General features: G+C 59.5%; 60 protein-coding genes (1 of these 60 running past the window's edge). 31 read left to right on the top strand and 29 right to left on the bottom strand.

Features of this window, described 5'->3' with window-relative positions:
* Positions 1-106: 106 nt before the first annotated feature.
* Entirely contained in the window at positions 107-391 is a 285-nt protein-coding gene (locus ACSQ9D_RS27265; protein WP_436284944.1) for an acylphosphatase, read from the bottom strand.
* 576 nt (positions 392-967) lie between these two features.
* Between ACSQ9D_RS27265 and ACSQ9D_RS27260 the strand changes: the two genes are divergently transcribed.
* Positions 968-1639, top strand: coding sequence for a spermidine synthase (locus ACSQ9D_RS27260; RefSeq protein ID WP_436284943.1), 672 nt, complete (start codon positions 968-970; stop codon positions 1637-1639).
* 1 nt (position 1640) lies between these two features.
* On the opposite strand, the gene ACSQ9D_RS27255 is transcribed toward ACSQ9D_RS27260, so the two are convergent.
* From ACSQ9D_RS27255 to ACSQ9D_RS27245, 3 genes are read right to left on the bottom strand one after another with little or no spacing between them, the layout of a single operon-like run.
* Positions 1641-2435 (bottom strand): HpcH/HpaI aldolase family protein, encoded by a 795-nt coding sequence (locus tag ACSQ9D_RS27255; protein ID WP_436284942.1) that lies wholly within the window; start codon positions 2433-2435, stop codon positions 1641-1643.
* A gap of 19 nt (positions 2436-2454) precedes the next feature.
* On the bottom strand, positions 2455-3318 hold the full coding sequence (locus ACSQ9D_RS27250; RefSeq protein WP_436284941.1) for a sugar phosphate isomerase/epimerase family protein: 864 nt from the start codon (positions 3316-3318) through the stop codon (positions 2455-2457).
* 31 nt (positions 3319-3349) lie between these two features.
* Positions 3350-4720, bottom strand: coding sequence for an amidase (locus ACSQ9D_RS27245; RefSeq protein WP_436284940.1), 1371 nt, complete (start codon positions 4718-4720; stop codon positions 3350-3352).
* Positions 4721-4946: 226 nt separating this feature from the next.
* On the opposite strand from ACSQ9D_RS27245, the gene ACSQ9D_RS27240 reads away from it, so the two are divergent.
* Together ACSQ9D_RS27240 and ACSQ9D_RS27235 are read left to right on the top strand one after the other, a co-directional pair.
* Positions 4947-5255 (top strand): hypothetical protein, encoded by a 309-nt coding sequence (locus ACSQ9D_RS27240; RefSeq protein WP_436284939.1) that lies wholly within the window; start codon positions 4947-4949, stop codon positions 5253-5255.
* Between the two features lie 70 nt (positions 5256-5325).
* Positions 5326-5763, top strand: a complete 438-nt coding sequence (locus ACSQ9D_RS27235; RefSeq protein ID WP_436284938.1) for a DUF1810 domain-containing protein — start codon at positions 5326-5328, stop codon at positions 5761-5763.
* Here ACSQ9D_RS27235 and ACSQ9D_RS27230 read toward each other — a convergent pair.
* Positions 5760-5948 carry a hypothetical protein gene (locus ACSQ9D_RS27230; RefSeq protein ID WP_436284937.1) on the bottom strand — a complete coding sequence of 63 codons (189 nt, stop codon included), beginning with the start codon at positions 5946-5948 and terminating at the stop codon, positions 5760-5762. The genes ACSQ9D_RS27235 and ACSQ9D_RS27230 overlap by 4 nt on opposite strands.
* Before the next feature lie 68 nt (positions 5949-6016).
* A complete protein-coding gene (locus ACSQ9D_RS27225; RefSeq protein WP_436284936.1) occupies positions 6017-6640 on the bottom strand; it encodes a TetR/AcrR family transcriptional regulator in 624 nt (207 codons plus the stop codon).
* A gap of 127 nt (positions 6641-6767) precedes the next feature.
* Between ACSQ9D_RS27225 and ACSQ9D_RS27220 the strand changes: the two genes are divergently transcribed.
* On the top strand, positions 6768-6977 hold the full coding sequence (locus ACSQ9D_RS27220; protein ID WP_436284935.1) for a hypothetical protein: 210 nt from the start codon (positions 6768-6770) through the stop codon (positions 6975-6977).
* 80 nt (positions 6978-7057) lie between these two features.
* Here the strand turns inward: ACSQ9D_RS27220 and ACSQ9D_RS27215 are convergent, their stop codons facing one another.
* Entirely contained in the window at positions 7058-7936 is an 879-nt protein-coding gene (locus tag ACSQ9D_RS27215; protein WP_436284934.1) for a sigma-70 family RNA polymerase sigma factor, read from the bottom strand.
* A gap of 110 nt (positions 7937-8046) precedes the next feature.
* On the opposite strand from ACSQ9D_RS27215, the gene ACSQ9D_RS27210 reads away from it, so the two are divergent.
* Positions 8047-8505: a carboxymuconolactone decarboxylase family protein gene (locus tag ACSQ9D_RS27210; RefSeq protein ID WP_436284933.1), complete on the top strand. Its 459-nt coding sequence runs from the start codon at positions 8047-8049 to the stop codon at positions 8503-8505.
* A gap of 63 nt (positions 8506-8568) precedes the next feature.
* On the opposite strand, the gene rhaI is transcribed toward ACSQ9D_RS27210, so the two are convergent.
* Positions 8569-9861, bottom strand: a complete 1293-nt coding sequence (gene rhaI, locus ACSQ9D_RS27205; RefSeq protein ID WP_436284932.1) for an L-rhamnose catabolism isomerase — start codon at positions 9859-9861, stop codon at positions 8569-8571.
* Positions 9862-9923: 62 nt separating this feature from the next.
* Positions 9924-12020 carry a bifunctional rhamnulose-1-phosphate aldolase/short-chain dehydrogenase gene (locus ACSQ9D_RS27200; RefSeq protein ID WP_436284931.1) on the bottom strand — a complete coding sequence of 699 codons (2097 nt, stop codon included), beginning with the start codon at positions 12018-12020 and terminating at the stop codon, positions 9924-9926.
* 202 nt (positions 12021-12222) lie between these two features.
* Between ACSQ9D_RS27200 and ACSQ9D_RS27195 the strand changes: the two genes are divergently transcribed.
* The 8 genes from ACSQ9D_RS27195 (at position 12223) to ACSQ9D_RS27160 (ending at position 20269) form a co-directional block, all read left to right on the top strand.
* Positions 12223-13035 (top strand): DeoR/GlpR family DNA-binding transcription regulator, encoded by an 813-nt coding sequence (locus tag ACSQ9D_RS27195; RefSeq protein WP_037123224.1) that lies wholly within the window; start codon positions 12223-12225, stop codon positions 13033-13035.
* 51 nt (positions 13036-13086) lie between these two features.
* Complete coding sequence (gene rhaS / locus ACSQ9D_RS27190) at positions 13087-14082, top strand: rhamnose ABC transporter substrate-binding protein (RefSeq protein ID WP_024317579.1); 996 nt, start codon at positions 13087-13089, stop codon at positions 14080-14082.
* Positions 14083-14158: 76 nt separating this feature from the next.
* Entirely contained in the window at positions 14159-15694 is a 1536-nt protein-coding gene (locus tag ACSQ9D_RS27185; protein ID WP_436284930.1) for a sugar ABC transporter ATP-binding protein, read from the top strand.
* Positions 15695-15704: 10 nt separating this feature from the next.
* The gene (locus ACSQ9D_RS27180) at positions 15705-16706 is read left to right on the top strand and encodes an ABC transporter permease (protein ID WP_436284929.1); all 1002 of its coding nucleotides are present in this window, start codon (positions 15705-15707) and stop codon (positions 16704-16706) included.
* The gene (locus ACSQ9D_RS27175; RefSeq protein ID WP_436284928.1) at positions 16703-17716 is read left to right on the top strand and encodes an ABC transporter permease; all 1014 of its coding nucleotides are present in this window, start codon (positions 16703-16705) and stop codon (positions 17714-17716) included. Before ACSQ9D_RS27180 ends, ACSQ9D_RS27175 begins: the two co-directional genes overlap by 4 nt.
* An 11-nt stretch (positions 17717-17727) precedes the next feature.
* On the top strand, positions 17728-18048 hold the full coding sequence (gene rhaM / locus ACSQ9D_RS27170; protein ID WP_436284927.1) for an L-rhamnose mutarotase: 321 nt from the start codon (positions 17728-17730) through the stop codon (positions 18046-18048).
* Positions 18045-19421 carry an FGGY-family carbohydrate kinase gene (locus ACSQ9D_RS27165; RefSeq protein WP_436284926.1) on the top strand — a complete coding sequence of 459 codons (1377 nt, stop codon included), beginning with the start codon at positions 18045-18047 and terminating at the stop codon, positions 19419-19421. Before rhaM ends, ACSQ9D_RS27165 begins: the two co-directional genes overlap by 4 nt.
* An 80-nt stretch (positions 19422-19501) precedes the next feature.
* Complete coding sequence (locus tag ACSQ9D_RS27160; RefSeq protein WP_436284925.1) at positions 19502-20269, top strand: fumarylacetoacetate hydrolase family protein; 768 nt, start codon at positions 19502-19504, stop codon at positions 20267-20269.
* A gap of 163 nt (positions 20270-20432) precedes the next feature.
* Here the strand turns inward: ACSQ9D_RS27160 and ACSQ9D_RS27155 are convergent, their stop codons facing one another.
* From ACSQ9D_RS27155 to ACSQ9D_RS27100, 12 genes are all read right to left on the bottom strand, one after another.
* Positions 20433-20744 carry a HigA family addiction module antitoxin gene (locus tag ACSQ9D_RS27155; protein WP_037123235.1) on the bottom strand — a complete coding sequence of 104 codons (312 nt, stop codon included), beginning with the start codon at positions 20742-20744 and terminating at the stop codon, positions 20433-20435.
* 9 nt (positions 20745-20753) lie between these two features.
* The gene (locus tag ACSQ9D_RS27150; RefSeq protein WP_436284924.1) at positions 20754-21029 is read right to left on the bottom strand and encodes a type II toxin-antitoxin system RelE/ParE family toxin; all 276 of its coding nucleotides are present in this window, start codon (positions 21027-21029) and stop codon (positions 20754-20756) included.
* A 449-nt stretch (positions 21030-21478) separates the two neighbouring features.
* Positions 21479-22510 (bottom strand): L-idonate 5-dehydrogenase, encoded by a 1032-nt coding sequence (locus tag ACSQ9D_RS27145; protein WP_436284923.1) that lies wholly within the window; start codon positions 22508-22510, stop codon positions 21479-21481.
* Positions 22511-22519: 9 nt separating this feature from the next.
* The gene (locus tag ACSQ9D_RS27140; RefSeq protein WP_436285186.1) at positions 22520-23467 is read right to left on the bottom strand and encodes a 2-hydroxyacid dehydrogenase; all 948 of its coding nucleotides are present in this window, start codon (positions 23465-23467) and stop codon (positions 22520-22522) included.
* A gap of 11 nt (positions 23468-23478) precedes the next feature.
* Positions 23479-24042, bottom strand: a complete 564-nt coding sequence (locus tag ACSQ9D_RS27135) for a gluconokinase (protein WP_436284922.1) — start codon at positions 24040-24042, stop codon at positions 23479-23481.
* Positions 24011-24778, bottom strand: coding sequence for an SDR family oxidoreductase (locus ACSQ9D_RS27130; RefSeq protein WP_436284921.1), 768 nt, complete (start codon positions 24776-24778; stop codon positions 24011-24013). The genes ACSQ9D_RS27135 and ACSQ9D_RS27130 overlap by 32 nt, the downstream gene beginning before the upstream one ends.
* Before the next feature lie 61 nt (positions 24779-24839).
* Entirely contained in the window at positions 24840-25514 is a 675-nt protein-coding gene (locus ACSQ9D_RS27125; RefSeq protein WP_436284920.1) for a 4-carboxy-4-hydroxy-2-oxoadipate aldolase/oxaloacetate decarboxylase, read from the bottom strand.
* A 139-nt stretch (positions 25515-25653) separates the two neighbouring features.
* Positions 25654-26490, bottom strand: coding sequence for an ABC transporter substrate-binding protein (locus ACSQ9D_RS27120; protein WP_436284919.1), 837 nt, complete (start codon positions 26488-26490; stop codon positions 25654-25656).
* A gap of 32 nt (positions 26491-26522) precedes the next feature.
* Positions 26523-27287, bottom strand: coding sequence for an amino acid ABC transporter ATP-binding protein (locus ACSQ9D_RS27115; protein WP_436284918.1), 765 nt, complete (start codon positions 27285-27287; stop codon positions 26523-26525).
* The gene (locus ACSQ9D_RS27110) at positions 27284-28042 is read right to left on the bottom strand and encodes an amino acid ABC transporter permease (RefSeq protein ID WP_436284917.1); all 759 of its coding nucleotides are present in this window, start codon (positions 28040-28042) and stop codon (positions 27284-27286) included. Before ACSQ9D_RS27110 ends, ACSQ9D_RS27115 begins: the two co-directional genes overlap by 4 nt.
* Complete coding sequence (locus ACSQ9D_RS27105; protein ID WP_436284916.1) at positions 28039-28746, bottom strand: amino acid ABC transporter permease; 708 nt, start codon at positions 28744-28746, stop codon at positions 28039-28041. The genes ACSQ9D_RS27110 and ACSQ9D_RS27105 overlap by 4 nt, the downstream gene beginning before the upstream one ends.
* Positions 28739-29509, bottom strand: a complete 771-nt coding sequence (locus ACSQ9D_RS27100) for an SDR family oxidoreductase (RefSeq protein ID WP_436284915.1) — start codon at positions 29507-29509, stop codon at positions 28739-28741. The genes ACSQ9D_RS27105 and ACSQ9D_RS27100 overlap by 8 nt, the downstream gene beginning before the upstream one ends.
* Before the next feature lie 315 nt (positions 29510-29824).
* On the opposite strand from ACSQ9D_RS27100, the gene ACSQ9D_RS27095 reads away from it, so the two are divergent.
* Positions 29825-30748: a LysR substrate-binding domain-containing protein gene (locus tag ACSQ9D_RS27095; protein ID WP_436284914.1), complete on the top strand. Its 924-nt coding sequence runs from the start codon at positions 29825-29827 to the stop codon at positions 30746-30748.
* A 58-nt stretch (positions 30749-30806) separates the two neighbouring features.
* Here the strand turns inward: ACSQ9D_RS27095 and ACSQ9D_RS27090 are convergent, their stop codons facing one another.
* From ACSQ9D_RS27090 to pxpB, 4 genes are all read right to left on the bottom strand, one after another.
* On the bottom strand, positions 30807-32009 hold the full coding sequence (locus tag ACSQ9D_RS27090; RefSeq protein ID WP_436284913.1) for a pyridoxal phosphate-dependent aminotransferase: 1203 nt from the start codon (positions 32007-32009) through the stop codon (positions 30807-30809).
* A 285-nt stretch (positions 32010-32294) separates the two neighbouring features.
* The gene (locus ACSQ9D_RS27085) at positions 32295-33062 is read right to left on the bottom strand and encodes a LamB/YcsF family protein (protein WP_037121194.1); all 768 of its coding nucleotides are present in this window, start codon (positions 33060-33062) and stop codon (positions 32295-32297) included.
* Positions 33063-33088: 26 nt separating this feature from the next.
* Positions 33089-34087, bottom strand: coding sequence for a biotin-dependent carboxyltransferase family protein (locus tag ACSQ9D_RS27080; RefSeq protein WP_436284912.1), 999 nt, complete (start codon positions 34085-34087; stop codon positions 33089-33091).
* Complete coding sequence (gene pxpB, locus ACSQ9D_RS27075; RefSeq protein WP_436284911.1) at positions 34084-34788, bottom strand: 5-oxoprolinase subunit PxpB; 705 nt, start codon at positions 34786-34788, stop codon at positions 34084-34086. The genes ACSQ9D_RS27080 and pxpB overlap by 4 nt, the downstream gene beginning before the upstream one ends.
* 14 nt (positions 34789-34802) lie before the next feature.
* Between pxpB and ACSQ9D_RS27070 the strand changes: the two genes are divergently transcribed.
* The gene (locus ACSQ9D_RS27070) at positions 34803-35096 is read left to right on the top strand and encodes a hypothetical protein (RefSeq protein WP_436284910.1); all 294 of its coding nucleotides are present in this window, start codon (positions 34803-34805) and stop codon (positions 35094-35096) included.
* A gap of 137 nt (positions 35097-35233) precedes the next feature.
* On the opposite strand, the gene accC is transcribed toward ACSQ9D_RS27070, so the two are convergent.
* Both accC and accB read right to left on the bottom strand, forming a co-directional pair.
* Positions 35234-36619: an acetyl-CoA carboxylase biotin carboxylase subunit gene (gene accC, locus ACSQ9D_RS27065; protein WP_436284909.1), complete on the bottom strand. Its 1386-nt coding sequence runs from the start codon at positions 36617-36619 to the stop codon at positions 35234-35236.
* Between the two features lies 1 nt (position 36620).
* Positions 36621-37058: an acetyl-CoA carboxylase biotin carboxyl carrier protein gene (gene accB / locus ACSQ9D_RS27060; RefSeq protein WP_436284908.1), complete on the bottom strand. Its 438-nt coding sequence runs from the start codon at positions 37056-37058 to the stop codon at positions 36621-36623.
* A gap of 325 nt (positions 37059-37383) precedes the next feature.
* Between accB and ACSQ9D_RS27055 the strand changes: the two genes are divergently transcribed.
* The 5 genes from ACSQ9D_RS27055 to ACSQ9D_RS27035 all read left to right on the top strand — a co-directional run bounded on the left by ACSQ9D_RS27055 (position 37384) and on the right by ACSQ9D_RS27035 (position 42551).
* Positions 37384-38910: an ABC transporter substrate-binding protein gene (locus ACSQ9D_RS27055; protein WP_436284907.1), complete on the top strand. Its 1527-nt coding sequence runs from the start codon at positions 37384-37386 to the stop codon at positions 38908-38910.
* A 79-nt stretch (positions 38911-38989) separates the two neighbouring features.
* Positions 38990-39931 (top strand): ABC transporter permease, encoded by a 942-nt coding sequence (locus tag ACSQ9D_RS27050; RefSeq protein WP_436284906.1) that lies wholly within the window; start codon positions 38990-38992, stop codon positions 39929-39931.
* Positions 39931-40809 (top strand): ABC transporter permease, encoded by an 879-nt coding sequence (locus ACSQ9D_RS27045; RefSeq protein WP_436284905.1) that lies wholly within the window; start codon positions 39931-39933, stop codon positions 40807-40809. Before ACSQ9D_RS27050 ends, ACSQ9D_RS27045 begins: the two co-directional genes overlap by 1 nt.
* Position 40810: 1 nt before the next feature.
* A complete protein-coding gene (locus ACSQ9D_RS27040) occupies positions 40811-42019 on the top strand; it encodes an amidohydrolase/deacetylase family metallohydrolase (protein WP_436284904.1) in 1209 nt (402 codons plus the stop codon).
* Between the two features lie 19 nt (positions 42020-42038).
* On the top strand, positions 42039-42551 hold the full coding sequence (locus ACSQ9D_RS27035) for a RidA family protein (RefSeq protein ID WP_436284903.1): 513 nt from the start codon (positions 42039-42041) through the stop codon (positions 42549-42551).
* A gap of 11 nt (positions 42552-42562) precedes the next feature.
* Here ACSQ9D_RS27035 and ACSQ9D_RS27030 read toward each other — a convergent pair whose 3' ends face one another.
* Entirely contained in the window at positions 42563-43396 is an 834-nt protein-coding gene (locus ACSQ9D_RS27030) for an IclR family transcriptional regulator (protein ID WP_436284902.1), read from the bottom strand.
* Between the two features lie 96 nt (positions 43397-43492).
* Between ACSQ9D_RS27030 and ACSQ9D_RS27025 the strand changes: the two genes are divergently transcribed.
* The 6 genes from ACSQ9D_RS27025 to ACSQ9D_RS27000 all read left to right on the top strand — a co-directional run bounded on the left by ACSQ9D_RS27025 (position 43493) and on the right by ACSQ9D_RS27000 (position 49232).
* Positions 43493-44689 carry an aminotransferase class V-fold PLP-dependent enzyme gene (locus tag ACSQ9D_RS27025; protein WP_436284901.1) on the top strand — a complete coding sequence of 399 codons (1197 nt, stop codon included), beginning with the start codon at positions 43493-43495 and terminating at the stop codon, positions 44687-44689.
* A 40-nt stretch (positions 44690-44729) separates the two neighbouring features.
* Positions 44730-46562, top strand: a complete 1833-nt coding sequence (locus ACSQ9D_RS27020) for an ABC transporter ATP-binding protein (RefSeq protein WP_436284900.1) — start codon at positions 44730-44732, stop codon at positions 46560-46562.
* Between the two features lie 264 nt (positions 46563-46826).
* On the top strand, positions 46827-47333 hold the full coding sequence (locus tag ACSQ9D_RS27015; RefSeq protein WP_436284899.1) for a hypothetical protein: 507 nt from the start codon (positions 46827-46829) through the stop codon (positions 47331-47333).
* A gap of 98 nt (positions 47334-47431) precedes the next feature.
* The gene (locus ACSQ9D_RS27010) at positions 47432-48346 is read left to right on the top strand and encodes a DnaJ C-terminal domain-containing protein (RefSeq protein ID WP_436284898.1); all 915 of its coding nucleotides are present in this window, start codon (positions 47432-47434) and stop codon (positions 48344-48346) included.
* 2 nt (positions 48347-48348) lie between these two features.
* Positions 48349-48681 (top strand): chaperone modulator CbpM, encoded by a 333-nt coding sequence (locus ACSQ9D_RS27005; protein WP_436284897.1) that lies wholly within the window; start codon positions 48349-48351, stop codon positions 48679-48681.
* Positions 48682-48758: 77 nt separating this feature from the next.
* Complete coding sequence (locus ACSQ9D_RS27000) at positions 48759-49232, top strand: cupin domain-containing protein (RefSeq protein ID WP_037121162.1); 474 nt, start codon at positions 48759-48761, stop codon at positions 49230-49232.
* A 9-nt stretch (positions 49233-49241) separates the two neighbouring features.
* Here ACSQ9D_RS27000 and ACSQ9D_RS26995 read toward each other — a convergent pair whose 3' ends face one another.
* Positions 49242-50447 (bottom strand): ROK family transcriptional regulator, encoded by a 1206-nt coding sequence (locus tag ACSQ9D_RS26995; RefSeq protein WP_436284896.1) that lies wholly within the window; start codon positions 50445-50447, stop codon positions 49242-49244.
* 223 nt (positions 50448-50670) lie between these two features.
* Here ACSQ9D_RS26995 and ACSQ9D_RS26990 point away from each other — a divergent pair, with 223 nt between their 5' ends.
* The 5 genes from ACSQ9D_RS26990 to ACSQ9D_RS26970 form a co-directional block, all read left to right on the top strand.
* Positions 50671-51909 (top strand): extracellular solute-binding protein, encoded by a 1239-nt coding sequence (locus tag ACSQ9D_RS26990; protein WP_436284895.1) that lies wholly within the window; start codon positions 50671-50673, stop codon positions 51907-51909.
* A gap of 73 nt (positions 51910-51982) precedes the next feature.
* The gene (locus tag ACSQ9D_RS26985; RefSeq protein WP_436284894.1) at positions 51983-52867 is read left to right on the top strand and encodes a carbohydrate ABC transporter permease; all 885 of its coding nucleotides are present in this window, start codon (positions 51983-51985) and stop codon (positions 52865-52867) included.
* On the top strand, positions 52867-53712 hold the full coding sequence (locus ACSQ9D_RS26980; protein ID WP_436284893.1) for a carbohydrate ABC transporter permease: 846 nt from the start codon (positions 52867-52869) through the stop codon (positions 53710-53712). The genes ACSQ9D_RS26985 and ACSQ9D_RS26980 overlap by 1 nt, the downstream gene beginning before the upstream one ends.
* The gene (locus ACSQ9D_RS26975) at positions 53709-54731 is read left to right on the top strand and encodes an SIS domain-containing protein (protein WP_436284892.1); all 1023 of its coding nucleotides are present in this window, start codon (positions 53709-53711) and stop codon (positions 54729-54731) included. The genes ACSQ9D_RS26980 and ACSQ9D_RS26975 overlap by 4 nt, the downstream gene beginning before the upstream one ends.
* Positions 54731-54790 carry the 5' portion of a PfkB family carbohydrate kinase gene (locus ACSQ9D_RS26970; RefSeq protein ID WP_436284891.1) on the top strand. 870 nt of this gene lie beyond the right edge of the window, so the window shows 60 of its 930 coding nt (coding positions 1-60); its start codon is at positions 54731-54733; the stop codon falls past the right edge of the window. The genes ACSQ9D_RS26975 and ACSQ9D_RS26970 overlap by 1 nt, the downstream gene beginning before the upstream one ends.

Below are 54790 nucleotides of genomic sequence, written 5' to 3'. Positions count from 1 at the left end.
TGGAAGAGTGCAACAATGCCTCTGGCGCGCTGACGGCTTTCCTCGTTCATCACAGGCCACCTGGCCCCATTCGCAGGCACAACCTCGTCTCCTTCAGGCGGCGTCGCTACGCTGTGATCTGGAACCCGGAGGGCATGGCCTCAGGAGATGCCACTTCCACTTCGACAGCAACGACCGACGCGCCTGGCGGCCCTTTCCAGAATTCCTTCAACATCGCCGAGACGGCCGTCTCCGGGCCGGCGATGAGCGCTTTCACAGATCCATCATCTTCGTTGCGGACCCAGCCCACCAGACCGAGCTGTTCAGCCCGGGCGCGTGTCCAGACGCGAAAACTGACGCCCTGGACCCCACCGGATATTCGCACCAACGCTGCCGTCCGATCCTTCCCCATGCTCGCCTCCATTCGCGTGCCTTGTTGGCAATCTGGAACACTGGGAGAGAATTCAAGCACGGTCTGTCCCGCGGCATGCGGCAATCGTTCCGCGTCACCCCGATATCGCGCGATTTCAACGCCATATCCCCTCGGGCTGCTGGCGCAAATCAAACGGCGCGCTATACTCACAATTGCATCAACGTGAAGGGATCTCGATCATGCGCAGGCTTATCGCAGTGACTTCAGTCCTCGTTCTCAGTTTCGCCGGTTCGGCCTTTGCGCAAGCGAATATGGGCATGGACAGCAGCGGCCGCTTCGACGGTTCGCCGCCGCTCGGGACTTCCCGCGAAGACGAGGCACCGAGCGGTGGATTCGCGATACCGTTCGACACGTTCCAGACCGGCAGTACGACGGGGTCCGGCGATATACAATGGACGCGATGCCCGCCACAGCGCCGTGGGGTCCAAGGCAACAGCCAAGCTTGCCTTGAAAGGAACTGAAAGCAAACCTTGCAGCCACCGCGAGCCTGCTTCCAGGTTCGCGGGTCTGCCATTTCTGTGCTAGGGGAACCGCGCAACGCGAGGCCCGACAGACATGCTCCCCTGGATTCAACTTGATTCCGCCCCCATTCCCGGAGAAAGCGGCGAATTGCGCCTCAAGCAGCGGGGCAGCGAATTCTCGATCATGCTGGGCTCGAACGAGCTTATGAACAGCCGCCTGAGCGGCTCTGAGGAGGCGCTCGCGACACTGTCTCGTGAAAAGATCAAGGGGCGTGCGCGTCCGAATGTGCTGATCGGTGGTCTCGGAATGGGTTTCACTTTGCGTGCTGCCCTTTCCGTTTTGCCACAAGAAGCATCGATCATCGTTGCCGAACTCGTACCGGCGGTGGTGCAATGGGCACGCGGCCCAATGTCAGAGGTATTTCAGGGTTGCCTCGACGATCCACGCGTCGCCATTCACCAGGGCGACGTTGGCGAACTGGTACGGCGAAGCAAGGCGCAATTCGACGCCATCCTGCTTGACGTCGACAATGGGCCTGATGGCCTGACGCGCCGCTCCAACGATGGCCTCTACGATTTTGCGGGTCTTCGGGCTGCACGCGATGCCCTGCGACCCGGCGGCGTTCTCGCCGTCTGGTCATCAGGGCCGGACGCCGGTTTCACCCGGCGGCTTGGCGACTGCGGCTTTGCCGTCGAGGCGGTCAACACGCGCGCCAACGGCAAGCGCGGTGGCGCGCGTCACGTCATATGGCTCGCCGTCAAATAGATCAGCCTGCCTGAACTCGACGCGCGGCTGCAATCGCGCTTGCGGCTCCAGAACGCAGCTGCTGCGTGTCGGCTCCGGCGATGACGAAATCGAAGCCCATTTTCAACAATTCGCCGGCCCGCTCGCCATTGCTGCCGAAGACGCAGGCGAATTTGCCGTGAGCCCGGCACCGGGCGATCAGATGCTTGAGAACGCCGTCGACCTGCGCCGTATCGGGTGCCAGCTTCACTCCATCTGACAGTGCGATCGACAAGTCGGACGGGCCGACGAAAATGCCGTCGATGCCGTCTACACGCATGATTTCATCTGCGGCATCAAGGGCCGCGCGCGTCTCGATCATAGCAATCGCCACGGTCTGCTCGTTCGCGGTCGCGAGATATTCCGTTGCCGAAAGCCCCGTGTGGTTCATTGCCAGTGTCGGCCCCCAGCTACGCTCGCCGAGCGGCAGATACTTGGTGGCCTTCGCGAAGGCCTTCGCGTCCGACACCGAGTTGATCATCGGGGCAATGATGCCCGAGGCGCCCGCATCGAGAAGGCGCGAGGCGGATGAAAAATCGCCGACCGGAATGCGGGCAAGCACTGGCTTGCCGGCAAGCCTCCCCTGGCCAATGCCAACGGCAGCCGATCCGATATCCCAAACGCCATGCTGCATATCCAACACAACGGCATCAAATGCCTCCTGCGCCAGATGATTGACGAAGAGCGGATCGGGAATGCCGATCCAGGCAGATATCAATCCGCCTTCACCGCTTCTGATCCGCTTTGCAAAGCCGTCGATCGTCGTTGCGCCAGTCATGCCATGCTCCTTTCGCGGTTCAGCCAACCGCGCGCTGCTTTTGCTGATGAAATTCCTCGACGAAAGCCTTTTGAAGCAGGATGCCATCCCACTCATCGGCAAAAAATGGTGAATCGTAAATCAGCGTATAGGGTCCGCAGTAACCTGCCGCCCAACACGCTTCCAGAGATTTGCCATAATCAGCCCTGTCGAGCCCTGATCCATTGAAGTCAGCCTTGGCGTGGCAAAGTTCCGCGCGTCGCATGATATCGCAAAGCCCGGCATATTTTTCCGGCACAGCCCAGTTGCCAAGATCGCCATTCAGACCGACGCTTCCCTGCAACGTATCGAGAAGCCAGTTCGTCTCCTTTGGAGAAGGCAGAAGAGCAAACCAGTTTTCGGTGACGATGCGAATGCCGCTGTCTTCAACCTGCTTTGCAAGCCAGCCCAGGTGCTGTGCCGCACGTTGAAGGTTTTCTGCCGTCGGCGCCTGCTTGCCTGCGATCACCCGCATGTGCTTGGCGCCAAGCGCCGCCGCAACCTCGATCCAGCCGGCGATCCATTGAATATCGCGCCCAGCCGTTTCTGGATGGCTTGGATCACCATCTTCGACGAGCAGCGTCTGGAGCAAGATACCGGCGTCCTCAAGCGCGGCGCGCATTTCTGCCAGATGGGTGCGCTCCAGGCTTGAGAGGTGGAACGAGCATATTTCGAGCCGCCCAATGTCATGCTCGGCGAGCTGCCCCGGGATGTCGAGGAGCGAGCAGCGCCCCGGTCCATAAGGTTCCTTACGCGCTGCACTTTTCTCCGGATCGGGGCTATAGGGGTAAACGGCCCCGAGCAGCCGGTGCAGCGACCATGTCGAAACTGCAAATCGTCCGTTCTCCAAATTGCCTTCGCTCATGTTCTCCTCCCGGGGAGCAATGCCCATTGTCTCAAATGAATTCGCCGCGGATAATCTCCTCTGCCGACAGCGCCGCGCTGAGGAGTGCTTCATCGCGCTTGCCCACCGCAGAGAGCAGGAAGCCGACCGGCATATCGGCATCTCCCGTCCCACACGGGATCGATACGCCGCACCAATCGAGGAAATTGCCGAGCATCGTATTGCGCAGCGTCATGCTGTTGGTTGAAAAAAACAAATCGTCGTCAGCTTCCAGCGGCGCGATGGCCGGCGCCACGTGAGCAACTGTCGGAAAGGCAACGAAGCTCGCGCCCACGAGCCGCTCGACATCTGCTATCAACCCTTCTCGCGCGTCGAGAAGCGCAAGATAGTTCGCCAGCGTCGTCTTCTCACCAAGCCTTACGCGCATGGCGACGCGATGATCCATTTCGGCGGCTTGCGGCCCAGCCAACCGTTCGCGGTGAAGCGCGAATGCCTCTGCAGTCACCAGGGCACCATATTTTGCCATCAACCCCAGGATTTCATCGAACGCAGGAATCTCGACCCGGCTGATCGATGCACCCTCTGCCGCAAGCCAATCGATGGCCGTCTCGAAGGCTGCAACAACACCGGCTTCCGCGCCATCGAACACCACGTTGTCGGGGATCACGATATCCAGCCCTTTGACAGGGCGGCTCACAATTGATGGAGAGGCCGCGCCGCGCATTCCCGCGTCAATCCAGACGGCATCCTGGAGGGTCCTGCACAGCGGTCCGAGCGAATCCAGACTTTTTGCCAGTGGGAAAACGCCCGCCATCGGGTAGCGGCCGCGTGTCGCCTTGTATCCGACGATGCCGTTGAAGGCAGCGGGGATGCGCACTGATCCCCCTGTGTCTGTTCCCATCGCCACCGGCACCAGGCCGGCTGCCACTGCAACGCCGGCCCCAGATGACGAACCGCCAGGGACGCGCGCAAGATCGCCACTGCGGGGATTTTGCGGCGTGCCGTAATGCGGGTTGATACCAAGCCCGGAGAAGGCGAACTCGCTCATATTGGTGCAGCCGATCGAGACCATGCCGCTCTGCTGCAGCGATGCCACGATCGGAGCGTCTGCCTGCGCGGCTGGACCGGTTGCGAGAACCGTCGATCCGGCCGTCGTTGTCCGACCCTTGAGGTCAAAGAGGTCCTTCCAGGCGATCGGTATGCCATCCAGCATTCCACGCGAGCGCCCCTCCTTCAGTCGTATCGATGAGGCCCTTGCCTCTTCGAGTGCCCGATCCTTCAGGATTGCCGTGAAAACGGCGCGATCCGGATATGCGTCGATGCCATCGATCACGGCTTCCGTCACTTCGATCGGATCAACAGCTGCCGTTTGAATGAGCCCGGAAAGCTGCGCGACGGACATCGCGCCAAATGATTTCGTCATGGGGGTATCCGCAATCTGACTGACTGACCGAACTAAGCCGAATTTCGTCGACGAGCCAAGTCCTTAAAGTCAAATCAAACCGATTGGTTCGATTTTATGAACACTGCGTTTGTGGATCCGCTCTTCAACCGGCGCCCTCGAAAGCACACATGCAGCTTGCGTGCCATTTTTGCCGGCGAGAGGACGAGCGTATGCCGGTGCACGCATCAGTGTAGGAGTTAACAAAATGACAAACGGCGAGAGTTGGAACACGGCGCGCGGCGACGTGGTGCACCACCACGCAACAGATGACGAGTTGAACGGCATGGGTGAACGCGAATACGCCGAACATGTAAATGCACACAGACCTTCAATATCAGAACGGGTCATTGTTCTTGCAGCGTTAGTGCTTCTGGGCATTGCCGGGCTGACGGTCCACTTTGGTGTCCCTATGGCCTCGGCCCTCGACACGGCAACAGTCGGATCAATCTCCGAATCGTTACCATCGGTCGATTATTGCCGCGAGCACAGCCCTTACCCGGACAGATCCTGCTGAGGATCTCTCCCGCTCCGGGCATGGACAACCTTCCCCCGAGATATAGTTATGCGCACGGGGAGGATCGGCGATGCCCGCTGAGATCGACTACAATCTGAACCGCTTCATGGACGCACAAAATGGCGTCTATGAGCGGGCGCTCTCGGAGTTGAAGGCTGGCCGCAAACGGTCCCATTGGATGTGGTTCATCTTCCCTCAGATCGCGGGCCTCGGATCATCATTGATGGCAGAGAAATACGCCATCCGCTCGGCCGAGGAAGCCTCCGCCTATCTTGCCGACCCTATTCTCGGGAGCCGGCTTTTTCGCTGCGTCGATGCCGTGCTTGCCATCGAAGGCAGTTCAGCGCACGAGATTTTCGGCTCTCCCGATGATTTAAAGCTACGGTCGTCGATGACGCTCTTTGCCGCGGTCAGCGAGCATGGATCGCTTTTTCACAAGGTAATCGATCTGTTCTATCGGGGGGAGTTCGATCAACGCACCATCCAACTCCTGGATGCGAGCAACTAGGGTGCACTCGAATGTTCCAGCGACTCGATCTCAACTGATATTTCGCTAATCCGCTCTCGCAACTCTTGATCGGTGCCGTCATCGATCTCTTCATCGCCGAAGCAACTGCGCGCTTCATAGAGCTCAAGCTTCGCCTCGAGTTCGGCGCGCCTTGTATAGAGACGATGAAGGTAACTGTAGTTCATGCCTTTGCTTCCCACATCGTCCGAAACGAGTATAAAGGCATATGGTTCCCGCCGATCGACCGATGCCGCTACGCAAAAGCGGTCATGGCAGCGTTGCAGGCCTTGGAGAAGTGATTGCAACATGTATCGTTGCCCATGGCTTGCCGCGTGACACGAGCGCCCTCCAGAAGGAGCGTCAACGTGTCGGCCAGCAGGTTCGGTTCGCGCGCACCGGCTGCAAGACAGAGCGCTTCCAGCCTGTCGCGTTGCTCGGCTTTGTGGCGTTCGATCACGTCATAGGCCGGATGCCCGTCGCCTTTGAGCTCGATGGCGGCATTGGCGAGATCGCAGCCGACATGCTCGCCGCAAAGGCTCTGCGTTCGCGCTTCGACCCATGCTCGCAGCTGTGCCTTCGGATCGCCGGGATGAGCACTCTCGAGATCGCGCCAGATCGCTTCGGCCTTTTCTGAAGCGCGGCGCAACGTCTCGCAGACCAGCTCGTCCTTGGAGCCGAAATGGCGATAGAGCGTCATCTTGTTTGTCAGCGCCGCATCTGCGATCGCATCCACGCCGATGCCGCGAATGCCGTGCTCGCGAAAGAGCTCGGCGGCGGTCGAGACGATGCGCTCCCGTGGCGGGATTTTCTCGTCAGTGTTTGCGGGAGACAGCAGGCTCAATGATTCTGATTTTTTTGCGGACAACGTCCTTGACATCCATGTGACCGATCGGTAACAAATGCATTGTTACTTACCGGTAACACCACTCTTCGCGGAAGTCAATGTCGATCGGCGACGCGGCCGGAGTGGAACACGGGCTACCGCCCACGAAAGGAGGCAAACCATGAGCAAGACCAGAGAAGACCTGACCATTACCGAAGCCCTTCGCGACCCCCTGATCGCCATGGTGCTCCGCGCTGATGGCGTAAAACTGGACGATTTCAAGCGTCTCCTTGAGACGGCTGCCAAGAAGCGTGAGCAGCGCCCCTCCCCGGTGAGCAAGTTTATGAACGTGATCTCCAACAACCCGGCTGCCATGTGCAGCTTTTGCTGAAGCTTCGGGCTATTCCCTGCCCCTGTGAGAGCCGTCGCTGACCCAAGCGACGGCTTTTTTTCATTTCAGGGGCCGGGCTCCTATGGTTCCAACAGCTCGTATTGCAGGTGGTCAAGATAATCGCGATCGGCAACGGCATCGATCGCTGCGATTTTGTCTCCGTCGAAGGTTAGAAGTAGAACAACACGCAAGTCTCCTGCGACGGACACCACGAGCCCGAACTCCCCATCAATGAGCGCAGGCTGGGCCGCTTGGGCGCGCCCCTTGAAGGTCTCTGCGACCGCTGATGCGCCGCGAAGCTCGCGAACGGAAGGATTATAGCGCATTGCCGTCGCGTCAGGGGTAAAGACCACCTGCGGATCGAGAACAGCAAGCAGCGCGTTGAGATCGCCGAGCCGCGAAGCCGCGAGGAACGCGTTGACGATCGTTCTCTTGTGTGCGGCATCTGTTTCCGGCACATCGGTCGTTCCCTGCACGCGGCGGCGAGCGCGGCTTGCAAGCTGGCGCGTTGCCGCCGATGAGCGATTGATGATTGGTGCAATATCGTCGAAGGGCAGATCGAACATATCGTGCAGCACGAAGGCGACGCGCTCAGCCGGCGCCAATGTCTGGAGGACAATTAGCAGCGCCACACCGACAGAGTCGGCAAAGGCCACCTCCTGCTCCGGATCAACTGCCTTTGACGTGTCTGCAAGCCGTTCATGCACCGGCAGGTCAAACGGTTCTTCCCGCCTCGTCTTTCTCGAGCGCAGCATGTCCAGGCAGATCCGCGCCACGACGGTCGTCAGCCAACCACCCATATTGTCGATGGCGTCCGCGTCGCAGCGGCCGAGCCGCAGCCAGGCCTCCTGAACGGCATCGTCTGCCTCCGTGCGGGAGCCAAGCATGCGATAAGCGACCGTGGCGAGATGCGCCCTGTTCGCTTCGAATTCACCTGCCAGCCAATTTTTCTCTTCCATCGTCACATTCCTCCAGTCTGTTTCGTCAAAGGCATGACGAACGAAACCTGGCCGGTGTGACACGACACCGCCGGCGGCGTCATTTCGACAACATATCAAGGAGACATATGATGCAAGCGAGAATGGGAAACCCAGCCGTCGTCATTCCCGAAGCGATGCAGGCGCTGCACGCCCTCGGCACATTGCCGGCCAAATCAGGTCTGTCGCCAATCCTTTTGGAACTCGTCAATCTGCGCGCCAGCCAGATCAATGGCTGCAGTGTCTGCATCGATGGGCATCCACGCATCGCCAAGAAAGCAGGCGAGACCGATGAGCGCCTGTTTGCCGTCAGCGCCTGGCGTGACACACCGTATTTTTCGCCTGCCGAGCGGGCAGCCCTTGCGCTGACCGAGGCAGTCACCCGTGTCAGCGATCGCGCCGACCCCGTGCCGGACGACATCTGGGACGAAGCCACACGACATTTCGACGGCAAGAGCCTGGCAGCCCTCGTCATCGCAATCGCCAATATCAACGTCTGGAACAGGCTGAACATCGCCACCCGCCAGATCGCCGGCGAATGGAAGCCGTAAGGCACGATCGGGCCGCTATCCCTTGGACAGCGGCCCGACAAAACAGCCTCGGGAGGCTAAGGGTCAGATAATGCCACCGCCGCCGGCCGCCGATACCGGGCGCTCGGCGGCGACCTTCCTGCGGTAGCCGCTGACGCGATAGGTCGCGACGGGATCGATTGCGCCACCGGCACGGCGGCGGGCTTCGGCAAGGATTGGCTCAACGTCGGCGCGGTAGGCGCGCTTCAGCGTCTCTGTCGCCATCAGCGCGTCATTTTCGTCCTGGTAGCCGGCAAGCGCCTTGCGGTCGACGAGGAGAGCCTGTGCATAGGCACGGCGGATCTCATTGGCGCTGTTGATCAGGCTTTCGATCGGGTCAGTGACGTTGTGCGACTGGTCGATCATGTGCGCCGGATTAAAATCGTGGACGCCGCGCTGCTCTGCATCGACAAGTTCGTTGAAGACGAGGAACAGGCGGTAGGGTTCGATCGCACCAGCGTCGAGATCGTCGTCACCATATTTGGAATCGTTGAAGTGGAAGCCGCCGAGCTTTCCGAACTGAATGAGACGGGCGACGATCATCTCGATATTGGTATTGGGTGCATGATGGCCCAGATCGACCAGGCACTGCGCCTTGGGTCCAAGGGTCTGGGCGATCAGGTAGTTGGTGCCCCAGTCCTGGACGACCGTGGAGTAGAAGGCCGGCTCGTACATCTTGTGCTCGGAAAACAGTTTCCAGTCATCCGGCAGCGCCTTGTAGATGTCGCTCATCGAGGCGAGATAGCGTTCGAACGCCTTGGTGAAGTTGCTCTGACCGGGGAAATTCGAGCCATCGCCGACCCAGACTGTCAGCGCCTTCGAGCCGATCGCCTTGCCGATCTCGATGCATTCGAGATTGTGTTCGACGGCCTGCGCGCGCGTTGCTGCATCGGTGTGGCTGAGCGAACCATACTTGTAGGAATGTTTCTGGCCGGGTGCATCCGAGAAGGTATTGGAGTTCATCGCGTCGAAGCCGAGGCCGAGCGCAGCGCCCTTCGCCCTGAGCTCCTTGGCGTCAGCCTTGTCCCACGGAATGTGCAGCGACACGTTCGGTGTCGCACGCGTCAACTCGTTGATGACGGAGCAGTCGTCGAGCTTGTCGAAAATGCCGCGCGGTTCGCCGGTGCCGGGAAAGCGGGCAAAGCGCGTGCCACCCGTTCCAACACCCCATGAGGGTACGGCGACGAAGAATTCCGATACCTTCCCCGTGACCGTCTCGATGTCGATGTCGCGGCGGGCCAGATTGGCGCCGAGCGCCTCATAGTCTGATTTCAGCGCATCAGCGCGCTTGTCGTTTTCCTGCGCAATGACATCCTGCGCGATCTTGGACTCGGCCATGAATTCCTCCCGAGAATGTGGATGGGGTACGGCGGGCAAGGCGCCCGCCGCCTTAACTCAACTTAGCGCGGGAAGCTCTGCGCGTTGCCGGCATCGACGTTGATGATGTTGCCGGTGGACTTTGCCGAAAGATCGGACGCCAGGAAGTAGATCGCCTCTGCGATATCTTCCGGGAAGACGTTGAGCTTCAGCATCGAGCGCTTGCGGTAGTGCTCCTCCAGCTCGTTGATCTCGATCTTGGACGACGCTGCACGCTGTTCGCGCCACTCACCGCTCCAGATCTTCGAACCGCGCAAAACGGCATCCGGGTTGACGGTGTTGACGCGGATGCCGGCTTCTGCGCCCTCGAGCGCCAGGCAACGGGCCAGGTGGATTTCCGCAGCCTTTGCGGTGCAATAGGCTGCCGCGTTCGGCGAAGAAGCGAGACCGTTCTTGGAGGCGACGAACACGACGTTGCCGCCGAGATCCTGCTTGCGGAACAGACGGAAGGCTTCACGCGACACCAGGAAATATCCGGTGGCCAGAATGTCGATGTTCTTGTTCCACATCGAAAGCTCGGTGCTTTCGATCGGCGCGGACGAAGCGATACCCGCATTGGAAACGAGGATATCCACACCGCCGAACTCGACACAGGCCTCGGCGAAGGACGAGATCACCGCGTCTTCCTTGGTGACGTCAAGCTTGACGCCGCGAACGGCATCGGTGCCGAACTGCTTGGAAAAATCGGCCTGCGTACCGTCGAGGGCCGCCTGGTCGATATCTGCCAGAACCACGCAGGCGCCCTCGCCGATCAAGCGCGCCGCTGTTGCGCGACCAATGCCGCCGGCGCCACCGGTGACGAAGGCAACGCGACCAGCAAGGCTCTTCGGCTTCGGCATGCGCTGCAGCTTGGCCTCCTCGAGCAGCCAGTACTCGATATCGAAGGCCTCTTGTTCAGGCAGACCCTGATATTCGGAAACGGTCGACGCGCCGCGCATCACGTTGATGGCATTGACGTAGAACTCGCTCGCGATGCGCGCCGTGGCCTTGTCGCGTGCAAAGGAAAGCATGCCGACGCCCGGAACAAGGAAGATGACCGGATTGGCATCGCGCATGGCCGGCGAATTGTCGTGCTTGCATTCGTTGTAGTAACGCGCGTAATCGGCGCGATAGTCCTCAAGTGCCTTGTCGAGCGATGCAATGACAGCGTCGACATCCGGCGTTGCCGGATCGAAATCGACGATCAGCGGGCGGATTTTGGTGCGCAGGAAGTGGTCCGGGCAACTCGTGCCAAGCGCACCGAGCGGACGCAGGTTCTTCGAGTTGACGAAATCGAGTACAGCATCCTGGTCGTCGAAATGACCGAGCTTGCGCTCCGCCTTGCCGATACGCCCGCGGATCTCAGGCATCAGGCGTGCGGCAATGGCGCGACGCTCTTCCAACGGCAGGCTCTGCGTGGCGACGCCGCCGAAGATTGTCTTGCCTTCGGTCTGTTCTGCAAACCAGGTAATTGCCTTGTTGATGACGGCAAGCGTCAGTTCATAGCAGCTCTTGGCATCGTCTGCCCAGGTGAAGAGACCGTGGCTTTCGAGGACGACGCCCTTGGCATTCGGATTTGCCTTGACGAACGCTTCAAGGTCGAGGCCAAGCTGGAAGCCTGGGCGGCGCCACGGCAGCCAGCCAATCGCGTCGCCGAAGATCTGCCTGGTCAGTTCCTTTGAATTCTTGGAGGCGGCGATCGCGATGATCGCATCGGGATGCATGTGGTCGACATGGGTGAAAGGCACGAAACCATGTAACGGGGTGTCGATCGAGGCGGCACGGCTGTTAAGATTGTAGGTGCAGTGCGGCAGGAAGCCGACCATGCGGTCTTCGTCTTCGACGCCCTTGTAGATACCCTTCAGGGAGTCGAGCTTGTCCTGGTAGAGCGTCGCAAAGCCGTCGAGCTTGATGGTCCCGACGTCGCCGCCCGAACCTTTTACCCACAGGATCTTGACCTTCTCGCCGGTCAGCGGATCGGTTTCCGTGACCTTCGCAGAGGTGTTGCCGCCGCCATAGTTGGTGATGCGCTTGTCGGCACCAAGCAAGTTCGAGCGATACAGCAGCTTGCCGGGCTCATCGAGGCCAGCAGCGTAAGCATCGTCCCAACGGTTATCAAGAAGCCGGACGGTTGCCGCCATGTCATCCTCCCATAAAGAAATTTCTTTGAAGACGCGAAACCAAAACCGCGCCTCTTGCGCTGACGGTATCGCTCATCAAAATACGCGTTGTCAATCAAAAACGCTCAAGCACGCTTATTGTGCAGTGCAATATGCAAATTCTTGATCGTTTTTGATTGACACATTCTCACAACTGCGAAATAAGCAAGCTAGGAGGAACCCCATGCACGAACGCGAACGCCATCGCATCATATTGAGCGCTGTTCAGGAAAAGTCGGTCGTCACTGTTCAGGATATTTCCGAATTGACCGAGGCTTCCGAGGCGACGATCCGGCGTGACATCGCGGCCCTTCATGTGCAGGGAAAGATCCGGCGTGTCCGTGGCGGCGCCGAGGCGGTCCACCCGCCCCAGCTCGGCAATCTCGCCGGTCGGCCCTTCCGGGTTTCCGAATCAGTCAACATCGATAAAAAGCGCTCAATCGCGCGGGCAGCTGTCGATCTGTGCGATCCAGGCGATGCCATCATCATCAATGGTGGGACGACGACCTTCCAAATGGTGCATTTCATGGCCGCCCATCGCATGCAGGTCATGACCAACTCATTTGCCATCGCCGAGCATCTGGTCAAGCACTCGAAGAATACCGTGACGGTCCCCGGCGGCGTGATTTATCGCGAGCAGAGCCTGATCCTGTCGCCCTTCGACAATGACGCGATCCGCAATTTTTACGCCCGGCGCTTCTTTATCGGCGCGCAGGGCGTCGGTCCGCTCGGCATCATGGAAGCCGACGCGCAAATCATTCAAAGCGAACAGAAGCTGATGCACCAGGCCGACGAGTTGGTCGTCATGGTCGATTCCAGCAAGTTTCACCGCCGGTCGAGCCTCATTCTGTGCCGGCTCGACCGCGTTTCGACGATCATCACCGACGACGGCATTCCAGAGGAGTCGGTGCGAATGATCGAAGACGCGGGCATCAAGCTCGTCATTGCGAGCGTCGCAGTCTCGCAATCGAAGGAGGATTCCTCGTCCGTCGCCTGAGTAGCGCCGGCAGGATGCAGTCAAGTCTTATCAACGTGGGAGGATGAAAGCATGAAACTCGCAAAGACACTCGCAATTGGCGTGGCGTTTGCCGTTGCCATGATGGCCGGGGCCGCAAGCGCCAAGGACGTCAAGATTGGTCTCGTGGTAAAGTCGCTCGGAAACGGCTTCTTCGAAGCCGCCAACAAGGGCGCCCAGGAAGCAGCCAAGGAACTCGGCGGCGTCGAAGTGATCTACACCGGTCCGACCTCGACGACGGCCGAAGGCCAGATCGAAGTCATCAACTCGCTGATCGCACAAGGTGTTGACGCCATCGCCATCTCCGCCAACGATCCGGATGCTGTTATCCCGGCGCTGAAGAAGGCCAAGCAACGCGGCATCAAGGTCATCTCCTGGGATTCCGGCGTCAACAAGGACGGCCGCATCCTGCAGCTGAACCCGTCATCCAACGAACTGATCGGCAAGATGTGCCTGACGCTCGCCAAGGACCACCTCGAAGGCGGCAAGGGCGACTTTGCAATCCTGTCGGCCACGACGACCTCGACCAATCAGAACATCTGGATCGACCAGATGAAAAAGCAGCTCAAGGACTTCCCCGGCCTCAACCTCGTCACCACGGTTTACGGCGACGACCTTTCGGACAAGTCCTATCGTGAGGCCGAAGGCCTTTTGAAGTCGAACCCGAACGTCAAGGTCATCGTTGCTCCAACGACAGTCGGTGTTCTGGCCGCTTCCAAGGTTGTCGAAGACAAGGGCCTCGTCGGTAAGGTCTACGTGACGGGCCTCGGCCTGCCCTCGGAGATGGCCGGTGCGATCAAGTCGGGTGCGACGAAGGAATTCGCCATCTGGAACCCGATCGATCTCGGCTACTCCGCAACACAGATCGCCTATCACCTCGTCAAGGGTGACGCGACTGGCAAGCCGGGCACCGAAATCGAGGCCGGCCGCATGGGTAAGATCAAGATCGGCGACAACGGCGAAGCTGCTATGGCAGATCCCTTCGTCTACAATGCGTCGAACATCGACCAGTTCTCGAAGGTCTTCTGAGCCTGATCTCGCTCCAGAAACAGAACCCGGCGGCTAAGGCCGCCGGGACCTCCCAATTCGACACCGGTAACCGCTGATGAACACTGCCCTTCAACAACCCGTCGCAGGCCTCAAGACCGACGACGCGCCCGCCATTCTGGAAATGCGTGGCATTTCGCAGATCTTCCCCGGCGTGAAGGCGCTCGATAACGTCAGCATCGCGCTCTATCCCGGCAAAGTGACCGCCCTGATCGGCGAAAACGGCGCCGGCAAATCGACGCTCGTCAAGATCCTGACCGGTATTTATCGACCGAACGAAGGCGAGATCATCGTCGACGGTAAGCTGACAACCTTTGCCAATGCGCAGGCTGCCATCGACGTCGGCGTCACCGCCATCCATCAGGAAACCGTGCTCTTCGATGAACTGACGGTTGGCGAAAACATTTTCCTCGGCCATGCACCGCGCACGAAATTCCGTACGATCGACTGGAAATTGATGAACAGTCGCTCGAAGGAATTGCTGCATTCACTTGAAAGCAATATCGATCCGACGATCCGCCTCAAGGATCTCTCGATTGCTCAGCGCCATCTGGTCGCCATCGCCCGCGCGCTCTCCATCGAAGCGCGCATCGTCATCATGGACGAGCCGACCGCAGCACTTTCGCGCAAGGAAATCGACGATCTCTTTCGTATCGTCGAGGGCCTGAAGGCACAGGGCAAGGCGATCCTTTTTATCAGCCACAAGTTCGACGAGCTTTACGAGATCGCCGACAACTTCGTGGTTTTCCGCGACGGTCGTGCGGTTGGCCACGGCCAACTCAAGGAGACGCCACAAGACGACATCGTCCGGCTCATGGTCGGCCGCGATGTGGAAAATGCATTCCCGAAGATCGACGTGGCCATCGGCGGTCCGGTGCTTCAGGTCGAGAAATACTGTCACCGGACCGAGTTTCGCGACATCTCGTTCACCCTGCGCAAGGGTGAGATCCTCGGTGTTTACGGACTGATCGGCGCCGGTCGCTCCGAGCTCTGCCAGTCACTCTTCGGCATCACCAAGCCTGCATCCGGCAAGCTGAGGCTGGAAGGTCAGGAGCTTGCAATCCACTCCCCGCTCGACGCCATCCGCGCCGGCATCGTCTACGTGCCCGAAGAGCGCGGCCGCCACGGCCTGGCTCTGCCGATGCCGATCTACCAGAACATGACGCTGCCCTCGCTCGCGCGCACATCGCGCAAGGGCTTCCTGAAGGCGGCCAATGAATTTGCCCTGGCGCGAAAATATGCAGAGCGTCTCGATCTGCGCGCCGCAGCACTCTCCGTTCCCGTCGGGACGTTGTCGGGCGGCAACCAGCAGAAAGTCGTTATCGGCAAATGGCTGGCAACGAAGCCCAAGGTGATCATTCTAGATGAACCGACCAAGGGCATCGACATCGGCTCTAAGGCCGCCGTGCACGGGTTCATCAGCGAACTCGCAGCCGAGGGTCTATCGATCATCATGATCTCATCGGAGCTGCCCGAGATCATCGGAATGTCCGACCGGGTCCTCGTGATGAAGGAGGGCCTGATGGCCGGCCTCTTCGAACGCAAGGATCTGACCCCGGAAACGCTGGTTCGCGCCGCAACGGGAAATGCTTGAGGTAATCGGAATGTCCAGACTCCTGAAAAAACGCGAAACCCTGCTCTTCGTCATTATCGCGGTCATGGTCGCGATCTTCGCAACACGAGCCCAGGATTTCGCGACACCCGGCAACCTCGCTGCGATCTTCAACGACACGTCGATCCTGATCATCCTCGCACTCGCCCAGATGACCGTTATTCTGACCAAGTCGATCGACCTGTCCGTTGCTGCAAACCTTGCCTTTACCGGCATGGCGATTGCAATGATGAATGCCGCCTACCCGGACTTGCCTCTTATCGTGCTCATCCTTGCGGCAATCCTGATCGGCGCCTTTCTCGGCGCGATCAACGGATTTCTCGTCTGGGCGCTGGAGATCCCACCTATCGTTGTCACCCTCGGAACCCTGACCATCTATCGCGGCATGGCCTTCGTGCTGTCGGGCGGTGAGTGGGTGAACGCTCATCAGATGACGCCGATCTTCCTCAATGTTCCGCGCACAGTCATCCTCGGCATGCCGGTCCTCAGTTGGGCTGCGATCATCATCGTCTCGCTAATCTACATGCTCTTGAAGTATACTCAGTTCGGCCGCTCGACTTACGCTGCGGGGGGCAATCCGACGGCCGCCGTCTATGCCGGCGTCGATGTCGGCTGGACGAAGTTCCTCGCCTTCGTGCTGTCAGGTGCACTTGCCGGTCTCGCAAGCTATCTGTGGGTCTCGCGCTACGCCGTCGCCTATGTTGATATCGCCAGTGGATTTGAGCTGGATAGCGTGGCTGCCTGCGTCATCGGCGGCATCTCGATTGCCGGCGGTGTCGGCTCCGTCATCGGGACGGTGCTGGGCGCCCTCTTTTTGGGCGTCATCAAGAACGCTCTGCCCGTCATCGGTATTTCGCCCTTCACGCAGATGGCGATCTCGGGCACCGTCATCATTCTCGCCGTCGTCTTCAACGCAAGGCGCGAGCGCAATCGCGGCCGCATCATCCTGCGCGACAAGGCCGCAGCAGAGAGCCCAGCAGAGGTGACAGCATGAGCACCGTCGTTTCCACCCCGAGCGAAAAGCGCGTCATCCCCGATCGCCTCGGCACGCCGTTCAAGCGCATCATGTCGAGCTGGGAAGTCCTGCTCTTTGGCGTCGCCGTCCTGATCTTCATCTTCAATTCGCTGGCCTCACCCTACTTCCTGGATGCCTGGAACCTGTCGGACGCGACCTTCAACTTTACCGAAAAGGCAATGATCGCCTTTGCCATGGCGCTGCTCGTCATTGCTGGCGAGATCGACCTTTCGGTTGCCGCCATTATCGCCCTTGCCTCCACAGCTATGGGAGCGGCAGCGCAAGTCGGTGTGGGGGCGCCCGGCCTCGTCCTGATCGGCATCGGCGTCGGCCTGCTCTGCGGCATGTTCAACGGTTTCCTCGTCTCCGTCATGAAGCTGCCGTCGATTGTCGTCACCATCGGCACGATGAGCCTGTTCCGCGGCGCCTCCTACATCGTCCTCGGCGACCAGGCCTATGGCGGCTATCCAGAGGATTTTGCCTTCTTCGGTCAGGGCTATGTCTTCTGGGTCTTTTCCTTCGAATTCGTGCTCTTCATGGGGCTGGCGATCGCATTTGCGATCCTGCTGCATGCCACGAATTTCGGCCGGCAGGTCTACACGATCGGCAACAATGACTTCGCGGCCCGCTTCTCGGGGATTCCCGTCGAGCGCGTGAAATTCATTCTCTTCGTCCTGACCGGCGTCATGAGTGGTGTCGCCGCCGTTTGCCTGACCTCGCGCCTCGGCTCCACTCGCCCATCGATCGCGCAGGGATGGGAGCTCGAAGTCGTCACCATGGTCGTCCTCGGCGGCGTCTCGATCCTCGGCGGCTCTGGCAAGATCGGCGGCGTCGTCATCGCCGCCTTCGTCATGGGCCTCGTCACCTTCGGCCTCGGACTTCTCAACGTGCCCGGCATCGTCATGTCGATCTTCATCGGCCTGCTGCTCATTATCACGATCGCGATCCCGATTATCGCGCGCCGCATCAAAGCCGTGAGCTCGAAATAAATGGGTTGCAAATGACGCTCGAAAAACACGCCTTCAAGATGACGCTCAACCCGGGCATGGAAGCCGAATACAGGAAGCGGCATGACGAAATCTGGCCGGAACTGGTCGAACTGCTGCACCAATCCGGCGCCAGCGACTACTCGATCCATCTCGACCGGGAAACGAACACGCTGTTCGGCGTCCTGACACGTCCCGCCGATCATACGATGGCAAGCCTGCCGGATCATCCTGTCATGAAGATGTGGTGGGCGCATATGGCCGACGTCATGGCGACCAACCCGGATAATTCTCCCGTCCAGAGTGACCTCGTCACCGTCTTCCATATGCCATGACGCCGAACGAAAGCCGCATCGCCGTTCTCGATATCGGCAAGACCAATGCCAAAGTGGTGGTCCTGGACAGCGCGACCGGCGTGGAGGTCGCAGTGGCGAGGACCCCGAACACGGTCCTGAAGGACGGTCTCTATCCGCACTACGATATTGATAAACTCTGGTCCTTCACGTTGGACGCCCTCCGCTCCTTCGCCAAGGAGCCCGGTTTCAACGCCATCTCGATCACCACGCATGGGGCGTCGGCTGCGCTTCTCGATAGGGCGGGCAATTTGGCGATGCCGGTACTCGACTACGAGCACGAATATCCCGCCGACATTCGCGACGCCTATGCGCGACTGCGCCCCCCCTTCGAGGAAACCTTCTCGCCGCACCAGAACATGGGCCTGAATATCGGCGCGCAGCTGCATTACCAAAAGACCGCCTTCCCCGATGACTTTGCAAAGGTGGTAACGATCCTCACCTATCCGCAATACTGGACAGCGCGACTGACCGGTATCGTATCGAACGAGGTCACCTCACTCGGCTGCCATACCGACCTCTGGAACCCGCGTGAGGGCCGCTATTCCTCGCTTGTCGACACGCTTGGTATCCGCGATCTCATGGCGCCGATCCGCTCCGCCTTCGATCCGCTCGGGCCGGTTCTGCCGGATATCGCCGAAACGATCGGTTTGACCGGTGAGATCCCTGTCTATTGTGGCATTCACGATTCCAACGCGTCGCTTCTGCCCCATCTGATCGATCGCACAGCGCCGTTTGCCGTTGTCTCGACAGGCACGTGGGTGATCAATTTCGGGGTCGGCGGAGACCTCGATCATCTCGATCCCAAGCGTGACACACTTGCCAATGTCGATGCCTATGGCCGTGCCGTTCCTTCCTCCCGTTTCATGGGCGGACGCGAATTTGAAGCAATCTCAGGCGAGATCGGACACGTTGACAAGGAAGAGTTTGCCACAGCAATCGAGCAGGTTATCGCGAAAGGCCTGATGCTGCTTCCGAATGTTGTGCCCGGCTCCGGACCCTTCCCCGGCAAAAGCGCCCGCTGGGTCAACGCGCAGGGCGTGACAGCCGAAGAGCGTTATGCCGCGCTGTGCCTCTATCTCGCATTGATGAACCAGGCCTGCCTCGATCTGATCGGCGCGCAAGGCCCGATAATCGTCGAAGGACCTTTTGCACTCAACGATCCCTACCTAATGCTGCTTGCGGCGCTCACCAGCCGGGAGGTCATCGCCGTCCCGGGGTCGACCGGCACGAGCCAGGGCGCGGCGCTGCTGAGCGGCATCAAGCCGCCTGCCGGCAGCGAACGTCACATCGCTCCGAGCGCCACCCCGGGGCTCGACGCCTACCGCCAGGGTTGGCATGCAGCGATGGCATAGCAATCTTTCCATCAAGGCCCCTCGCCCCATCTTAGCGTTAGCGATAGGCTCGCGACTCAAAGAAAGATGGAGGAGACCTCATGGCAGATTCAGCCGCCGCCCCCTTTGATCCGCGTGCGCTCGCCGCAAAACTACACGGCCTGCGCCGTTCAAAAACCCAGGCGCCGACGACGGAATTTGCCCTGCCTGCCGATCTCAGGCACGCAATGGACGCGCAGAATTTTCTCGTCGCCGATGAGGCTATTGCAAGCAACGCCTGGAAGGTGACCGTCTCGCCCGACGGGCAGGCGGTGACAGCGCCCTTGCATCCCTATGTGCAAGCGGACTCGGGAGCACGGATTCCTTGGCAGCGGGGCACCAAGTTCGAGGCGGAAATCGCCGTACGCCTCGGTCGCGACCTGCCGATCCGCCGCGAGGGCAGCTACAGCCGCGCCGACATCGTCGATGCGATCGAAGCGGTTCATCTCGGTGCGGAGCTCCTCGCCAGCGCCATTGAGGAAAGCGGAAAAATCTCGTTTCTGCTGTTCCTGGCCGATCGGCTTGGAAACAGTGGATATGTGCTCGGTCCCCGTGTGGCAAAGCCGGCCGTCGATACGGCAAGCGGCACGCCGCTCAAGGTGACGTTCAACGGCCAGCCGATCTACGACGCGCCCGCTCAGCATCCGAAGGGAGACGTACTGACGTGGCTTTTGGACTACGCCAACGATGGTATGCGACCGAACACCTCGCTCAAGGCCGGCGCACTGGTCACAACGGGGACGCTCTGTGGCGCGATCGAACTCGTCACGCCTGGAGACATTGAAATCGTCTTTGGTGGATCTACCCATCTGCGCCTGGCACTCGTCTGATACCGCAGAACCACGGAAAATTGGCCTTTTCCCTGGAACTATTCGAGTAATCGACAATATGGGCGATCGAGCGTTGTAGCGGTCATCGCGTCTGTGCGCCGCTGTACCGCTAGTCCACGCCTCACACGCATCGCCCTGAGTAAAGGCTGCTGGTCTTCGATCGCTATGCGACCTGAAGGGTAGGAATGTCGGATACGTCAATTTCCTTTTCCGCATGCCAAGCGTCGAAAGCCGCCTGCATCCTCATCCAAAGTAGCGGACCGTTGCCGAACATCTTACCAAGCCTAACTGCGACGGCAGCGCTCACTGGCTTACTCTCGTTCAGGATCTCGTAAAGATGCTGACGGGAAATACCCAGCAGATGAGCGATTTCGGTCTTGGGCTTCCCAATAGCAGGGAGCAGATCCTCACGAAGAAGAGCGCCCGGGTGAGTCGGGCACCTATTTGGATTTCGTTTTGCTACAACCGAGGTCATATTCCGCTCCTAGTGATATTGTTCAAAATCAACGCTATAAGCATTGCCGTTGTCGAACTCGAAAGTGATGCACCACGGACCGTTGACGTGAACGGTATATCGGGTTGGATTGTTCCCGATAAGCTGGTGATAGTCGAATCCGGGTAGATTCATATCGTCAGCCTTAGTAGCGGCATCAAGAGCATCGAGCCTCCTTTGAATGCGCGAATGAAACTTGGCATCGATCTTCGTTCGAGACCCCTCCCAGAGCTTTGCGAGTTCTTTATTCCGGAAGGTCTCGATCATGCTTATATGTAACCTCTTTGCTGACAGGTGTCAACAACTTGATGACACCTCTATTGTTGCAATCATGGCAATGAGCAATCTTTGCGTGTATAATCCTAACCGTCCGTGAACGCGGTTCCTTTTATTGGTCAAGCTGTCAGCGGAATTGAACATCTCGCAGAGCACTGTGTGCATGGACGGCCGCTGAACATTAATCAATCAACCAAGCAACAGAATACTAGCGTCCACTTCCCACACCTGGGCAACTGAGTAGGACGCGATAGATTCGCCTGTGGTCGCAAGCAGCTGTTGGTGGATCGCGGCTACATTGGCCTAGCGCTGAGCTACTTTAAACGGAGCACGCAGGCCGCAAAATGATCGATGGGAGCGGCCTCAAGTGCCTCCCCTATAGTGTCGGGGGGGAAGGGCTTCGCATCGGAATGTCTCCGTCGGTCCGTCAAAGCTGTTGACTAGAACGCCAGCTGGATCTTCATCGACTTGCTGCGATCTCCGGCGGCTTCAAATGCGGCGACAGCGTCGTTCAAGGGGTAAATGCCGCTCAAGAGAGGAGAGAGATCAACCCGTCGTCGGTTGATCAAGTCGACGGCGACACCGAATTCCTCATGGAAGCGGAACGTGCCCTTCATCTCGATCTCCTTGGCAACAACCATGTTCTGCGGGATCGAGACGTCGCCGCCAAGCCCGAGCTGAACCAATATCGAGCGAGGCTTGAGGACTTCAAGGCCGGAGCGGACTGCACTGGCGTTGCCGGACGCCTCGAAGTGGATATCGAAGTAGCCCTTGTTGGCAGCGTAGCTTGCGAGCTCTTCCGGCGCGGTTGCGACGTTGATGGTGCGATCGGCCCCCACCTCGCCTGCTTTGCGAAGCACGGCGTCCATGACGTCGGTGGCGACGATTTCACGCGCTCCGTTAGCGCGTGCGGCGATGATGGCAAGAGCCCCGATCGGGCCGCAGCCGGTAACCAGCACACGCTTGCCGGCGAGCGAACCGGCGCGAACAACCGCGTGCAGGGTGACCGCCAACGGCTCGGCAAAGGCCGCTTCGTTGATCGAGACGGCATCGCCAACCTTGTGGCACTGCCACGCCTCGGCCACCAGCCGCTGGCGGAAGGCGCCCTGGATGTGCGGCATCGGCATGGCGCTGCCGTAGAAGCGCATGTTGAGGCAGTGATTTTGCTGTCCATGCAGGCAGTAGTCACAGGCATTGCACGGGCGGCTGGGGGAGACGGCGACGCGATCACCGATCGCCAGGTCCGACACGCCCTCGCCGACAGTCTTGACAGTCCCGGCGACCTCGTGCCCGAGGATCATTGGCTCGCGCACACGCACCGTGCCGAAGCCGCCGTGATGATAGTAGTGCAGGTCGGACCCGCAGATGCCTCCAGCCTCGATGGCAACCTCGACCTGCCCCCGGCCGACAGCCTCCGGCTCTCGATCTTCGATGCGCAGATCCTTGGCGGCATGGATTACGACGGCTTTCATTCGGTCACCTCAAACGACGGGGGTCAAAAGCGGCGCATTGGAAAAGTGCGCGGCGAGATTGTCACGGACAAGCTGTCCCATGGCCTTGCGGGTTTCGACCGTACCGGACGCATGGTGCGGCTGCAGCAGGACATTGTCGAGGGCAAGGAACCGCGGGTTGAGCTTCGGCTCCCCCTCGAAGACGTCGAGGGCGGCCGATCCGAGCACGCCCGTTTCAAGCGCGTCGAGCAAAGCATCCTCGTCAATGTTGGAGGCGCGAGAGATGTTGATCAGCATCCCCTCGCCACCGAGGGCTTTGATGACGTCGCGCGAGACGATGTGCCGGGTTGCGGCTGAAGCGGAAAGCGTGACGAACAGGAAGTCCGAGCGCTCGGCGAGCGCCACCGGGTCGGCGATATAGGTCATGCCGTCGGCATAGGGCGTTTTGGTTACGTCGCTGTAGGCGATATCCATGTCGAAGCCACGAAGGCGCTTGGCGACCTCAAAGCCGATACGACCAAGTCCGAGAACGCCGGCCTTGCGGCCCCAGACACGCCGGCGCAGGGGATAGAGACCTTTGGCTGCCCAGCTTCCATCCTTGACCCAACGCTCCGCCCCAATCATCCCGCGTGATTGCGTCAGCATCATCGCGATACCGAGATCGGCCACGTCGTTGGTCAAGACGTCGGGTGTATTCGTCACCGTGATGCCCTTCTCGCGGCAGGCTGCCAGATCGACAGCATCGTAGCCGACGCCGTAGACGGAGACGACTTCCAGTTTCGGCAGCTTGCCGATCAGGGCGGCCGAAGCGCCGAGTTCACCGCGCGTCGCCACGGCGCGGATGTTACCGCCCTGCTCGCGCAAGAAAGCTTCTGTATCAGATGCTTCGTAGAGTTTATGAACCTGATAGGTCTTTTCCAGCTCCACCATGTCCCATTCCGGGTACGGTCCGACCAGGAGAATTTCGGGTTTCAATATTCTGTCCTCCATTACCTCGATTGCACGCGTTGGCGGGTCGCCATGGACGCGATACTTGTCATTGCCAGGGAGACGATCCGCTCCAGGGGTTGGTCGATCTCGATCGTCACGACATCGCCTTCCCTGGTCGGCAGCTCCAGGGTGGCAAGCTGACTGTCCAAGAGGGAGGGCGGCATGTAGTGACCCTTGCGGCTGTTCATCCGGGACGCCAGTGTCGTTCTCGTCCCCTGCAGGAACACGAAGGTGATCGGCTTGGCAGCTCTGTCTCTGAAAAGGTCGCGGTAGGACTTCTTCAAGGCCGAGCACGAGATCACCGTGTCATCTGCGGCTGCAAGCTCGGCCGCCAGCGTCTCTAGCCACGGCCAACGGTCGTCATCCGTCAAAGCGACGCCCGCGGCCATTTTCTCGACGTTGGCCGGCGGGTGCCGGCTATCGCCCTCGATGAACCTGTGGCCGAGATAGGAGGCGAGCATCTTTCCGACCGAGGTCTTGCCGCAACCCGATACGCCCATGACAACGACCGGCCCAATATGACGCGATGAACTAGAGGCAGGTGGTGATGCCGCCGTCGACATAGAGCGTGTGTCCGTTGACAAAGGATGATCCCTTTCCGGAGAGGAAAACCGCGGCCCCGATCAGCTCGTCGACGTCACCCCAGCGGGCCGCCGGCGTGCGCTTCTCAAGCCAGGAGGAGAATTCCGCGTTATCGACGAGGGCTTGGTTGAGCGGGGTCTTGAAGTAGCCCGGTGCAATCGCGTTGATCTGGATGCCGTACTTCGCCCAATCGGCGCACATGCCGCGGGTCAGGTTCTTCACCGCGCCCTTCGTGGCCGTGTAAGGGGCGATACCCGGGCGGGCGAGTTCGCTCTGCACCGAGGCGATGTTGATGATTTTCCCCGCGCCGCGCTTGATCATGTGGCGGGCGACGGCCTGGCCGACATAAAAGACGCTGGAGACGTTGGTCTTCAGCAGTTCGTCCCAGCGCTCGGCGGGGAAATCCTCAAGCGGTGTGCGGAACTGCATCCCCGCGTTGTTGATGAGAATATCGATTGGACCAATGGCGGCCTCGATTTCGTCGACGCCGCGTTTGACCGCAGAAGCGTCGGTAACGTCAAATACGCCCACGGCAACATCGTGACCAGCGTCTCGCAGCGCTCTCGCAGTTACCTCCAGTTTTGACGTATCGCGCCCATTCAGCACGACGGATGCGCCATGCTGGGCAAGCCCGCTTGCGAGCGCCAAACCAATACCTTGCGACGAGCCAGTCACCAATGCTCGCCGGCCGCTAAGATCGAAAAGCGGAAAACTCATTATGCTACTCTCCTCAGTCATATGCAGCCGCCGCCCGAACGAGCTGACGGCCGTAACGCTCTCATTCCTCGACGACGAGGCCCTTTGCCCTGAGTACACCTTCCAGGTTGCTGACTTCGACCACCGACTTCCCGGATTTGTAGGCGGCAATGTAGCCCACCTCCGCGTCTTCCCGTGCCTGCGCCAACTTGGCAACTTCGCGTGCTTCAGACTTTCTGACAACGACCAGCCCATCGGCGTCGCCAACAATGATATCACCGGGATAGATGATCTCGTCGCCAACCATGACAGGATCGTTCGTGGCGCCGAGGGTCTCCTTTACGGTGCCCTTGATACAGACGCTGAGAGAAAACACGGGAAAGCCAAGCTCACGAAGCTGCAGAGAGTCGCGCACGCCAGTATCCGTGACGAGGCCACCAATTCCCTTGGCCAGGCATGCATTTGCCAATACGTCTCCGAACGAGCCTGCTTCTTCATACTCGCCCGCCGACACCACAATGATGTCGCCCGGCTGAGCGTAGTTGATCGCCACCTGCAGCATAATGTTGTCGCGAGGTGCGCATTTGACCGTGAAAGCCGGACCGCACAGCTTCATACGGTAGTCTATCGGCTTCAGCCGCGATGACAGCGCCCCTCTACGCCCCTGAGCTTCGTGCAAAGTTGCGGGTGAAAACCTTGAGATCGCAGCAATCTCTTCTTTCGTTGGTCGATCGATCTTTTGTTTTAGCTTGATCATTGGGTTCCTCCTTGGGCGTATGCGCCTTGCAAGCTTGTCATATCAGGGGCTTCAGCCATCAAAGGCCTTAAACGTGGGGCATGTTGATGCGGCCCGTTCATTGGCGAGCCGCATCGCGCATCTTCTCAGGACATAGAGCTTAGGGGATCGGCTCGAACTTCAGTTCACCGATCGGCACGACCTTGTCTTTCCGGGTCATCTTGTACTCGGTGTTCGGGCCGAGCCACTTGTCCCAGATCTGATTGATCTCGCCGGAGGTGTCGAGCTTGACGAGGATCTCGTTGATCTTCGTTGTCAGGGCCGGCTCGTCCTTCTTCATACCAACCCCAATCGGTTGATAGAGCATCGGCTCCTCGATCATGCGCATTTCTGCGCCTTTCGTCTTTGACTCATTGACGATCTTTGTGGTCGTCATCGTATTCGCAACAAGTCCGCGCGCCTTGCCCTGCTGGACGGCAAGATAGGCCGACCCCGTGTCCTGGAACGTCAATGCATCGGACTTGTTCTTACGGATCGCAAGTTCTGACGTCGACCCCTTCGTCGATGCAAGACGCTTACCCTCGAAGTCGGCCTTCTTCTGACCGGGGTCGTTTGCCTTGACGATCAGCATTTCCTTGGCGAGGTAGTAGGGATCACTGAACTGGATCTGTTCGGCACGGCTGAGGGTGTAGGCAAGGTTTGCGACGGCGATATCGACGTGACCGAGCTTGACTTCCGGGACTCGTGCTTCGACCGAGACTGGCTTGATCTCTGCATTCACGCCGAGCTCCCGTGCGATTGCACGGCACAGATCGACGTCAAAGCCAACCATTTCTCGGGTCTTTGGGTCCGGCGAAGCGAATGGGGGCACGTCGGCGAAAGTTCCGCAACGCAGGGTCTTGGCCGCCGTGATGTCCGCGAGTTCGTCGGCGTTCGCGTATCCGGCGAATGCCCCCGCGGCAACAGCCGCCATTACCGCAATTGACCTTATTTTCATTTTTGTATTCTCCTCTGGTGGTTGAGCTGGAATTAGTGCCGCAAGTCGCTCAGGAAGCGCTTTGCCCGACCGGTCTGCGGGTTTGAGAAAAAGTCCTCCGGTGGCGCGGTTTCGATGATTTGGCCATCATCGATGAACCAGACGCGATCTGCGACGTCGCGGGCAAAGCCCATTTCGTGCGTCACGCACATCATGGTCATGCCGTCAGAGGCAAGGCTCTTCATGACGGCGAGCACCTCCCCGACCATCTCCGGGTCGAGCGCACTCGTCGGCTCATCGAAAAGCATGACCGGCGGCTCCATTGCCAGCGCCCTGGCGATAGCGACGCGCTGCTGTTGACCACCCGACAATTGGCCGGGGAACATCTGTGCCTTCTCGGCAAGACCCACACGCTCAAGCAGTTGGGTTGCTTTGCGATACGCCTCCTCCCGAGCGACCCTCTTCACCCGGATTGGCGACATCGCGATATTGTCGATCGCAGACAGATGCGGGAACAGGTTGAAGCTCTGGAACACGAAGCCAATGCGGCTGCGAAGCCGGTTGAGTTCCCTCGCCGCCATCTGGCGGTGGATATTGTTGCCCTCGCACGTGATCGAGCCGCTTTGAATCTCCTCGAGCCGGTTCACCGTGCGAATAAGCGTCGACTTGCCCGACCCCGACGGACCGCAGATGACGACGACCTCTCCTCGGCCGACCTCAGCATTGATCCCCTTGAGGACTTCGTACGTGCCATAGTTCTTCCGGACCTCCGAGAGTTGGATCATGGACGAGTTTCTGGATTGCTCAGGAGTGTTCATGACGGCTGATCCGTAAGTGCTTCGAGTTTGAGAACGTTGGCGCCAATCGGTATGTTGGCCCCGGCGCGTTTGCGGGTGATGTGACGCTCGGTCATTGTTGCGACCAGGGTGAGCGACCAGCAGATGGCGTAGTAAACGGCGGCGAGGATGAAGAAGACCTGGAACGGCTGCGTCAGAAGCTGATTGTTGATCTGGCTTGCCGCGAAGGTCAGATCGGGAACATTGATAACGTATCCGAGCGTCGTATCCTTGATCGTCGAAACAAAGACAGAGATGATGCTCGGGATAACGTTGTAGAGAGCTTGCGGTAAAATGACGTAACGCATGGCGCCGAGGTTGCTATGGCCAAGTGCCCGTGCGGCTTCCATCTGGCCCTGCCCCAGCGCGACGATACCGCCTCTGACGACTTCGCTCAGAAATGCACCCTGATAGACGACGAGCGTTACGAGCATCGTCAAAAAGGCGGGAACGCTTGCCCCCGTCAAAAGGGGAACGAGGAAGTAACCCCACAAGATGAGCATCAGGAGCGGCACGCCGCGCGTGAAATAGACCAACGCGGTAACGGGCCAGCTCAGGATCGGCAACTTCGACAGTCGAGCGAGAGCCAAAAGGATGCTGACTGGAAAAGCGAGTGCGATCGCAGACACGGAAAGCAGGATCGTCGCCGCCAGTCCGCCGAGCGGACCGTTCGGATACTGGCCGATGAGAAGCAGGAGCCAGTAGTCTTGGACAATCTTGATGATGTCGCCGATCATACGCGTGCGCTCCTTACCGGACTTGCCCTCGACGTCAGGTAGGCACCAAAGCCCATGATGATCAGCGAGAATGAGAGATACAGGACGGAAGCGAGAAGGTAGCTTTCAAACGTGCGGAAGGTCAGGTTCTCGATTTCTTTGACCGCGTAAGTGAGCTCGGCAACGCCGATCGCTATTGCCAAACTGCTGTTCTTGAACAGAGACACGCTGTGGTTGATGAGCGAGGGAAGCGCATTTCGGACGCCCTGAGGCACCATGACAAACCGCATCGCGGAAATGTATCCATGGCCCAAAGCCCGGGCGGCTTCCATTTGCCCTGGATTGACGGCACGCAGGCCAGAGCGAAGATCCTCGCTAAAATAGGCTGCCTGACAAAGGCCAAGGCCGATAACCGCAAAGATCGCTTCCGCATTGTGGTCAGTCAGCCAATACATGACTGTTTCCGGCATCAGCGTGAAAATGCCGAAGTACCAGAGCATCAGCTGAACGAGGGTCGGAACGTTGCGGTGATAGGATACGTAGGCAGTGACGACTGCATTCCCGATCGGCCCGGGCGAGTAGCGCAAGGCAAGAAGGACAAGCGCCAGCGTCATTGCCAGAAGCCATGATCCGATGGCAACGACGAACGTCATTTGAACGCCGTGGATCAACATCCATCGGTATTCGGGATTGCCCAAGATTGCGAAGAGATCGAAGTTAGCCACGGCCTTCAGTCCCGGAGTACGGATATTGCGGTTTTGCCGTCTGCAGCCCGCCCATCACCTGGAGAGTAGGCGTTATCTCCATGTGACCGATATTGACGGCAACAGGCGCTGCGATGACGAACGCTATCGCGTCTGCAATGTCCTTGGCCTCCGGCAGTTCAAATCCATCGAGGAACCGTTCGCGGATCTCAGGCGTGTCACCGTGGACATGGGCAAAGATATCGGTGGCGACGCGGCCGGGGCAGATTTCAGTTACCCGAACGCGCTTGCCAAACACGTCGATGCGAAGTTGGTTCGACAACATGCTCACGCCGGCCTTGGTGGCATGGTATGAGGAATTGCCGCCGAAATTGTAAGCGCCAGCGATCGAGGAAATATTGATAACGTGCCCGCGATCCCTGGCGACCATACCGGGCACAACCAGCCGGCAAAGATGCAAAACAGCGCGAAGGTTGACGTCGATGAGGAGGTCGATGTCGCCCTCGTCAGCCTCAAGGAACTTCTTCGGCTTGTCGACGCCAGCATTGTTCACGAGGACGTCAAATTGGATGCGTGTTGTGAGAGCAGAAAGCGCCGCGCGGTCCGTAACATCTATTTTGTGAGCGATGCAGCCGGTGCGATCGGCAAGTTCTTTCAGCGCATCTTCTCTACGTGCAATCGCGTGAACTTCGAGTCCTTCGGCGCAGAGACGTTCGACAGTAGCAGCACCAATGCCAGAGGACGCGCCGGTAACAAGTGCAGTTTTGTAATCGGAAAATGACATCGAAAACTCCTTTTGAATGGAAGGTAGCGAACCTTTTCAGCCGGCGATAATGCTGAATATCTTTGGAGGGATAAGCCTGTCTTATGAAGGTCAGGGCCTCCCTGCCGCCTGCCCAGATTATTGTTTTGGCTTCAATAGCTTATATGAAACTGCCAATTCACGTTTCGAGGTGCAGCTGCGTGAATTTAAACATCGAGGCCGGTCATATGGGCCTATGGCGAACGTCATCAGGGCTCGTTTGCAGCGCGCAAAACTCTTTCAAATTCGGTGCCTTCCCCGTATGGTCGCAAGCAACAATGGGAACAGCAGCTATAAATGGATACTCGCCGTCTCAAGTCGTTCATCACCATTGTTGATATGGGAAGCATCACGCGCGCGGCAGACATACTGCATATCGCGCAACCGGCACTTAGCCAGCAGTTAGCGGCTCTCGAAGATCACTTTCAGGAAAAGCTGCTGACGCGAAGCCAACAGGGTGTGATCCTGACCGACGCTGGTCGCGCGCTCTATCGCCATGCCCAGATCATCCTGCGCCAGATGGACCAGGCATATGCAGATGTGCGTGCCGGTGGAGCAACCTTGTCCGGTCGCGTATCGGTCGGTCTGGCTCCGTTCAGCAGCGCAGCAACCCTTTCGCTTCAGCTTTTGGAGGAAGCGAAGCTGCGATATCCGCAGATTCTGTTGCATGTCACCGAGAGCGTGAGCCAGCCGTATAGCCAGATGATCATGAATGGTCGCTTGGAGATGGCTCTTATCCACGGCGCTGGACCAATCAAAGGCGTGAAGTTCCAGCCTCTGTTAACTGAGGAGTTCGTTTTTGTTGCCAACGAATCCCTTGGCATTTCACGCGAGGAACCGCCAATTGCGGTCGCAAATCTGGAAGCAATTCCTTTTGTCGTACCGCCTGCATACAACTTTGTTCGACGCGCGATCGACGTGGCGTTTGGCAGGAGCAGGACAAACCTGAACGTTGTTGCAGAAGTCGAGGCCGTCAAAACCCTGGGACGTGCAGTTGACGCCGGGCTTGGTGCAACGATCGTGCCAAAGGCGATCGCAAATCGCATTGTGGCCGAGGCGTCGCAACCGATGGTGGTTCGGCGCATTTCCAGCCCGAAGATTGAAGAAACGCTTTCGCTCTGCCTCTCCGACACAACGCCGCTGTCGGAACCGGCACTCGCGATCACTCAGTTGCTCGTTGAGCTCACCGAAACCCTCAAGACGGTCGAACTCCCCTCCTAAGGGAATTCGGGCAACGTTGCTGCCGCCCAAATCCTTCTCCAGGACCTGCTTTGACGCATTACGTCATCGACGAGCAGAATTCGGCGATGCGGGTGCAACCTTCATCAAGTGCCTCCAAGCTTGTTGCGTAAGATAGCCTGAAGAACGGGCTCATGCCGTAGGCCGCCCCTTGCACGGTCGCAACGTGGTGCTCCTCAATAAGCGCCATCACAAAGTCGGTATCGTTGTTGATCACCCGGCCGCCCTTGGTTGTTTTTCCAATAAGGCCAGCGATGTTCGGGAAAACATAGAACGCACCCTCGGGCTTGTGTGTCTGCACACCCGGTACTTCTGCCAAGCGGCCAAGGACAAAATCGCGCCGCTTCTTATAGATTGATGCACGCTCCTTCAGGATGTCCTGGGGGCCATCCAAGACGGCAACCCCTGCAGCCTGGGTGATCGTTGAGACGCCTGCCGTGTTCTGCGTGTTGACGTTGCTGATGGCCTTCATCAGATCACGTGGCCCACCGCAATATCCCAGACGCCAGCCGGTCATTGCGTACGCCTTTGATGCGCCGTTGACTGTCAAGACACGGTCGTACAGTCGAGGCTCTACCTCTGCGATCGTGCAGAACTCAAAGTCATCATAGATGAGATGCTCGTACATATCGTCCGTCATGATCCAGACGTGCGGATAGCGCAGCATGACGTCTGCGATGGCCTTCATTTCCTCGCGAGAACACGCAGCTCCCGTTGGGTTGTTGGGGAAATTGAGCAGTAGCCACTTGGTACGGGGCGTAATTGCAGCTTCGAGGTCTTCGGGTCTTATCTTGAACCCGTTGTTCTGCGGGCAGTTGACCGGTACGGGCACTGCGCCGGCAAATTTTGCGATGTCGGCGTAACTTATCCAGGACGGTGAAGGAATGACGATCTCCTCACCCGGATTGCAGGTGGCAAGGATCGCATTGAAGATCACCTGTTTTCCACCGTTGCCGACAAGGATCTGGTCCAAATCATAGTGCAGATTGTTCTCGCGTTTGAACTTTCGCTGGATGGCGGCCTTAAGCGCAGGCGTCCCGTCGACCGGTGGATATTTCGTATCACCTGCCAATGCAGCTGCATGCGCCGCCCCGATAGCGTGCGCGGGCGTTGGAAAGTCGGGTTCGCCGGACGAAAGCCCGATGACCTTGGTTCCCTTGGTAGCGAGATCACGAGCACGTTGTGTCATCGCGACCGACGCAGACACTGTCACGTTCTGAAGGCGATCGGCTATGGCTGGCATCTATTCAATCCTTTGTCGTTACCAAAATTTCGAGAGCCACTGCGCAAAACACGGTGAGGCGGTGCGTAAAATGCCGTTTGCCGTGGGCCCCAAATTGCGTGCAAGGTAGGGGTAAAGATGGGGTAATTTCCAATACTGGATTGGTTTGACGCCATAACGGAAACCAATGGAGGCGGTGTGCGAAGAGCCAATGGAGCCCCGATCCAGAAAAAGTCTGGCCGCGGACGCGCTTTTCAGGCTTCAAGACCTTGGCGAAGCCTGAGCGACGCTGCCTCCGAACAGGAATTAGCCGAGGACCTCGTTTGCAGGAGCAATCCTCCCGCCCGCACTTTCGACTTCACTTCTGACGATCTTGGCCAATTCCAACGATCCCGGGGTATCGCTATGCACCAAAATCGACCTTGCCTGAACCGGCAAGCGAACGCCCTCGATCGTCGTTACGGTGCCTGTTTCCATAAACTGGCGGACCCGAGCGCGGACGCTCGCCTCATCCTTGATGACCGAGTTTGCGACGGCACGACTGACGAGTTGACCGGCCGCGTCATAGGCGCGGTCGGCAAGGAAGAGTGTCAGGGTGCGCAGTCCGTTCGATTGCGCTGCCCGCTCGAGCTCGGTGTTGGGCATCGCGAAGACAATGAGGTCGGCGTCAACGCTCCTGATCGCTCGCATGATGCTCGCCGCCAGCTCAGGATCGCGATTGATCATGCTCCCCATGGCTGCATGGAAACTGATGTGGCTCAGTTTTACCCCCTCGCCGCGCGCGACAGATGCCAAAGCGCCCAACTGGTAGAGCACCTGTTGCTTCATATCGTCCGCGTCGGTCGGGATTTCGCGGCGACCAAAGCCAACCCGGTCTGCCAATCCCGGATGCGCACCGACACCCACACCGCGTGCCTTTGCGAGGCGAACCATCCGCGCCATTGTTTTCGGATCGCCGGCATGGAATCCGCAGGCGACATTTGCGGAAGAAACCACATCCATTAGCGCTTCATCATCGCAAAGCCGATATGGTCCGAACCCCTCACCCATGTCAGAGTTCAAATCGATCTTCATCTTGAAGTCCTCACTGCAATTGACGTCTATCGCCGTGTGATGTTGATCAGTGCCGCGGCAACCACGGGAGCTATTTTCGTGACTTGGTTCAGGTAGCCCTCAAGCGCGTGCTCGGCCGCCAGTGCCTCTTCAACAGTCGATCGCACGAACCGTATGCGGCTTCCAATTCTCGCTTGCGCGAGCCGCCAGATGTCGACTTCGATGACGCCGGCTATCTTGGGGTAGCCTCCAGCAGTGTTTGCGTCGCTCATCTGCACGATGGGTTCACCTCCCGGAGGTACCTGGACCACGCCTGGAACGACCCCATGAGATCTCATCTCGATTGGACTGTCGGGCTTTAACGGGTCGCCAGACAGGCGATATCCTGTGCGATCACTTTGAGACGTGATCTTCCAGGCCTGGGTCCAGAATCGTTCGCAGTCTTGACCGAATAGATCGTGTTCACCGGCCGGGATGGCACGCAACAACAGTTGTCCATCTTCGTCGACGGGGAAAAATTCCGCCAACGCTTTCGCAGGGGGCATCACCCCAAAGCCTCCAAGCGGGATTTGAGGAACATCGGTGGGAGCGACGGAGATATTATCTCCGTTCTGCAGGAAACGACCTGCAAATCCTCCGAAGGCGCCCCGCAACGAGGTGCTTCGGGAACCCATCACGACGGGGACGTCTATGCCGCCAGCGACGGACAAGTAGGCACGTGCGTTGCGCAACGGCATCGAAAGTTCCAAGGTCTGGCCGCCATTGGCTTGCTGCACCCACCATGGTGGCAGGTCGATGCCGTCCAACGTTGCACGGCAGTCGGCACCCGTGATCGCAAAAACTGTCGGCCGATCGAAAGAGATCTTGAATGGAAACGTCTGGATTTCAATGGACGCAGCACTCTCGGCATTGCCGACGAGCAGGTTCCCAATCCTGGTTGCCACCGAGTCCATGGCACCACTTGCCGTTACGCCAATGCTGCGAAAGCCAAAACGGCCAAGATCCTGAACAGTGTTCAACGGGCCTGTTATGAGAACGTTGATCACAGTTCGATCCTTTCCGGAACAAAGCGAACACGATCGCCCGGCGCCATGATTGCGGGAGATTTCGCCATCGGGTCGAAGACGGTAATGTCGGCAAAACCGATCGAATTCCAGCCGTTCGGGCCGGTGAGAACAGCAACCCCGGTCTGCATCCCGCCAATCGTCACCATACCTTTTAGCATCTTCAGAGAAGGCACGGATTTGCGGGGCATGCAGATGCGCGGATCAAGGCCATGCAGGTATCCGAACCCCGGGGCACTTCCCACTGAAAAGACGGTGTAGATCGGCTGCGCATGGAGCGTGACAATGTCCTGGGCGGAAAGCCCGGAATAGTCGCAGAGCGCAGGAAGATCGATTGCGTGTTCGCCTCCGTAGATGGTCGGTATCTCGATGGTCTTGCCCACCAGGTCGAGTTCACCGGAACAATCCCATTGATCCGAAAGCCGTTGAACAACGAGCGCTGGATCGGACGGGGTGTTCTTGAGCACGACCAGGAGATTGGTCATGCCGGGTATGAGCTCGGCATAATCCTCGCTGTTAGCCAGTGCTTTGCTGAGAGCCCATATCCGGCGTTGCGCGGCGAGATCGAAATCGCCTGGCGCTTCGATCAGATAGCTGCGCGTGCCGATACATGAGATCTTGGGGGGGCGCTGGCTGGGCAAGCCGATCGCAGGCGCCGACAACCGTACCGTTCCGACGCTCATATCCGGGCCCCCCTTTGGGAAATCAAAACGTCGCCGTAACCGACGAGGCTGCCGCTATTTTGGTCAAGCTTCGCGACCTCAGCACCTGCCTCGGCCCGGGCGGCAACGAGAACGGGACCAACCCGGACAAAGCCGACAAGCTTTCCCGCCTCAACACTATCGCCGCTGCTGATCTCGTTAGCCGTGCGGTCTGGGTGACCGGGAAGAAAGACACCAGCGATCGGCGCGCGAGCGATCACTGTCTGCGAAAGAAGCGCTGGCGTGGCCGGCCCGACTGCTTGCTCTTGGTGTTTTCGGATGCCGTCTGACGAAGTAATCCGCACCGAGCCATCGGGCGTAGTGATTTCGATCGTCTCGACACCGTTTATCGCCAGGCATTGCGAGATGCTTTCCAGCGTCTCCAGTTCGCTGAAGGCAGAAATTCTGCACTGTCTAACGCGCGACTTCACGAGGCTGCCCTCCGTTCGGCAAGCCATTTTTCCAAATGGTGAATGTCAGTTCCGCCCCTGCTAAATGAAGGGTCCTCAAAGATCTCACGGTGCAAGGCGATGTTCGTGGAAATGCCTTCAACCCGCATCTCCGACAACGCAACGCGCATGCGGGCGATCGCCTGGTCTCTTGTCGGCGCATGCACAATGAGTTTCGCGATCATGGAATCGTAATGTGGTGGCACCTTGTATCCTGGCCCGACATGCGTATCGACGCGAACGCCTGGTCCGCCCGGTAAGGAAATCGCCGAAATGAGCCCCGGCGAGGCCGCGAAGGTGAATGGATCTTCGGCATTGATGCGGCATTCGAATGAGTGGCCAAAACAGCCAACATCGACCTGGGACAGCTCCAATTGGTATCCCTGTGCCACGCGCAACTGCTCACGCACGATATCTATGCCTGATGTCATCTCGGTGACGGGATGCTCGACCTGAAGGCGCGTATTCATTTCGATGAAATAGAATTCTTTGTCTTCATAGAGGAACTCGAAGGTTCCAACGCCGCGATAGCCAATCTGCTTGCAGGCGGCAACGCACCGTTCTCCAACTCTTGCAACCACATCAACCGGTATTGACGGGGCCGGAGCCTCTTCGACCACTTTTTGATGGCGACGCTGCATCGAGCAGTCGCGAGCGCCAAGCCAAATTCCCTGGCCATAATTGTCGCAGAGGACCTGGATTTCCACGTGTCTTGGATGCTGCAGGAACTTTTCGATATAAAGCTCTGGCTTGCCGAAGGCGCGCCGTGCTTCCTCGCGTGTCACGATGACCGCGCCGGCAAGCTCATGGGCCGAGGAAACGACGCGCATCCCACGCCCGCCACCGCCGCCGGCCGCTTTGACAATAACCGGATAACCAATTGTTTCAGCAACGTTCGCGACCTCGGCCAGGTCTTCGCTAAGGGCGGTGTCCGGGCCGGGGACACAGGGGACGCCCGCGGCCATCATGGCCTGCTTGGCGGCGATCTTGTCGCCCATCGTTCGAATTTCGCTGGCTCGCGGCCCGATAAAGGTCAATCCTAAGGCTTCCACGGCGTCTGCAAACGCCGCGTTCTCCGACAGGAAGCCATAGCCCGGATGAATTGCGCCGGCGCCCGTCGTGACTGCCGCTGCCAGCACTGCATCGTGATTAAGGTAGCTCTGAGCAGCGGGGCTGGGGCCAATGCAGACGAATTCGTCGGCGGTTTCACGGTACGGTGCGTCACGATCGGCTTCTGAACAGACCATGATTGATCGAAGACCAAGCTGGCGACATGCGCGCTGGATGCGCAGCGCGATCTCGCCACGGTTGGCGATCAACACGGAGTCAAAAAACGGAGCTTTGAGACTAGCAACTGCGCTCATATTACCTGATCTCGAATAGGGGCTCGCCGACGTCGACATCGTCCCCATCGGAGACGACGATCTTGGTGATCTCACCCGCATGTGTTGCCGGGATGGTGTTGAAAACCTTCATTGCCTCGATGATGCAGAGGCCCTGTCCCTTTTCGACGAGCGTGCCGACCTCGACGAAAGGGAAGGACGACGGGTCGGGGCCACGGTGAAAGACGCCGGCCGACGGAGCTCGAACGACATGACCGGTGCCGTCTGCGGGCTGATCGTGCCCCGCAGGGACTGACCCGATGGTTTGTTCGGTAGCTTTCGCTGCAGGCGCAGCGAACTCGTCACGGCGCGCAGCGCTCTTGATGATCCGAACAGTTGCGCCGCCTTCCGTGACGTTGAGTTCGGAAACGGACGATCGCCCGACAAATTCAATCAGCTTCTTGATCTTTTCTAGATCCATATCCCTACACCGTCATCGCTCGCTGCCCCGCGCAGGAAGTCATTCTCCGACGACGGGTCATCATTCTCGATCGAGAACTACCATGCGATCTGCAGTGATGGGGGCAGACAAAGTTTATATGGAGGCCATCGCAGGCGGCTGCTCCTGCCGTCCTTGCGGCTACCAACGCAACGTCACGCCAACTCATCATCGACGTCCAGAAGAGCCGATTGGGCCAGCTGCATCTTTTCGTACGGTGCCCTGCCATTGACACCAGCGGCGCCCCATGTATTCTGTTATAAAAGCGCATATAACATAATTGTGGAACAAAAACCGGGAGAAAAGCATGAGAATGAAACTCGCATTCCTTGTCGCCACCGCGTTGGTCGCAACACCATCCTATCTGCTGGCACAAGAAAAAGGCGGCGTGATCAATGTCGCAACGATCGGCGAGCCACCGACGCTCGATCCGATGACGTCGACGGCCGACCTCGTTGGCATCGTCACGCAGCATATCTTCGAAACGCTCTACACGTTCGACAAGAACTGGGCAGTGACGCCGCTTTTGGCTGAGAGCCTTCCCGACGTTAGCGCCGACGGCAAGACCTATACGATCAAGCTTCGCACCGGTATCAAGTTCCACGACGGCAGCGACATGACGTCGGAGGATGTCGTCGCTTCCCTCAACAGGTGGGTCAAGCTTGCCTCACGCGGCAAGCAGGCGGGCGCCTTCATCTTGTCGATCGCGGCTACCGATCCAGCGACGGTCGTCATCAAGCTGAAGCAGCCCTACGCGCCGCTAGCCTCTCTGCTTGCCTTCAACAACTCCGCTGCGATCATCATTCCGGCCGAGAAGCAGGCCGATACGATGACCGACTTCATCGGCACCGGCCCCTATATGCTGAAGGAACGCAAGGCGGATCAATATATCCAGCTTGTCCGCTTCAATGACTACAAGCCGCGCTCGGGCGACAGCGATGGCTACGGCGGCGCCCGCCATCAATATCTTGACGAGATCCGCTTCGTGCCCGTGCCCGACGCAAACACCCGCGTCGAGGCGGCGGTTTCCGGCCAATACGACTACGTCGACTCGCTGCCGGTCGAATCCTATGACAAGCTCAAGTCGTCAACGGCGACGCAGCCGTTGCTCCTGAAACCGTTCGGCTATCCGGTCTTCGTCTTCAATACGGCTGCGGGTGTCACCAAGAACGTCGCGATCCGCAAGGCGATCCGTCAGGCGCTCAGCATGGAAGACATGATGGCCGCCGCCTTCGGTGGCACGGATTTCTACGCACCAGACGGCAACATCTACCCGCGAAACTTCGCCTGGAGCACGGATGCCGGCGTGGCTGGCAACTACAATATTGCGGATCCGGAAGGGGCGGCCACGGCCGCCAAAGACGCCGGCTACAATGGTGAGCCGATCCGTATCCTGACGAGCCGCCAGTACGAATTCCACTACAAGATGGCCCAGGTCGCGGCCGAATACCTGAAGCTTGCCGGTTTCACAGTCGACCTGCAGGTGGTCGACTGGGCAACGCTGACGCAGCGCCGCACCGACAAGGCGCTCTGGGACATCTATATCAGCCACAGTCCGTTCCTGCCGGAACCGGCACTGATCGGCTCCTTGTCTCCCAGTTCGCCGGGATGGTGGGACACGCCGGAGCGCAAGAGCGTCGTCGATGCCTTCACCACCGAGGTTGATCCAAAGAAGCGCATCGAACTCTGGGCCAACGTCCAGAAGGCCATGTATGACGAAGTGCCGTTCATGAAGATCGGCGACTTCAACGCCGTTTCAGCCATCTCGACGAAACTCGCCGGCGTTAATCCCGCTCCCTGGCCATATTTCTGGAACGCGTCGACCAAGAAGTAAGCGCGACCACTGCGGGTGCCGGTTTGAGGCCGGCATCCGTCCATGATTTCGCCCTGTGTGGATACAGGAGCCGCTTTCCATGATACGCTACATCCTCCAGCGCCTTCTCGGCATGATCGTGGTGATGTTCCTCGTCGTTACGATTGTATTCGTGATCGTTCGCGTGACGCCGGGCGATCCTGCTGCCGTCATGCTCGGTCCCGATGCAACGGCACAGGACGTTGCTGAACTGCGCGCCCGCCTCGGCCTCGACCAGTCGATCGTCGTCCAGTACTTCTTCTATATTGGACAACTGCTGAGAGGCGATCTCGGCCAGTCGATCTTCCTTAATATGCCGGTGACGTCAGCGCTTCTCGAACGCGCCGAGCCAACCGTCTTCCTGACGATCTTCTCGCTGCTGATTGCCAGTATCATCGCACTGCCGATCGGCATCTATGCTGCCTACAGGCGCGGGTCGTTCGTCGATCAGATGTCGACAACCATCGCCATGCTGGCGGCTAGCATCCCGAGCTTTTGGCTCGGCCTCATTCTCATGCAATTCTTCGCCGTACGGCTGAACATATTTCCCGTCTCGGGCTATGGCGGGCCTGGCGCTTCCTTCTTTGAGCGCATGCAACACCTGACATTGCCTGCCTTTGCGCTCGGCCTCGTTTCCTCGGCACTGATCCTGCGCTTTACCCGTGCCTCGATGCTTGACGTGCTCGGCGACGACTATATTCGCACGGCACGTGCCAAGGGGCTCGCCGAGCACCGTGTCGTCCTCAAGCATGCCCTGAAAAACGCGCTGATCCCAATCCTGACGGTCATCGGCCTGACCGCTGCCGTGCTGATCTCCGGCGCCGTCGTAACGGAAACCGTGTTTGGCCTCCCAGGGGTCGGCAATCTCGTCGTGTCTGCTGTCCTGCGACGCGATTATCCCGTCATCCAGGGCGCATTGCTCGTCATTGCCGGCCTCTATGTCCTCATCAATTTCGCGATCGACATGCTCTATCTGCTGGTCGATCCAAGGGTGCGCTACTGATGGCCGATATCGTAACCACCACCGATAAACCCGCCGCCAGCGAGCGCAGCAAATTTCTTCGCCGCCTGCTGAAACGCAAGACCGTCGCCGCCGGCGTGATCGTGTTGATCATCTTTGTGCTGTTGGCAGCCCTCGCGCCCTGGATCGCGCCGTATTCGCCATCGAAACTATCGATCGTCAACCGGCTCAAGCCGCCGAGTGAACTGTTCTGGTTCGGCACCGACGAATTCGGCCGTGATGTGTTCTCACGCACCATCTATGCCGGGCGGCTCTCACTTTTGGTGGGCGCTGCCGTCGTCGTGCTCTCCGCATTGATTGGCGTGACGCTCGGCTTGCTTGCCGGCTTCTTTCAGAAGCTCGACACGCCGATTGCCCGGCTGATCGACGCGATGATGGCCTTTCCTGACATTCTCCTGGCGATCGCGCTGGTCGCAGCTCTCGGACCGTCGCTCACAACGGTCATCGTTGCGCTCTCAATCGTCTACTCGCCTCGTCTGGCGCGCATCGTTCGCGCCTCGACGCTGGTGATCCGCGAATTGCCCTACGTCGAGGCGGCGCAGGCACTCGGCATTTCCACCTTCCACATCATGACGCGGCACGTGCTTCGCAATCTGTTGTCGCCGATCCTTGTGCAGGGCACCTTCCTGTTTGCCAGCGCCATGCTTGCCGAGGCCGGACTTTCCTTCCTCGGCCTCGGCGTCAGCCCCGAAATCCCGACCTGGGGAACCATGATCGCAGCCGGGCGCCAATATATCGGCCAGGCCGACTGGATGACCTATTTCCCGGGCTTTGCCATCATCTTCTCCGTGCTGTCGCTGCAAATGGTCGGCGATGGTCTCAGGGACATGCTCGATCCAAGACTTCGAAAGGACCTCTAGAATGACCGGTGAAAAAGCGGGCAAACCGCTCCTCCTCACCAATGTGAAGCCGATGGCGTTTGGCGCTGCAGAGCCTTTTGGCGCGATCGACATCCTCGTCGGCGCCGACGGCAAGATTGCCGCAATCGGTCCTTCCCTGGCCAGCCCTGGTGACGCCGAGCGCATCGACGCCAGGGGCGCCTGGATCTCGCCCGGCTGGGTCGACCTTCACGTGCATATCTGGCACGGCGGCACGGATATCTCCATCCGTCCGTCGGAATGCGGCGCCGAGCGGGGCGTCACGACGCTGGTTGATGCGGGCTCCGCCGGCGAGGCCAACTTCCATGGCTTCCGCGAATACATCATCGAGCCGTCGAGAGAGCGCATCAAGGCCTTCCTGAACCTCGGCTCGATCGGCCTTGTCGCCTGCAACCGCGTCGCCGAACTGCGCGATATTCGCGACATCGATCTCGACCGCATCCTCGAATGCTATGCACAAAACAGCGAACACATTGTTGGCCTCAAGGTGCGCGCGAGCCATGTCATCACCGGCTCCTGGGGTGTCACGCCCGTGAAGCTCGGCAAGAAGATCGCCAAGATCCTCAAAGTGCCAATGATGGTGCATGTCGGCGAACCGCCGGCACTCTATGATGAGGTGCTCGAGATCCTCGGCCCGGGTGATGTCGTCACCCATTGCTTCAACGGCAAGGCCGGTTCAAGCATCATCGAAGACGAGGACCTCTTCAATCTTGCCGAGCGTTGCGCCTCCGAGGGCATCCGCCTTGATATCGGCCACGGCGGCGCGTCCTTCTCCTTCAAGGTAGCCGAGGCAGCCATTGCGCGCGGTCTTTTGCCGTTCTCCATTTCAACCGATCTTCACGGCCATTCGATGAACTTCCCGGTCTGGGACCTGGCGACGACGATGTCGAAGCTGCTATCGGTCGGCATGCCGTTCGACAAGGTCGTGGAGGCCGTCACGCATGCGCCGGCCTCCGTCATCAAGCTGTCGATGGAGAAACGCCTGGCGGTTGGTGAACGGGCGGACTTCACCATCTTCGACCTCGTCGATGCCGATCTCGAGGCCACCGATTCCAACGGCGACGTCTCTCGCCTGCACAAGCTCTTCGAACCGCGCTATGCGGTTATCGGATCGGAGGCGATCACGGCCAGCCGTTACATTCCGCGCGCCCGCAAGCTCGTCCGTCACAGCCACGGCTATTCGTGGCGGTGACCGGCATGTCTAAAACCGCATGACAGGAGCAGACGTGAATACGTCCCCAGCAAAGGCCGCGGCAGCGGTGCAAACACCCTATGAGCGTCTGGCCGCGCTCGGCATTACATTGCCATCGGCGCCGGCGCCCATCGCCAATTTTCTTACCCATGTGCGCGAGGGCAACGTTCTTTATCTATCCGGCCAGGGCCCGCGCGAGGCTGACGGTCATCTCCATTCCGGCAAGGTCGGCAGCGACGTCAGCGTCGAAGAGGCCTATCAGCATGCGCGGCTCACCGGCATCAACCTGCTTGCGGTCATGCACGACGCTCTTGGTGACCTCGCCCGCGTGAAGCGCGTGGTCAAGCTGCTCGGCATGGTCAATGCCGTCCCGCACTTCGAAAATCATCCGAGCGTCATCAACGGATGCTCCGACCTCTTTATCGAGGTCTTCGGCGAGGCCGGCCAACATGCCCGCTCCGCCGTCGGCTTCGGTTCCTTACCTGGCAACATCACCGTCGAGATCGAGGCGATCGTCTCGCTCAACGATTGAGGAGGTCTAAGTCAGTGATTGCGCCATCCCATCAGCGTCTCGATCCGCTGCGCCGACATCCGCACATGTTCGGTGTAGTGGTGCTCGTCGGAAAGCACCTTTTGTTCCGGCAGCACGATCGAAATGGTGGCAACGCACTGGCCCTCCCGGTCGCAAACCGGCGACGCGATGCAGGCAACCGCGTAGTCCGACTCGGCGACCTGGATCGACAACCTCTCCCCGAAAGCTTTCCCAGCCGCGTCGGAAAGGGTGCGCGCGTCGATCAAAGCGCGTCCGGTCGGCGACGTTCGGGCGCAACGCTTGAACAGCTCGATCCGCTCGCTCTCGGGCAGATGGCCGACAAGGAGCCTGCCGGATGCGGTCCAGTTCAACGGCACGCGGGTGCCGACGCGCGAAGCGACCTGGAAATGGCTTGGCCCGTCCGCCATGGCAAGCACCAGCATGTAGTCGCCGTCGCGCCCGCAAACCTGCACTGTTTCCCCGGCCTGCCGGCAGAGATCGTGCATTTCATGGGTGGCGACGCTCATAAAATCCAGCGACCGGGCATAAGCGAGACCATAGTGGTAAAGACGAGACCCGAGCCAGATGGACCCATCCGAATTGCGAGCAAGCATGTTCTTTTCGACCAGATCGTCGATGATGACATAAACGGTGGAAAGCGGCGCCTGGACCGCCTTGGCGATTGCGTACGCACCCGCAGGCGTGCCGGTTTCGTAAAGATAATCAATTACCTGCAAGGCACGATCAATGCCGCTGACGCGAGAGCGGCGCGCGCCCTTGGCTTCGGCTTCGCCGACCGACACGGCCTCTTTGAGGGGTGTTGCGGATGACGTCTTTGTGTCCAATTCAACGCTCCTCGTCTGATTTCGAGAAGCTATTACATTACTATGGCATAGCTGTCGATGGCAATTCGCAGCCGGCCGTCACTTTGGAGAGATAGAATGTCCGATGATATCCGTACCAAGATCGGCCTGCGCCCGGTCATCAACGTGTCCGGCACGATGACGAGCCTCGGCGCCTCCATCGTTGTTCCCGAAGCGATCCAGGCGATGGAAGCGATCCTGCCGCAATTCGTCGAGATCAACGACCTGCAGCGCAAGGCAAGCAAGGTGATAGCGCGGCTGACCGGCGGTGAAGCCGGCTTTGTCACGGCGTCCTGCTCGGCAGGCATCAGCCTTGCTGTCGCCGGTGCCATCACAGGTGACAACCTGCTTGCCATCGAGAAGCTGCCGGATACGACCCCTGAGAAGAACGAAGTCATCGTGCAAATGGGGCATGTGGTCAGCTATGGCGCGCCGGTGGATCAGGCGATCCGGCTTGCCGGCGGCAAAGTCGTGCTGATCGGACAGGCAACGTCAACGCATCGTTTCCACATGGAGAATGCCATTAGCGACAAGACGGCAGCCGCCGTCTATGTTGTGTCCCATCACGTCGTCGACTATGGCCTGCTGCATCTCACCGAATTCGTCGAAATCGCCCATGCCAAAGGCGTTCCGGTCATCGTCGATGCGGCCTCCGAATACGATCTCAGGCTGTTCTTGGCGCAAGGAGCCGATGTCGCGCTTTATTCCGGCCACAAGTTCCTTGGCGGCCCGACCTCGGGCATCGTTGCGGGCAAGAAAGAGCTGGTGCGCAGCGCCTTCCTGCAGAACATGGGGATCGGCCGCGGCATGAAGGTCGGCAAGGAAAGCGTCTATGGCACCATGGCGGCGCTGGAAGCCTGGGAAAAGCGAGACCATGCGGGCATCCGCGAGCGCGAGACCGGCTATCTTCATCTGTGGAAGGAAACGCTGGGCGAGCGCCCGGGCATTACGGCGCTGATCGAGCCGGACCCGACCAACAACCCGCTCGAGCGCATGCGGGTGATCGTCTCGCCGGCCGAAGCGCATATCACCGCCTGGGATCTCGCCGCAGCGCTCGGCCGTGGCGATCCGCCGGTGATCGTGCGTGACCACGAGGTAGAGCATCACTATTTCTACCTCGATCCGTGCAACCTCCATCCGGGTCAGGAGAAAATCGTCGCTGCCCGCCTGACCGAAGAGCTCGACAAGGCGCGCGCCTCCAACGAAGTCATCGCCACGCCGATCGAAAACCGCAGCAGGCACCGCTTTGACAGCATGCTGCGCTGGCCGGATTAAGCGTCACCGGGCGGGAAACGACAAAAGGAAGGAAACGACTATGAGCGCCGCAGAGCCAAACACAATCCTTTCCGCCGATCCGGTTCTGTCCGTCCAGAACCTCACCACCTCGTTTCTGGTGGATGGCGACTGGAAGCCCGTCGTACGCGACGTTTCCTTCTCTGTGGCACCGGGAGAGACTGTCGCGATCGTCGGCGAGAGCGGCTCGGGAAAAAGTGTCACCTCGCTCTCCATCATGCGTCTCTTGCAGCCCGATACGAGCCGTATCGAAGGCAAGATCATGCTGGGTGGTCGCAACCTGTTGTCGCTAGCCGAAGCAGAGATGCGCAAGGTGCGCGGAAACGATGTCTCGATGATCTTTCAGGAACCGATGACGAGCCTCAATCCGCTCTTCACCATCGGTGACCAGATCTCGGAGGCCTTGCTTTGCCACACGGCAATGTCGAAGGCAAAGGCCAAGGCCGAGACGATCCGGCTGCTGGAAAAGGTCCGCATCCCTTCCGCTGCGGCTCGCTTCGACGAGTATCCGCATCGCTTTTCCGGCGGCATGCGCCAGCGTGTGATGATTGCCATGGCGCTTGCCTCCAAGCCAAAGCTTCTGATCGCCGACGAACCGACGACGGCACTCGACGTGACGATCCAGGGCCAGATCCTCGACCTCATCAAGATGCTGCAGGACGAAGAAGGGACATCGGTGCTTTTCATCACCCATGACATGGGCGTCGTTGCCGAAATCGCTGACCGCACGGTCGTCATGTATCGCGGCGAACAGGTGGAGACCGGTGCGACAGGCGACATCTTCCACCGCGGAAAGCACCCTTACACCCGTGCTCTGCTGTCTGCCGTACCGGTGCTCGGGTCGATGCAGGGATACGAGCGGCCGTTGCGCTTTCCTGTTGTCAACATCGCGACGGGTGAAGCCGATACGCAAGTCGAGGTGCCCGACACCGTTGCCAAGCACAGGCCCATCCTCGAAGTGAAGGGGCTCACCAAGCGGTTTGACATCCATTCGGGGCTATTTGGACGGTTAAGCGGCCGTGTGCATGCCGTCGAGAACGTCTCCTTCGACCTTTTCGCTGGCGAGACGCTGTCGTTGGTTGGCGAGTCCGGTTGCGGCAAATCAACGACCGGCCGCGCCATCATGCGGTTGATCGAACCGAATTCGGGAGCCGTCATCGTTGAAGGCCGCGACATGCTCGCGCTCGACAAACAGGAGATGCGAAACATGCGCAAGTCCGTGCAGATGATTTTCCAGGACCCGTTTGCATCGCTCAATCCGCGCATGACGGTCGGCCGGGCGATTGCAGAGCCATATCTCGAGCACAGGATGGGCACGGCCAAAGACGCAAAGGACGTGGTAGCCGACATGCTGGTGAAGGTCGGCCTGACACCGGACATGGCGAGCCGCTATCCGCATGAATTTTCCGGCGGCCAGCGACAGCGCGTCTGTATCGCAAGGGCGTTGGCGCTCCAGCCCAAAGTCATCGTCGCTGATGAGAGTGTCTCGGCGCTCGACGTCTCGATCAAGGCGCAGGTTATCAACCTGATGCTTGACCTGCAGCAAAGCCTAGACCTGGCCTTCCTGTTCATCTCCCATGATATGGCTGTCGTTGAACGCGTCAGCCACCGGGTGGCCGTGATGTATCTTGGCGAGATCGTCGAGATCGGACCTCGTGTGGCCGTCTTCGGCAATCCACAGCACGAATATACCAAAAAGCTCATGGCCGCCGTTCCGGTGCCAGATCCGGATCGACGTCGCCAGAAGCGCATGGCCGCGACCGAGGAGTTGAAAAGCCCGATCCGGCCCGTAGAATACGAGGCCGGACGGCGCCAGTATCGAGCTGTTTCACCTGGACATCTCGTGATAGCCTAGCAGTTCGAGGCTGATCAGCATTTTTCTCATTACATGAGGCACCCGCCGGGCGAACGACCTGACGGCAAGCACCCAAGACTATCGGGCAAACTCAGCCAGAGCCCTTTAGACATCTCGGTTTGCCTGTTGCGTGGAAATCTTCCTGGCAGAATTGGCCGAAATCGCTTGCCCTTGCGCATCTTGCTTGCATTTAGTTAGCGTCCTGTATTGTGGGGAACTTTTGAGCATTCTGAGGCATTCTTGATCATCTTCAAGGAGGACGTCATGAAGTGCTGGCGCTATACTGCTGTCACGGCGCTGTTTTGGATGGTGACGGGAGGCGCATATGCCGATGAGGCGCCCTTCCTCCAATCGCTCGCCGGCGATTGGACGGGCGGGGGCATGATGAAGCGAACCACATCCTCGTCCCCCGTCAACCTCAGCTGCAACTTCAAGACCGAGGCGAGTGGCGAGGCGCTTTCGATGAAGGGGATTTGCCGCGGAATGATCGTCGTCACGCGGGCGGTTTCTGCCAACATCAAGGTCAATGGCGCGCAGTATGCCGGCAGTTACGTCGGCCCCTCAGGCGGCGTTTCCGGCCTGCGCGGAACGCGCAGTGGCGATGCTATTAATCTCGCCGTGCGCTGGTCGAAGGTGATCAACGGAGATCGCAGTGCGAGCATGACAATCCAGCGCGTGGATACCGATGCGATCCGTATCCGAACCGTCGATATGGATCCGGCGTCCGGCCAGCAAGTGGTAACAAGCGATCTCAACCTGCGTCGCAACTGACCTTGTTTGCGGAAAGACAACCTCTCGTCGCAGCCAGTCGGGCAACCTATATAGAGCGCAAAAAGCCGGCGATTTCCGCCGCTGAACCGGAGACATGTATGAGCCGCGACCCATACGAGCTTCTCGGCGTGAGCAAGGACGCCACGCAGAAAGACATTCAAAGCGCGTTTCGTAAGCTCGCCAAGAAACTTCACCCCGACCTTAACCCCGGCGACAAGAAGGCAGAGGACCGTTTCAAGGAGATTTCGGCTGCTTATGAGCTGCTGAGCGACGAAGAAAAGCGCGGGCGCTTCGATCGCGGCGAGATCGACATGACGGGCGCCGAGCAGGCGCGACGCCACTATTATCGGGACTATGCCTCGACGGCGGGCGCCGACAATCCCTACCATAACAGCGCCGGTTTTGCCGATTTCGGCGACAGCGACGACATCTTTTCGAGCTTCTTTTCGCGGCGGGCCCGGGGCGGCGAATCCCGCGCACGAGGCCAGGACCGGCATTACGCGATGGAGGTCGATTTCCTCGATGCCGTCAACGGCACGAAGACACAGATCCGCTTGCCCGATGGACCGGCGCTCGATTTGCAGATACCGCCGGGAACGCGTGACGGCCAGACGCTCAGACTTCGAGGCAAGGGCGAGCCTGGTATCGGTGGCGGCCCGTCCGGAGATGCGCTTGTCGAAATTCGGGTGCGCCCGCATCGCGTCTACATCCGTGATGGTGACGATATTCGCTTCGATCTGCCCATAACGCTGCGTGAGGCGGTGCTCGGCGGCAAGGTGCGCGCGCCAACGCCGTCGGGTCCCGTCAATCTCACGCTGCCGCCACACTCGAATACAGGAAAGCTTCTGAGGCTGAAGGGCAAGGGCATTCCGAAGAAAGGCGGCGGCGCTGGAGATATCTATATCTCGCTGAAGATCGTGCTGCCGGATGTGCCCGATCAAAAACTCACTGACTTCATGACCGGCTGGACGGCAGGCGAAACGCAGGATCCGAGAAAGGGCATGGGAGAATAGCCATGGATGATCTTGAATTCCGCCGTTTTCTGAAGATCGACGTGACGGTGCTTGAGGTTTGGGTCGAGCAGGGATGGTTGCTGCCGCAGACACGTGACGGCACCCGCGACTTTCGCGATACGGATGTCGCGCGGGCGCAGCTCATCCTCGACCTGACCCGAGACATGGGCGTCAACGACGCCGGCGTCGACCTCATCATGGACCTCGTCGATCAGATTCACGGATTGCGCGGAACGCTTCGCGAATTGCTTGCCGCCATGGAGGAGCAGGACGCGGAGGTCAAGCACAGGCTGCGTGGCAAGCTGGACGATCTCGCCGGCATCCGAGGCCTTTGACCAATCGCCTGATGACTTGTGCTCGCCGAGCCTGGCGATATCATCTCAAAAGACGGACTACCCCTCGGGAGGCGAAAATGACCCAGGATCACCATCACGATCCGATCGACTGGCGCGAGCATGGCGTAAAGGTCATTCCGGGCAATTCACTTGACCCCAATACGGCGCAGACGCCCGGAATGAACCGGGCGACGGCGATCAACCATGCACGCGCGGGGGCCGAGAAGATATGGGCCGGTACCGTCACCATCCACGCGAACGCGAAGACCGGCGCCCATCATCATGGCGATCTCGAAAGTATCATCTATGTCGTGAAGGGAAAAGCGCGCATGCGCTGGGGCGATCATCTCGAATTTACCGCGGAGGCGGGCCCCGGTGATTTCATCTATGTGCCGCCTTACGTCCCCCATCAGGAAATCAATGCCAGCCGTGACGAAACTCTCGAATGCGTCGTCATCCGGTCCGGCCAGGAGCCAGTCGTCGTCAATCTCGATATCGAGCCGGTCGAAAAGCCGGAGGACGTGCCGTGGATCGATCCGATCCACCGGTAACGGAAAGCCTCACGGCGAATCCTTGAGAATGGCCGCGAAGCTCGGATCGAAGGCGCGGCTGATCGGATCGGCGGCTGCGCCAAGTGCGACGGCCCACGGATCGGTCATGCCAAGCTGGAAGCGAGGAATGACCCGGCTACGGCGATCAGCGATGGATGGGGGGAGAGGATGCATGGCCTCGACCAGACGTCGCGCCAGGGCCTCAGGCGCGCCACCGCAGAGTATGACGGTCTGCGGATCGAAGATCGATTCGATCAGATGCACGCTCCAGCGCAGATCCATCACCGCTTCCTCGATCCAGCTGTTAATTCTCGCATCGTTCTTCAGCGTGAGTTCGTTCACCATCGCATAGACGCCGGGATCTGCCGGATCGATTGCCAGATGCTGGTAGAGCGAGGCGAGTGAGGCGCGATGTTCGAGCGGTGTCGGACTGCCGCTGGCCGAAAGGAGCGCCATGCCGATTTCGCCCGCATTGCCATGCGCACCGCTATAGAGTTCGCCGCCGAGGATCAGGCCGGCACCGATGCCGTAGCCGAGATAGAGGCAGACGGCGTGATCGAGCCCGTGGGCAGCGCCGACCATGCGCTCAGCCGTCGCGCACGCGGCCGCATCGTTTTGCAGACGAACGCCAAGGCCTGTGCCTGTCGCAAGCGTTTCCAGCAGCGGAAATTTTTGCCAGGCCGCCATCATCCAGGGATCGTCGCCGGTCACCTCGACGCCGAAGGGGCCGGGCATTGCCGCGCCCAGACCAACGAGCCGGCCCTCCGATTGGGCAACCAGGCCCGCAAGCTCACGGCGAACCTTGTCAATGAGCTCGAGAATGACCGCTGCCCCACGCGACGGCCCACCCGGCGGCAGGTTCGCCTCGGCCCGGGTCAGCACATTGCCGACAAGATCGACGGCGATGGCACGGCTCACGTGACGATCAATCTGCAGCCCGATCGCAAACGCCCCCTCCGGCACCAGTCGAAAAGGTGTCGATGGCTGGCCCCTGCCCTTGCGGATGGCCTCCTGCGCTGTGACGAGCCCGTCCTGCTCAAGTTCGTCGATGATGTTCGACACGGTCTGCTTGGTGAGCTTCGTGGCGCGCGCCAGATCCGCGCGTGAAAGCGGCCCATTCATCCTCAAGGCGTCCATCATCACCCGCCTGTTGTGGGCGCTGGTGCCTTCGTGATTGGTGCCGCTCTTTGCCCGTATTGGGCGCGTGTCGTTCATCCTGAATTCCCTCTTGACAGCAATAGAATATTGAAGAAGAAATAAGTCAAGACAATTGACTTAATAAGGAACCGAAGAGTTCCAAGGGAACGCAGAGAGCCAAAAGACGGCTCTGACGACGCTCCGAATCTGGCAGCCGGCAAGCCGGGTGTCATTTCGACAGCTGACGGCGGCGACAGCCGCCCTCAGGAATTGGGTGAATGTCAAGAAACTGGAGGCTGGAATGTTGAAATCCTTAAACAAGACGCTGCTTGGCGCAGCACTGATCGGCGCATCGTTTGCGCCGCACGCCTTTGCTGAAATGACGATCAACGCGCTGTTCATGGCGCAGGCGGCCTATAGCGAGGCCGACGTCCGTGCCATGACGGATGCTTTTTCAAAGGCGAACCCCGACGTCAAGGTCAATCTCGAATTCGTTCCCTACGAGGGCCTACATGACAAGACCGTGCTCGCTCAGGGGTCCGGCGGCGGTTACGACGTCGTCCTCTTCGACGTCATCTGGCCGGCCGAATACGCAACCAACAATGTGCTGGTCGACGTCTCCTCGCGCATCACCGATGACATGAAGAAGGGCATTCTGCCGGGCGCATGGACGACAGTTCAGTACGACAGCAAATATTATGGCATGCCGTGGATCCTCGATACCAAGTACCTGTTCTACAACAAGGAAATCCTGGAGAAGGCCGGCATCAAGACCCCGCCGAAGACCTGGGACGAGCTGAGCGAACAGGCAAAGATCATCAAGGACAAGGGCCTGCTGGCGACGCCGATCGCCTGGAGCTGGTCGCAGGCCGAAGCCGTGATCTGCGATTACACGACACTTGTCAGCGCCTATAAGGGCGACTTCCTGAAGGATGGCAAGCCGGACTTCCAGAATGGCGGCGGTCTCGACGCGCTGAACTATATGGTGTCCAGCTACAAATCCGGCCTGACGAACCCGAACTCCAAGGAGTTCCTGGAAGAGGATGTCCGTAAGGTCTTTCAAAACGGCGATGCCGCCTTCGCGTTGAACTGGACCTACATGTACAACATGGCGAACGACCCGAAGGACAGCAAGGTCGCTGGCAAGGTCGGCGTTGTTCCGGCGCCGGGCGTTGCGGGCAAGAGCGAAGCGTCGGCCGTCAACGGCTCGATGGGCCTTGGCATAACCACTGCCAGCAAGCATCCAGATGAGGCTTGGAAGTACATCGCATTCATGACCTCCCAGACGACCCAGAACCAATACGCCAAGCTCAGCCTGCCGATCTGGGCCTCCTCTTATGAGGATCCGGCGGTGACGAAGGGCCAGGAAGAAATGATAGCAGCGGCCAAGATCGGACTCGCCGCTATGTATCCACGCCCGACCACGCCGAAGTATCAGGAACTCTCGACCGCCCTGCAGCAGGCGATCCAGGAATCCCTGCTCGGCCAATCCTCGCCGGAGGACGCCTTGAAGTCGGCAGCCGACAACAGCGGTCTCTAAGCGATATAGCCGTCCAGGCGGCCCGCGCCGCCTGGCCCCACTGTCACAATCCGATGAATTGAGAGGGCGCCCGATGTCCGGCACCTGGATGACGACCCGCGCGTGGCTTTTGATGTTGCCGCTGCTTGTCGTGATGATCGCGGTCATCGGATGGCCGCTCATCGATACCATCGGCCTGTCTTTCACCGACGCCAAGCTTGTCGGCACCGCCGGCAACTTCGTCGGCATCGACAATTACGTGAAGATGATCTCCGGGTCGAATTTTCAGCGAAGCTTGATCACGACCACTTGGTTCGCCGTGATTTCGGTCGCCGCCGAAATGGTGATCGGCGTGCTTGCAGCGCTTCTCCTCAACCAGGAATTCCGCGGCCGCGCGCTGTTGCGTGCGCTGATGATCCTTCCCTGGGCGCTGCCAACGGTCGTCAACGCCACGCTCTGGCGGCTAATCTACAATCCGGAGTACGGCGCGCTTAACGCAGCACTAACGCAAATCGGCCTGATCGACGCCTATCGCTCGTGGCTCGGCGAACCGGGCACGGCACTTGCCGCCCTGATCGTCGCAGACTGCTGGAAGAACTTTCCGCTGGTGGCCTTGATTGCGCTCGCTGCCTTGCAGGCAGTCCCGCGTGACATCACCGCCGCCTCCCTGGTCGATGGCGCAGGCCCCTTCGCCCGCTTTCGCTTCGTGATCCTGCCCTATCTCGCCGGTCCGTTGATGGTGGCATTGGTGCTGCGCACAATCGAAGCCTTCAAGGTGTTCGACATCATCTGGGTAATGACCCGTGGCGGCCCCGCCAACAGCACAAGAACATTGTCGATCCTCGTCTATCAGGAGGCGTTCTCATTCCAGCGTGCCGGCTCCGGCGCCTCGCTGGCACTGATCGTCACGTTGCTTGTGACGCTGCTTGCCGTCGCCTATGGCGCGCTGGTGCGCAAAACCGCAGGGAGTGCCGCCTGATGGAACGCAAGAGCCCGATCTTTTCAGCCTTCGTCTATGTCTGCGCCCTGTTGCTTGCCGCCATCATCTTGGCGCCGATACTGTGGCTGTTCGTCATGAGCATCTCGCCGGCCGCCGATCTTGCCGCAAAGCCGCTGCCGTGGTGGCCGCAGTCGGCTGATTTCTCGCGTTACGGCGTTCTGCTGTCGACCATCGAAAACAGCGCGGGTGCCGCCTTCACCTCGTCGCTCAGAAACAGCATCGAGGTTGCCGGAATGGCGACGATCGCCGCGATCGCGCTTGCCATTCCGGCGGGTTGGGCTGTGTCGCGCACCCCTTCCGTCGGCTGGTCGCTGTCGATGGTGGTTTCGACCTACATGCTGCCGCCGGTCGCGCTTTCCGTGCCGCTCTACATGGGCCTGTCCTATCTCGGCATGTTGAACAACGTCTTCGGCCTTGCACTGGTTTATCTGACGATCCTCGCGCCCTTCACCACATGGCTCATGAAATCAGGCTTCGATTCCATACCGAAAGAGATTGAAGCTGCCGCGATGATCGATGGCGCGGGCCTGTTCCAGACCTGGAAGATCATCACTCTGCCGCTCGCAATGCCGGTCGTTGCGACGTCGGCGCTGTTTGCCTTCCTGCTGGGGTGGGACGAATTTTTCTACGCGCTGCTCTTCACCTCCGATCAGCGTGCCAAGACACTCACGGTTGCCATTGCCGATCTGGCCGGCGGCCGTGTCTCCGATTACGGATTGATCGCAACCGCCGGTGTGCTCGCCGCCCTGCCGCCGGTGCTCATCGGTCTCGTCATGCAACGCGCCCTGATTTCCGGGTTGACCAGCGGCGGCGTGAAGGGATGACAAGCACCATGGAAGCGACACGACCAACCGGCCTGATTGCAATCGATCGCGAGATGGCGCGTCAGCATGCGGATGCGCTGGCGTCCTACGATGGCGCAAAGCTAATTGCTCAGGCGATCGCCGCCTCGCTGAAAAAGAACGGCAGCCTCCTTCTCCTCGGTATGGGCGGATCTCATGCCGTCGGTCGCGCAGTCGAGCCGCTCTATCGCGCACTCGGCATCGATGCCATCGCTCTACCCCTTTCCGAACAGCTGGGGCAACCGCTGTTGCTCGACGGCAGAACCGTCATCATTACCTCTCAATCGGGCGAAAGCGCCGAAGTCGTGCGCTTTTTCACCGAGACCGGAGGCGGCGCTCACACGTTCGGCCTAACGCTGGAGGCAGGATCATTTCTCGCGCGCACGGCACCTTCCCTCGTCGGCGCTGGAGGCTCAGAGTTGGCGTTTGCTGCGACCCGCAGCCTGACCGTCTCCTTTGCCCTGCATCTGGCCGTGCTGGCGGCCCTTGGTGACAATCCGGCCGCCGCGCTTGCCGCTCTGACCTCCCCCGAGCGTCCGAACATCGATGCTGCTCTTGCAGCTTTGGATGGCGTGGCGAGCGTCGTCACGTCGGGACGGCGCCTGCAGGGCCTTGCCGAAGCGCTGGCACTTGGCCTGACGGAACTCGCCCGTCTCCCCTGCTTTTCGCTCGAGGGCGGGCAGTTGCGGCATGGACCCATGGAAATGCTCGGCCCGGCGATCGGCGTCATCCTTTTCCGAGGCCACGACCGCACTGCAAGCTTGGTCACCGCCATGGCGGTATCGGCGGTCGAAACCGGCGCTCCGGTCATCATCTTCGATGCATCTGGCGAAGAGCCTGTTGCTGGCGGCGTTACCATCGGCTTCAGGCCGGCTTCGGGTCTTGCCGCGATCTTCGCGATGCTGCCTGTGGCACAGCGGTTGATGATTGCCTTTGCCGACGCGCGTGTTGAGAACGCCGGTACGCCGGTGCGTTCGACAAAGATCACCAGGAGCGAATGATGCGTCCTCTTGCTGTCATCGGAAACGTCAATATCGACCTTATTCTCGGTCCCGCAGCC

The organism is Rhizobium sp. LjRoot258 (assembly GCF_964254185.1).
Classification (GTDB): Bacteria; Pseudomonadota; Alphaproteobacteria; order Rhizobiales; family Rhizobiaceae; genus Rhizobium.
This window is presented reverse-complemented; position numbering and strand designations above follow the sequence as displayed.

Bases quoted from the DNA above. Each gene is read 5' to 3' on its own strand.
- ACSQ9D_RS27265 (WP_436284944.1), bottom strand. From the start codon at position 391: ATGGGGAAGGATCGGACGGCAGCGTTGGTGCGAATATCCGGTGGGGTC.
- ACSQ9D_RS27260 (WP_436284943.1), top strand. From the start codon at position 968: ATGCTCCCCTGGATTCAACTTGATTCCGCCCCCATTCCCGGAGAAAGC.
- ACSQ9D_RS27255 (WP_436284942.1), bottom strand. From the start codon at position 2,435: ATGACTGGCGCAACGACGATCGACGGCTTTGCAAAGCGGATCAGAAGC.
- ACSQ9D_RS27250 (WP_436284941.1), bottom strand. From the start codon at position 3,318: ATGAGCGAAGGCAATTTGGAGAACGGACGATTTGCAGTTTCGACATGG.
- ACSQ9D_RS27245 (WP_436284940.1), bottom strand. From the start codon at position 4,720: ATGACGAAATCATTTGGCGCGATGTCCGTCGCGCAGCTTTCCGGGCTC.
- ACSQ9D_RS27240 (WP_436284939.1), top strand. From the start codon at position 4,947: ATGACAAACGGCGAGAGTTGGAACACGGCGCGCGGCGACGTGGTGCAC.
- ACSQ9D_RS27235 (WP_436284938.1), top strand. From the start codon at position 5,326: ATGCCCGCTGAGATCGACTACAATCTGAACCGCTTCATGGACGCACAA.
- ACSQ9D_RS27230 (WP_436284937.1), bottom strand. From the start codon at position 5,948: ATGAACTACAGTTACCTTCATCGTCTCTATACAAGGCGCGCCGAACTC.
- ACSQ9D_RS27225 (WP_436284936.1), bottom strand. From the start codon at position 6,640: ATGTCAAGGACGTTGTCCGCAAAAAAATCAGAATCATTGAGCCTGCTG.
- ACSQ9D_RS27220 (WP_436284935.1), top strand. From the start codon at position 6,768: ATGAGCAAGACCAGAGAAGACCTGACCATTACCGAAGCCCTTCGCGAC.
- ACSQ9D_RS27215 (WP_436284934.1), bottom strand. From the start codon at position 7,936: ATGGAAGAGAAAAATTGGCTGGCAGGTGAATTCGAAGCGAACAGGGCG.
- ACSQ9D_RS27210 (WP_436284933.1), top strand. From the start codon at position 8,047: ATGCAAGCGAGAATGGGAAACCCAGCCGTCGTCATTCCCGAAGCGATG.
- rhaI (WP_436284932.1), bottom strand. From the start codon at position 9,861: ATGGCCGAGTCCAAGATCGCGCAGGATGTCATTGCGCAGGAAAACGAC.
- ACSQ9D_RS27200 (WP_436284931.1), bottom strand. From the start codon at position 12,020: ATGGCGGCAACCGTCCGGCTTCTTGATAACCGTTGGGACGATGCTTAC.
- ACSQ9D_RS27195 (WP_037123224.1), top strand. From the start codon at position 12,223: ATGCACGAACGCGAACGCCATCGCATCATATTGAGCGCTGTTCAGGAA.
- rhaS (WP_024317579.1), top strand. From the start codon at position 13,087: ATGAAACTCGCAAAGACACTCGCAATTGGCGTGGCGTTTGCCGTTGCC.
- ACSQ9D_RS27185 (WP_436284930.1), top strand. From the start codon at position 14,159: ATGAACACTGCCCTTCAACAACCCGTCGCAGGCCTCAAGACCGACGAC.
- ACSQ9D_RS27180 (WP_436284929.1), top strand. From the start codon at position 15,705: ATGTCCAGACTCCTGAAAAAACGCGAAACCCTGCTCTTCGTCATTATC.
- ACSQ9D_RS27175 (WP_436284928.1), top strand. From the start codon at position 16,703: ATGAGCACCGTCGTTTCCACCCCGAGCGAAAAGCGCGTCATCCCCGAT.
- rhaM (WP_436284927.1), top strand. From the start codon at position 17,728: ATGACGCTCGAAAAACACGCCTTCAAGATGACGCTCAACCCGGGCATG.
- ACSQ9D_RS27165 (WP_436284926.1), top strand. From the start codon at position 18,045: ATGACGCCGAACGAAAGCCGCATCGCCGTTCTCGATATCGGCAAGACC.
- ACSQ9D_RS27160 (WP_436284925.1), top strand. From the start codon at position 19,502: ATGGCAGATTCAGCCGCCGCCCCCTTTGATCCGCGTGCGCTCGCCGCA.
- ACSQ9D_RS27155 (WP_037123235.1), bottom strand. From the start codon at position 20,744: ATGACCTCGGTTGTAGCAAAACGAAATCCAAATAGGTGCCCGACTCAC.
- ACSQ9D_RS27150 (WP_436284924.1), bottom strand. From the start codon at position 21,029: ATGATCGAGACCTTCCGGAATAAAGAACTCGCAAAGCTCTGGGAGGGG.
- ACSQ9D_RS27145 (WP_436284923.1), bottom strand. From the start codon at position 22,510: ATGAAAGCCGTCGTAATCCATGCCGCCAAGGATCTGCGCATCGAAGAT.
- ACSQ9D_RS27135 (WP_436284922.1), bottom strand. From the start codon at position 24,042: ATGTCGACGGCGGCATCACCACCTGCCTCTAGTTCATCGCGTCATATT.
- ACSQ9D_RS27130 (WP_436284921.1), bottom strand. From the start codon at position 24,778: ATGAGTTTTCCGCTTTTCGATCTTAGCGGCCGGCGAGCATTGGTGACT.
- ACSQ9D_RS27125 (WP_436284920.1), bottom strand. From the start codon at position 25,514: ATGATCAAGCTAAAACAAAAGATCGATCGACCAACGAAAGAAGAGATT.
- ACSQ9D_RS27120 (WP_436284919.1), bottom strand. From the start codon at position 26,490: ATGAAAATAAGGTCAATTGCGGTAATGGCGGCTGTTGCCGCGGGGGCA.
- ACSQ9D_RS27115 (WP_436284918.1), bottom strand. From the start codon at position 27,287: ATGAACACTCCTGAGCAATCCAGAAACTCGTCCATGATCCAACTCTCG.
- ACSQ9D_RS27110 (WP_436284917.1), bottom strand. From the start codon at position 28,042: ATGATCGGCGACATCATCAAGATTGTCCAAGACTACTGGCTCCTGCTT.
- ACSQ9D_RS27100 (WP_436284915.1), bottom strand. From the start codon at position 29,509: ATGTCATTTTCCGATTACAAAACTGCACTTGTTACCGGCGCGTCCTCT.
- ACSQ9D_RS27095 (WP_436284914.1), top strand. From the start codon at position 29,825: ATGGATACTCGCCGTCTCAAGTCGTTCATCACCATTGTTGATATGGGA.
- ACSQ9D_RS27090 (WP_436284913.1), bottom strand. From the start codon at position 32,009: ATGCCAGCCATAGCCGATCGCCTTCAGAACGTGACAGTGTCTGCGTCG.
- ACSQ9D_RS27085 (WP_037121194.1), bottom strand. From the start codon at position 33,062: ATGAAGATCGATTTGAACTCTGACATGGGTGAGGGGTTCGGACCATAT.
- pxpB (WP_436284911.1), bottom strand. From the start codon at position 34,788: ATGAGCGTCGGAACGGTACGGTTGTCGGCGCCTGCGATCGGCTTGCCC.
- accC (WP_436284909.1), bottom strand. From the start codon at position 36,619: ATGAGCGCAGTTGCTAGTCTCAAAGCTCCGTTTTTTGACTCCGTGTTG.
- accB (WP_436284908.1), bottom strand. From the start codon at position 37,058: ATGGATCTAGAAAAGATCAAGAAGCTGATTGAATTTGTCGGGCGATCG.
- ACSQ9D_RS27055 (WP_436284907.1), top strand. From the start codon at position 37,384: ATGAGAATGAAACTCGCATTCCTTGTCGCCACCGCGTTGGTCGCAACA.
- ACSQ9D_RS27050 (WP_436284906.1), top strand. From the start codon at position 38,990: ATGATACGCTACATCCTCCAGCGCCTTCTCGGCATGATCGTGGTGATG.
- ACSQ9D_RS27045 (WP_436284905.1), top strand. From the start codon at position 39,931: ATGGCCGATATCGTAACCACCACCGATAAACCCGCCGCCAGCGAGCGC.
- ACSQ9D_RS27040 (WP_436284904.1), top strand. From the start codon at position 40,811: ATGACCGGTGAAAAAGCGGGCAAACCGCTCCTCCTCACCAATGTGAAG.
- ACSQ9D_RS27035 (WP_436284903.1), top strand. From the start codon at position 42,039: ATGACAGGAGCAGACGTGAATACGTCCCCAGCAAAGGCCGCGGCAGCG.
- ACSQ9D_RS27025 (WP_436284901.1), top strand. From the start codon at position 43,493: ATGTCCGATGATATCCGTACCAAGATCGGCCTGCGCCCGGTCATCAAC.
- ACSQ9D_RS27020 (WP_436284900.1), top strand. From the start codon at position 44,730: ATGAGCGCCGCAGAGCCAAACACAATCCTTTCCGCCGATCCGGTTCTG.
- ACSQ9D_RS27015 (WP_436284899.1), top strand. From the start codon at position 46,827: ATGAAGTGCTGGCGCTATACTGCTGTCACGGCGCTGTTTTGGATGGTG.
- ACSQ9D_RS27010 (WP_436284898.1), top strand. From the start codon at position 47,432: ATGAGCCGCGACCCATACGAGCTTCTCGGCGTGAGCAAGGACGCCACG.
- ACSQ9D_RS27005 (WP_436284897.1), top strand. From the start codon at position 48,349: ATGGATGATCTTGAATTCCGCCGTTTTCTGAAGATCGACGTGACGGTG.
- ACSQ9D_RS27000 (WP_037121162.1), top strand. From the start codon at position 48,759: ATGACCCAGGATCACCATCACGATCCGATCGACTGGCGCGAGCATGGC.
- ACSQ9D_RS26995 (WP_436284896.1), bottom strand. From the start codon at position 50,447: ATGAACGACACGCGCCCAATACGGGCAAAGAGCGGCACCAATCACGAA.
- ACSQ9D_RS26990 (WP_436284895.1), top strand. From the start codon at position 50,671: ATGTTGAAATCCTTAAACAAGACGCTGCTTGGCGCAGCACTGATCGGC.
- ACSQ9D_RS26985 (WP_436284894.1), top strand. From the start codon at position 51,983: ATGTCCGGCACCTGGATGACGACCCGCGCGTGGCTTTTGATGTTGCCG.
- ACSQ9D_RS26980 (WP_436284893.1), top strand. From the start codon at position 52,867: ATGGAACGCAAGAGCCCGATCTTTTCAGCCTTCGTCTATGTCTGCGCC.
- ACSQ9D_RS26975 (WP_436284892.1), top strand. From the start codon at position 53,709: ATGACAAGCACCATGGAAGCGACACGACCAACCGGCCTGATTGCAATC.